The sequence below is a fragment of the Stappia sp. BW2 genome (assembly GCF_008107695.1).
GTDB lineage: Bacteria > Pseudomonadota > Alphaproteobacteria > Rhizobiales > Stappiaceae > Roseibium.
In genome coordinates this window covers 915197-971706 of sequence record NZ_VIRG01000070.1, presented here as the reverse complement: position 1 = coordinate 971706, position 56510 = coordinate 915197, and the positions used below count along the sequence as shown (strand labels likewise).

The 56510-nt window shown below is 58.7% G+C and carries 55 protein-coding genes and 1 tRNA gene (2 of these 56 running past the window's edge); 32 read left to right on the top strand and 24 right to left on the bottom strand.

Annotated elements, in window-relative coordinates:
- Positions 1–351, bottom strand: partial view of a rhomboid family intramembrane serine protease gene (locus FMN63_RS23435; RefSeq protein ID WP_148586543.1) — the start only. Its footprint begins 438 nt before the window's first position; 351 of the gene's 789 nt are visible here — the first part of the coding sequence; it begins with the start codon at positions 349–351; its stop codon lies off the left edge, out of view.
- Positions 352–905: 554 nt separating this feature from the next.
- Here FMN63_RS23435 and FMN63_RS23430 point away from each other — a divergent pair.
- From FMN63_RS23430 to FMN63_RS23420, 3 genes are all read left to right on the top strand, one after another.
- Positions 906–1553 carry a PAS domain-containing protein gene (locus tag FMN63_RS23430; RefSeq protein WP_148586542.1) on the top strand — a complete coding sequence of 216 codons (648 nt, stop codon included), beginning with the start codon at positions 906–908 and terminating at the stop codon, positions 1551–1553.
- 366 nt (positions 1554–1919) lie between these two features.
- Complete coding sequence (locus FMN63_RS23425) at positions 1920–2555, top strand: PilZ domain-containing protein (RefSeq protein WP_148586541.1); 636 nt, start codon at positions 1920–1922, stop codon at positions 2553–2555.
- Between the two features lie 499 nt (positions 2556–3054).
- Complete coding sequence (locus FMN63_RS23420) at positions 3055–3612, top strand: transglutaminase-like cysteine peptidase (protein ID WP_286192745.1); 558 nt, start codon at positions 3055–3057, stop codon at positions 3610–3612.
- 171 nt (positions 3613–3783) lie between these two features.
- Here the strand turns inward: FMN63_RS23420 and FMN63_RS23415 are convergent, their stop codons facing one another.
- Complete coding sequence (locus FMN63_RS23415; RefSeq protein WP_148586539.1) at positions 3784–4311, bottom strand: gamma carbonic anhydrase family protein; 528 nt, start codon at positions 4309–4311, stop codon at positions 3784–3786.
- 6 nt (positions 4312–4317) lie between these two features.
- Positions 4318–4644 carry a DUF6949 family protein gene (locus tag FMN63_RS23410; protein WP_148586538.1) on the bottom strand — a complete coding sequence of 109 codons (327 nt, stop codon included), beginning with the start codon at positions 4642–4644 and terminating at the stop codon, positions 4318–4320.
- A gap of 287 nt (positions 4645–4931) precedes the next feature.
- On the opposite strand from FMN63_RS23410, the gene FMN63_RS23405 reads away from it, so the two are divergent.
- On the top strand, positions 4932–5555 hold the full coding sequence (locus FMN63_RS23405; RefSeq protein WP_148586537.1) for a hypothetical protein: 624 nt from the start codon (positions 4932–4934) through the stop codon (positions 5553–5555).
- Positions 5556–5641: 86 nt separating this feature from the next.
- On the opposite strand, the gene FMN63_RS23400 is transcribed toward FMN63_RS23405, so the two are convergent.
- Both FMN63_RS23400 and cysE read right to left on the bottom strand, forming a co-directional pair.
- Positions 5642–5857 carry a DUF3126 family protein gene (locus FMN63_RS23400; protein ID WP_148586536.1) on the bottom strand — a complete coding sequence of 72 codons (216 nt, stop codon included), beginning with the start codon at positions 5855–5857 and terminating at the stop codon, positions 5642–5644.
- A 112-nt stretch (positions 5858–5969) separates the two neighbouring features.
- The gene (gene cysE, locus FMN63_RS23395) at positions 5970–6806 is read right to left on the bottom strand and encodes a serine O-acetyltransferase (protein ID WP_148586535.1); all 837 of its coding nucleotides are present in this window, start codon (positions 6804–6806) and stop codon (positions 5970–5972) included.
- A gap of 165 nt (positions 6807–6971) precedes the next feature.
- Between cysE and FMN63_RS23390 the strand changes: the two genes are divergently transcribed.
- Positions 6972–7784, top strand: a complete 813-nt coding sequence (locus FMN63_RS23390) for an enoyl-CoA hydratase (RefSeq protein WP_148586534.1) — start codon at positions 6972–6974, stop codon at positions 7782–7784.
- Positions 7785–7915: 131 nt separating this feature from the next.
- On the opposite strand, the gene FMN63_RS23385 is transcribed toward FMN63_RS23390, so the two are convergent.
- Both FMN63_RS23385 and FMN63_RS23380 read right to left on the bottom strand, forming a co-directional pair.
- Positions 7916–8800: an alpha/beta fold hydrolase gene (locus tag FMN63_RS23385; RefSeq protein ID WP_148586533.1), complete on the bottom strand. Its 885-nt coding sequence runs from the start codon at positions 8798–8800 to the stop codon at positions 7916–7918.
- Positions 8801–8868: 68 nt separating this feature from the next.
- A complete protein-coding gene (locus FMN63_RS23380) occupies positions 8869–9624 on the bottom strand; it encodes an alpha/beta fold hydrolase (protein ID WP_148586532.1) in 756 nt (251 codons plus the stop codon).
- A gap of 214 nt (positions 9625–9838) precedes the next feature.
- On the opposite strand from FMN63_RS23380, the gene FMN63_RS23375 reads away from it, so the two are divergent.
- From FMN63_RS23375 to FMN63_RS23355, 5 genes are all read left to right on the top strand, one after another.
- Positions 9839–10084, top strand: a complete 246-nt coding sequence (locus FMN63_RS23375) for a zinc-finger domain-containing protein (protein ID WP_148586531.1) — start codon at positions 9839–9841, stop codon at positions 10082–10084.
- Positions 10085–10099: 15 nt separating this feature from the next.
- Positions 10100–11302, top strand: a complete 1203-nt coding sequence (locus FMN63_RS23370; protein ID WP_148586530.1) for an FAD-dependent monooxygenase — start codon at positions 10100–10102, stop codon at positions 11300–11302.
- Positions 11303–11375: 73 nt separating this feature from the next.
- A complete protein-coding gene (locus FMN63_RS23365) occupies positions 11376–12119 on the top strand; it encodes a competence/damage-inducible protein A (RefSeq protein ID WP_148586529.1) in 744 nt (247 codons plus the stop codon).
- A gap of 15 nt (positions 12120–12134) precedes the next feature.
- Positions 12135–12644: a xanthine phosphoribosyltransferase gene (gene gpt, locus FMN63_RS23360; protein WP_148586528.1), complete on the top strand. Its 510-nt coding sequence runs from the start codon at positions 12135–12137 to the stop codon at positions 12642–12644.
- Between the two features lie 238 nt (positions 12645–12882).
- A complete protein-coding gene (locus tag FMN63_RS23355; RefSeq protein WP_205514249.1) occupies positions 12883–13566 on the top strand; it encodes a L,D-transpeptidase in 684 nt (227 codons plus the stop codon).
- A 25-nt stretch (positions 13567–13591) separates the two neighbouring features.
- Here the strand turns inward: FMN63_RS23355 and sfsA are convergent, their stop codons facing one another.
- Both sfsA and FMN63_RS23345 read right to left on the bottom strand, forming a co-directional pair.
- Positions 13592–14296 carry a DNA/RNA nuclease SfsA gene (gene sfsA, locus FMN63_RS23350; RefSeq protein ID WP_148586527.1) on the bottom strand — a complete coding sequence of 235 codons (705 nt, stop codon included), beginning with the start codon at positions 14294–14296 and terminating at the stop codon, positions 13592–13594.
- A 62-nt stretch (positions 14297–14358) separates the two neighbouring features.
- Positions 14359–15783, bottom strand: a complete 1425-nt coding sequence (locus FMN63_RS23345) for a TrkH family potassium uptake protein (RefSeq protein WP_148587321.1) — start codon at positions 15781–15783, stop codon at positions 14359–14361.
- A gap of 454 nt (positions 15784–16237) precedes the next feature.
- Here FMN63_RS23345 and FMN63_RS23340 point away from each other — a divergent pair, with 454 nt between their 5' ends.
- On the top strand, positions 16238–18379 hold the full coding sequence (locus tag FMN63_RS23340) for an EAL domain-containing protein (protein WP_148586526.1): 2142 nt from the start codon (positions 16238–16240) through the stop codon (positions 18377–18379).
- Positions 18380–18381: 2 nt separating this feature from the next.
- On the opposite strand, the gene FMN63_RS23335 is transcribed toward FMN63_RS23340, so the two are convergent.
- Entirely contained in the window at positions 18382–18876 is a 495-nt protein-coding gene (locus tag FMN63_RS23335; protein ID WP_286192743.1) for a MarR family winged helix-turn-helix transcriptional regulator, read from the bottom strand.
- A gap of 66 nt (positions 18877–18942) precedes the next feature.
- Between FMN63_RS23335 and FMN63_RS23330 the strand changes: the two genes are divergently transcribed.
- Genes FMN63_RS23330 through FMN63_RS23320 form a run of 3 tightly spaced genes read left to right on the top strand, consistent with a single transcriptional unit; the run spans position 18943 to position 23672 of the window.
- Positions 18943–20718, top strand: coding sequence for an N-acetylglutaminylglutamine amidotransferase (locus tag FMN63_RS23330; protein WP_148586525.1), 1776 nt, complete (start codon positions 18943–18945; stop codon positions 20716–20718).
- Between the two features lie 3 nt (positions 20719–20721).
- Positions 20722–22503: an N-acetylglutaminylglutamine synthetase gene (gene ngg / locus FMN63_RS23325; protein WP_148586524.1), complete on the top strand. Its 1782-nt coding sequence runs from the start codon at positions 20722–20724 to the stop codon at positions 22501–22503.
- The gene (locus FMN63_RS23320) at positions 22500–23672 is read left to right on the top strand and encodes an osmoprotectant NAGGN system M42 family peptidase (RefSeq protein WP_148586523.1); all 1173 of its coding nucleotides are present in this window, start codon (positions 22500–22502) and stop codon (positions 23670–23672) included. The genes ngg and FMN63_RS23320 overlap by 4 nt, the downstream gene beginning before the upstream one ends.
- Before the next feature lie 24 nt (positions 23673–23696).
- On the opposite strand, the gene FMN63_RS23315 is transcribed toward FMN63_RS23320, so the two are convergent.
- Genes FMN63_RS23315 through FMN63_RS23300 form a run of 4 tightly spaced genes read right to left on the bottom strand, consistent with a single transcriptional unit; the run spans position 23697 to position 26881 of the window.
- Entirely contained in the window at positions 23697–24371 is a 675-nt protein-coding gene (locus FMN63_RS23315) for a class I SAM-dependent methyltransferase (protein WP_148586522.1), read from the bottom strand.
- Complete coding sequence (gene phnE, locus FMN63_RS23310) at positions 24368–25201, bottom strand: phosphonate ABC transporter, permease protein PhnE (RefSeq protein WP_148586521.1); 834 nt, start codon at positions 25199–25201, stop codon at positions 24368–24370. The genes FMN63_RS23315 and phnE (FMN63_RS23310) overlap by 4 nt, the downstream gene beginning before the upstream one ends.
- Positions 25194–26009: a phosphonate ABC transporter ATP-binding protein gene (gene phnC, locus FMN63_RS23305; protein WP_148586520.1), complete on the bottom strand. Its 816-nt coding sequence runs from the start codon at positions 26007–26009 to the stop codon at positions 25194–25196. The genes phnE (FMN63_RS23310) and phnC (FMN63_RS23305) overlap by 8 nt, the downstream gene beginning before the upstream one ends.
- Positions 26009–26881: a phosphate/phosphite/phosphonate ABC transporter substrate-binding protein gene (locus FMN63_RS23300; RefSeq protein ID WP_148586519.1), complete on the bottom strand. Its 873-nt coding sequence runs from the start codon at positions 26879–26881 to the stop codon at positions 26009–26011. Before FMN63_RS23300 ends, phnC (FMN63_RS23305) begins: the two co-directional genes overlap by 1 nt.
- Positions 26882–27179: 298 nt before the next feature.
- Between FMN63_RS23300 and phnC (FMN63_RS23295) the strand changes: the two genes are divergently transcribed.
- The 4 genes from phnC (FMN63_RS23295) (at position 27180) to phnE (FMN63_RS23280) (ending at position 31019) form a co-directional block, all read left to right on the top strand.
- Positions 27180–28001: a phosphonate ABC transporter ATP-binding protein gene (phnC, locus tag FMN63_RS23295; protein WP_148586518.1), complete on the top strand. Its 822-nt coding sequence runs from the start codon at positions 27180–27182 to the stop codon at positions 27999–28001.
- A gap of 89 nt (positions 28002–28090) precedes the next feature.
- The gene (phnD, locus tag FMN63_RS23290) at positions 28091–29002 is read left to right on the top strand and encodes a phosphonate ABC transporter substrate-binding protein (protein ID WP_148586517.1); all 912 of its coding nucleotides are present in this window, start codon (positions 28091–28093) and stop codon (positions 29000–29002) included.
- A gap of 242 nt (positions 29003–29244) precedes the next feature.
- The gene (phnE, locus tag FMN63_RS23285; protein WP_148586516.1) at positions 29245–30159 is read left to right on the top strand and encodes a phosphonate ABC transporter, permease protein PhnE; all 915 of its coding nucleotides are present in this window, start codon (positions 29245–29247) and stop codon (positions 30157–30159) included.
- Between the two features lie 2 nt (positions 30160–30161).
- Entirely contained in the window at positions 30162–31019 is an 858-nt protein-coding gene (gene phnE / locus FMN63_RS23280) for a phosphonate ABC transporter, permease protein PhnE (RefSeq protein WP_148586515.1), read from the top strand.
- A 203-nt stretch (positions 31020–31222) separates the two neighbouring features.
- On the opposite strand, the gene FMN63_RS23275 is transcribed toward phnE (FMN63_RS23280), so the two are convergent.
- Both FMN63_RS23275 and FMN63_RS23270 read right to left on the bottom strand, forming a co-directional pair.
- The gene (locus FMN63_RS23275; protein WP_148586514.1) at positions 31223–32398 is read right to left on the bottom strand and encodes an alpha-D-ribose 1-methylphosphonate 5-triphosphate diphosphatase; all 1176 of its coding nucleotides are present in this window, start codon (positions 32396–32398) and stop codon (positions 31223–31225) included.
- 362 nt (positions 32399–32760) lie between these two features.
- Positions 32761–32846 (bottom strand) — tRNA-Leu (locus FMN63_RS23270).
- Positions 32847–33065: 219 nt separating this feature from the next.
- Between FMN63_RS23270 and map the strand changes: the two genes are divergently transcribed.
- The 3 genes from map (at position 33066) to FMN63_RS23255 (ending at position 37126) form a co-directional block, all read left to right on the top strand.
- Complete coding sequence (gene map, locus FMN63_RS23265) at positions 33066–33896, top strand: type I methionyl aminopeptidase (RefSeq protein WP_148586513.1); 831 nt, start codon at positions 33066–33068, stop codon at positions 33894–33896.
- Between the two features lie 65 nt (positions 33897–33961).
- Entirely contained in the window at positions 33962–34675 is a 714-nt protein-coding gene (radC, locus tag FMN63_RS23260) for a RadC family protein (protein WP_148586512.1), read from the top strand.
- Positions 34676–34846: 171 nt separating this feature from the next.
- Positions 34847–37126: a bifunctional diguanylate cyclase/phosphodiesterase gene (locus FMN63_RS23255; protein WP_148586511.1), complete on the top strand. Its 2280-nt coding sequence runs from the start codon at positions 34847–34849 to the stop codon at positions 37124–37126.
- Between the two features lie 78 nt (positions 37127–37204).
- Here the strand turns inward: FMN63_RS23255 and FMN63_RS23250 are convergent, their stop codons facing one another.
- Together FMN63_RS23250 and ppdK are read right to left on the bottom strand one after the other, a co-directional pair.
- A complete protein-coding gene (locus FMN63_RS23250) occupies positions 37205–38161 on the bottom strand; it encodes an ArgK/MeaB family GTPase (RefSeq protein ID WP_148586510.1) in 957 nt (318 codons plus the stop codon).
- Between the two features lie 40 nt (positions 38162–38201).
- Positions 38202–40874 (bottom strand): pyruvate, phosphate dikinase, encoded by a 2673-nt coding sequence (gene ppdK, locus FMN63_RS23245; protein ID WP_148586509.1) that lies wholly within the window; start codon positions 40872–40874, stop codon positions 38202–38204.
- Positions 40875–41199: 325 nt separating this feature from the next.
- Between ppdK and FMN63_RS23240 the strand changes: the two genes are divergently transcribed.
- Entirely contained in the window at positions 41200–42987 is a 1788-nt protein-coding gene (locus tag FMN63_RS23240) for a tetratricopeptide repeat protein (protein WP_148586508.1), read from the top strand.
- A gap of 12 nt (positions 42988–42999) precedes the next feature.
- A complete protein-coding gene (locus FMN63_RS23235) occupies positions 43000–43881 on the top strand; it encodes a 4-(cytidine 5'-diphospho)-2-C-methyl-D-erythritol kinase (RefSeq protein WP_148586507.1) in 882 nt (293 codons plus the stop codon).
- A gap of 97 nt (positions 43882–43978) precedes the next feature.
- On the opposite strand, the gene FMN63_RS23230 is transcribed toward FMN63_RS23235, so the two are convergent.
- A complete protein-coding gene (locus tag FMN63_RS23230) occupies positions 43979–44995 on the bottom strand; it encodes a polyprenyl synthetase family protein (protein ID WP_148586506.1) in 1017 nt (338 codons plus the stop codon).
- 174 nt (positions 44996–45169) lie between these two features.
- Between FMN63_RS23230 and FMN63_RS23225 the strand changes: the two genes are divergently transcribed.
- Together FMN63_RS23225 and FMN63_RS23220 are read left to right on the top strand one after the other, a co-directional pair.
- Positions 45170–45406 (top strand): putative signal transducing protein, encoded by a 237-nt coding sequence (locus tag FMN63_RS23225; RefSeq protein WP_148586505.1) that lies wholly within the window; start codon positions 45170–45172, stop codon positions 45404–45406.
- Position 45407: 1 nt separating this feature from the next.
- A complete protein-coding gene (locus FMN63_RS23220) occupies positions 45408–46217 on the top strand; it encodes a tRNA1(Val) (adenine(37)-N6)-methyltransferase (protein WP_148586504.1) in 810 nt (269 codons plus the stop codon).
- A 13-nt stretch (positions 46218–46230) separates the two neighbouring features.
- Here FMN63_RS23220 and FMN63_RS23215 read toward each other — a convergent pair whose 3' ends face one another.
- Together FMN63_RS23215 and FMN63_RS23210 are read right to left on the bottom strand one after the other, a co-directional pair.
- Positions 46231–46503 carry an usg protein gene (locus FMN63_RS23215; protein WP_148586503.1) on the bottom strand — a complete coding sequence of 91 codons (273 nt, stop codon included), beginning with the start codon at positions 46501–46503 and terminating at the stop codon, positions 46231–46233.
- A gap of 147 nt (positions 46504–46650) precedes the next feature.
- Complete coding sequence (locus FMN63_RS23210) at positions 46651–46998, bottom strand: c-type cytochrome (RefSeq protein ID WP_148586502.1); 348 nt, start codon at positions 46996–46998, stop codon at positions 46651–46653.
- 163 nt (positions 46999–47161) lie between these two features.
- Between FMN63_RS23210 and FMN63_RS23205 the strand changes: the two genes are divergently transcribed.
- The 3 genes from FMN63_RS23205 to FMN63_RS23195 all read left to right on the top strand — a co-directional run bounded on the left by FMN63_RS23205 (position 47162) and on the right by FMN63_RS23195 (position 50752).
- Positions 47162–48094, top strand: coding sequence for an AAA family ATPase (locus FMN63_RS23205; RefSeq protein WP_148586501.1), 933 nt, complete (start codon positions 47162–47164; stop codon positions 48092–48094).
- 50 nt (positions 48095–48144) lie between these two features.
- The gene (locus FMN63_RS23200) at positions 48145–49359 is read left to right on the top strand and encodes a vWA domain-containing protein (protein ID WP_148586500.1); all 1215 of its coding nucleotides are present in this window, start codon (positions 48145–48147) and stop codon (positions 49357–49359) included.
- A 517-nt stretch (positions 49360–49876) separates the two neighbouring features.
- Positions 49877–50752: a hypothetical protein gene (locus FMN63_RS23195; RefSeq protein ID WP_148586499.1), complete on the top strand. Its 876-nt coding sequence runs from the start codon at positions 49877–49879 to the stop codon at positions 50750–50752.
- A gap of 48 nt (positions 50753–50800) precedes the next feature.
- Here the strand turns inward: FMN63_RS23195 and FMN63_RS23190 are convergent, their stop codons facing one another.
- Positions 50801–51280: a L,D-transpeptidase gene (locus FMN63_RS23190; RefSeq protein ID WP_209001380.1), complete on the bottom strand. Its 480-nt coding sequence runs from the start codon at positions 51278–51280 to the stop codon at positions 50801–50803.
- A gap of 325 nt (positions 51281–51605) precedes the next feature.
- On the opposite strand from FMN63_RS23190, the gene FMN63_RS23185 reads away from it, so the two are divergent.
- Complete coding sequence (locus FMN63_RS23185) at positions 51606–52220, top strand: YceI family protein (RefSeq protein WP_148586497.1); 615 nt, start codon at positions 51606–51608, stop codon at positions 52218–52220.
- Positions 52221–52294: 74 nt separating this feature from the next.
- On the opposite strand, the gene FMN63_RS23180 is transcribed toward FMN63_RS23185, so the two are convergent.
- Positions 52295–53401: a branched-chain amino acid ABC transporter substrate-binding protein gene (locus FMN63_RS23180; protein ID WP_148586496.1), complete on the bottom strand. Its 1107-nt coding sequence runs from the start codon at positions 53399–53401 to the stop codon at positions 52295–52297.
- 322 nt (positions 53402–53723) lie between these two features.
- Here FMN63_RS23180 and FMN63_RS23175 point away from each other — a divergent pair, with 322 nt between their 5' ends.
- The 3 genes from FMN63_RS23175 (at position 53724) to FMN63_RS23165 (ending at position 55897) form a co-directional block, all read left to right on the top strand.
- Positions 53724–54251, top strand: coding sequence for a flavin reductase (locus FMN63_RS23175; RefSeq protein ID WP_148586495.1), 528 nt, complete (start codon positions 53724–53726; stop codon positions 54249–54251).
- A gap of 54 nt (positions 54252–54305) precedes the next feature.
- Positions 54306–55310 carry a P1 family peptidase gene (locus tag FMN63_RS23170; protein WP_148586494.1) on the top strand — a complete coding sequence of 335 codons (1005 nt, stop codon included), beginning with the start codon at positions 54306–54308 and terminating at the stop codon, positions 55308–55310.
- Between the two features lie 68 nt (positions 55311–55378).
- On the top strand, positions 55379–55897 hold the full coding sequence (locus FMN63_RS23165; protein WP_148586493.1) for a DUF3833 family protein: 519 nt from the start codon (positions 55379–55381) through the stop codon (positions 55895–55897).
- Between the two features lie 179 nt (positions 55898–56076).
- On the opposite strand, the gene FMN63_RS23160 is transcribed toward FMN63_RS23165, so the two are convergent.
- Positions 56077–56510, bottom strand: partial view of an NAD(P)H-dependent oxidoreductase gene (locus tag FMN63_RS23160; protein WP_148586492.1) — the 3' portion only. The gene runs 148 nt beyond the window's last position; 434 of the gene's 582 nt are visible here — the last part of the coding sequence; its start codon lies beyond the right edge, outside the window; its stop codon occupies positions 56077–56079.

Here is a 56510-nt window from a genome sequence, read left to right as displayed (position 1 = left end):
ACTACCGAAAATCACCATCCAGAGCAGGTTGAAAATAATATGCATGGCACCGCCATGCAGCAGACTGTAGGTGACGAAGGCCCAGAGGCTGGAGACGAGATCCAGCGGCGGCAGGCTGCTGAAATAGGCGTATTTCACCGGCCAGAAGGCGAACAGCTCCACGATCAGATTGGACAGGTTCACCGGAAGGATCATTTCCCGCAGAACATGGATCGCAATCAGAATTCCACTCAGCCAGACAATGACGCTCGGCAAATTGAAGACAGGCGGACCGGACGGCCGTTGAGGACGCTTTTCCTTCTGGGCTTGCTCGCGCCGGGCGCGTTCTTCATCGATGCGGTAAACGTTCATGGATCCTCTGCCTTTCGTGTCTTTCTTCTAAGCCAGATCGAAGACAAAACAAGAGCGGTTCGACCGCCGGATGCCGGGAAACCGGGAAATGGTGAATTTGATTTGCCGGTTCCCTTGCCCAAAGGGCTCGGAAAATACAAAGCGCCGGCCACCCAGAAGGTTGCCAGCGCTTTGCGATGCCCCCCAAAACCGGTCGCGTCCCCACGACGCCCGTTCAGGACAATTGTTCACTCTGGTCGGCGCTTGTTTTACCGTGGCAGCTTTTGGCGGCTGTCCTATCGGCCCGCAGCCTGACCTGCAACACCAGGTTCCTCCCACCCGCTGTTTGTATGAACTGATTGTTAAGCTGCCAGCCCAAATGCCGCAAAACAAGCTTTACTGAAAATTAACCTTAATTCCCGGCCTGACTGTTCACTTTCGATCCGCCAGCACTTGGCACGCCCCCTGCTTTGTAGAGGTCAAAAACCAACAGGGAAACATTTTCGTCCCGTTTTGAAACAGACACTGTCTTGGGACGAAACACCGGGCGCAAGAATGGGAAAGAGGCGAACCAGATGAAACACGGCGTAACGCAAACTCTTTACAACTACTGGGACAATCTTCGCGGCGCCCGCCCCGCGCCGAACCGCAGCGAAGTCGATCCGGGTGAAATCCGTGGCCTGCTCGGCGACACTTTCATTCTCGAAACGAATGGCCCGAAGGACGTGCGCTACCGCCTGGCCGGAACGCGTCTGTGTTCCGCGCATTGCCGGGAGCTCAAGGGCCGCAACTTCCTGCGCGGCTGGAACGTGAAAGACCGTGAGGCGCTGGAAAGCCTGCTTGCCGCCATAACCGAAGACGCCGCTGCCGCCGTGATCGGCATCAATGGCCACACGGAACGCGGACAGATCCTGCAAATGGAAATGTTGCTGGTTCCGCTGAACGTTCCCGGCGAAGGCAGGATCCGGGTGCTGGGCAGCTGTACCCCCATGGAAAAACCATACTGGATCGGCCTGCATCCCATTTTGAGCCAGTCCGTCAGCAGCCTTCGCCTGGTCTGGCCGGATGAGCGGCCCTATTTCGTGGATTCTCCGGCAGCGACACTCAATCCGATCCTGCCGCGCTTCACGGCCGAAGGCATGGCCATGCCGACGCCGCCCCTGCCGACCGGTGCGGAGCGCAAGGTCGGACATCTGACCGTCTATTCGGGCGGGAAGTCCTGACGCGAACCGCGCATCTGGCGCTGTAGTTTCCCCGTTTGCACAACGACATCGGCCCGGCTGAGAATCAGCCGGGCCGATGTGTGTTGCCCCTTCGTCAATTTGCAGACGTTTCAGGATGAAATAAGAAGGACCTTCCGGACTTTTACTCCCGATTTCTTTCGCCTCAAGGCGTCTATCCTCTGGAAATACCGGCATATTGGCCACGCCCGCATTTTTATCCACGCCAAGTCTGGACCTGAGCCGCTTCTGGGCTACACTCTTACACATCGTTAACCCCAGCTACCTAAAGTGCATTCACAGACGTCTTTTGAATCGCATCTCAGCCGGGGATAGTGCGATTTCCGCATCGTTTTGGATAAAATGGGCATGAGCGCCGGAGTGGCAACAGCAACCGAAGGAAGCAGATCGCTTCAAGTCACTGACCGCCGGCGCCATCAACGTGTCCAGGTCAATATTCTGGGCCGCTTCATGCTGGAAGACCGGCGTGAATATCCCTGTCAGGTCGTCGACATGTCGCCAGGCGGCATGGCCATGATTACACCCGTCACCGGCAGAGTCGGTGAACGCGTGATTGCCTACCTCGACCATTTAAGCCGAGTCGAAGGCACGATTTCCCGCCTCATCGATGGTGGCTTTGCAGTCGAGCTGCGCAACACGGTGCGCAAACGTGACAAGATCGCCAACGTTCTCACCTGGCTCGCAAACCGGGATGAGCTCAATCTTCCCGAAGACCGGCGCCACGACCGTTTCGTTCCCAAAAATCCGATGACCAAGATGATCCTGCCAGACGGCTCGGAGCATGTCTGCCGGATAATAGATGTGTCCCTGTCCGGTGCAGCTATCGCGACGGATATCGTTCCGGAAATGGGCGACCCGATCACGCTCGGAAAGATGCAGGCGCGTGTCATTCGACGCATTGAAGGTGGCATTGCTGTCGAATTTGCAGCCGTGCAGAGCCGCGAATTGCTGGAACACCACATATCGTCATCAGAAGAAAGCTGACAGGCGCTTTCCTGTCTGCCGCAAGTGGTTGCGTACCATGTTGACGGACCCGGCTTCAGCCGGGTCTTTTTGTTTCTACTCGGCGTTTCGGGCGACAGATCTCCTTCTCAGACTGCTCCCATCCAAAAAAATTCAAAAAATTTTCGCTGCCTTTTCCCACCCCCAGAGTGCGAAAAAATGCCTGTTTCGGCTCGCCATGTGACTAGTTTAAAGCCCAGTTTCAGCCACCTGATTAGCGCCAAAATCCATATATTTCAGAGACTTCTGGAGGATAGATCAAATTTTATGAAAGTTTTCTTCTAACTTGAATCAAAGTAAATTCAAATAACGATAAAATTAAGATCAAACACCTTTAAAATACAGATAGAGTTTTACTTTGGAGATTTTCCCCAAGTAAAAATCATTCCGTCATCGTTGCGTCAGCCTTGGGGAGGGCGTTACGATGAAATTACTTCACAGAACTGTACTCGCATCTGTAATTTTACTGTCGTGCACTGTCATGGGATCGATTGCACAGGCAGATCCCGGTCGCTTCATGGACATGAGGACGGTCGTCAAACCGCCGGTCGGCTATGAGCAATTCTGCCGCGACAACGCCTGGGCGTGTCCGAAGGAAAAATACAAGGCGGTTGTCGTGAAGCTGGACGAAACCCGCTGGAACGAGCTCATTGCCGTCAACAAGGAAGTCAATCACCGGATTCGCCCGATGACCGATCAGGATCTCTTCGGCAAGGAAGAGTACTGGACGTATCCGGTAAACGGTTATGGCGACTGCGAGGAATATGTCCTTGAGAAACAACGCGTGCTGATGGAGGCCGGCTGGCCCAAGAGTGCCCTGCTCATCACCGTCGCCAAGGACACGCAGAATTCGGGACACGCAGTGCTGACGGTTCGGACCGACCATGGCGACATGATCCTCGACAACCAGATCGAGGCGGTCTTGCCCTGGTACTCGACCCCCTACCGCTACATCAAGCGTCAGTCCGCCAGCTCGCCCGTGCAGTGGACAGGCATTTCCGACACGCGTGTGACCACCGTCAGTAGCGTGTCCAACTAGGATTGGGATTGGTCCGGCGTCAGCCGGCCTCTAGGACGATCCGGTCGCGTCCCCACCCTCCCCATCCCTACCACGACCGGATCCAGGGAACCGACCCGCGCCCCCCGCAGGTCGGTTCCCGCCTTTTCAGGCAAGTCGAAGGGCTGTTCGAGAGGAACGCGCCAGTAGGGATCAGAGTTCGCGCAGTCCGGACTTGAAACGGCGCCAGTTCCGCACGTAGCCGTCAGCGGAATTCGCAATACCGTTCGCCGCTTCCTGCGGCAGTGTCTTCACCACCCTGCCTGGCACGCCCACCACAAGTGAATTGTCCGGAATTTCCTTGCCTTCAGCGATAAGGGCATTCGCTCCAATGATGCAGTTGGAGCCGATGACAGCACCGTTGAGGACGGTCGCCCCCATGCCAATCAGCGAATTGTCCTTGATCGTGCAGCCATGCAAGATGGCCTTGTGTCCGATCGTGCAATTGGCCCCGATGGTCAATGGAAAGCCCATGTCCGTGTGGAAGACGCAACCATCTTGCACATTGGAGCGCATGCCGACGGTAATCGGCTCGTTGTCACCGCGCAGAACCGCGTTGAACCAGACACTTGCCGCTTCATGCAGGATGATATCGCCGATCAGCGTTGCATTCGGCGCGATCCAGTATTCATCGTTTTCAGGAAAAACGGGCGAACGTCCATCAAGAGCGAAGACAGGCATGAAACCTCAGATGTAACCGATCATAATCAGGGCGACGTTGATCACCATTACACCGGAACACATGCTCCACATACCGGCGATGGTGGAAGAGGCAACCAGCCATCCCACCGGCCGCTTTTCGATCCTGCGTCCACGTATGGCATTGCGCATGATGATGAAGGGTCCGGCGAACACGCACAGGAACATACCTGCAAGAAACGACAGAAGCCCCTCGCCGTCGAAGGCGAACTTCGGCGGCTGCTTCGTGATCAACTGATAAAGACTACCCAGCACACCCGACGCTACAAATCCGGCGCATGCGATGTATCCAACGATTAGAAGATTGAACAGCACGCCCGTTAACCCCTTATTAACTGTTTCCTGCGGAAAGTGATTAAGAATTCGTAAAGGGTCAAGAGCAAAGACCGTGCCGGAATGGCAAATGCGCCGAATCTCCGCAATTGAGCCACCTGGAGCGGCATTGACACCTTCCCTTTGCGAGACACCTGTGCCGTTTCTGGACAGTCTGTCCCAGAAAAGCGCACTCGAACCAAGGGGCTGAAGTCGTGATACCCGTCTCCTTGCCAGGGCCAATCAGGACGGATCCCCGCCACTTCACATGGCTGGCTTTGGCAATGTGCGTGCTGGGCACGGCTCACATAGCCGGCAAGGTCTACACCTGGTCGTTCGGCTGGCCTGCTGAGGCAAGCGCCAGACAAGACCAGCCAGTGCACTTTGCCATTGGCCCGACACGCTTTGAATTGCCTCTTAACCTGATCGCGACAGCCTTTCAGAAACGGCAGGCCCTTGGGGGAGACGCTGAATTTGCCACCCTGCGGCTGAACCTTGACTGGTCTCCGGGCAAATCAGATGACGGCGATAAAGGCTGGAAGTATCCGGCAAAAATCCAGGTCGACCTCGAGAGCAATCCAGGCCGGGAAAGTTTACGGGCGAGGCTTGATCCGTTCTACAGACGCCTGGCACGGGGTGGCGAAAAGAGAGGCCCCGCAGGCCTGAAGGTGCTGACATTGTCTGCGCGCCGCGCCCCGGCAACCGATATCATTGCCTACGACCCGACAGTGCAGAACGGCTTTATCGTGCGCTGCCGGAAAGACTCCTCTTCCGGAAAGGCTCGCTGCCATCGCGCAATCGTGTTCGCCTCCGGCCTGGAGCTGCGCTACAGCTTCGATCAGTCACTTTTACCTGACTGGCGCCGTCTGGACGCAGACGTCGTTGCCAGCATTGAAGGCTATCAGATCAAATAACCGGGTTCGTCCGATTGGGCAGAACATGAAAAAGGCGGCTTCCCAAGGGAGCCGCCTTTTTCATGTCGCGATCGAAAGTCTGAAGCTCAGACTTCGTCCAGGTCGATTTCCAGGATCGCCATCTGGAAGTTCCAGCTGAGGTCTTCATCCTCATCATCCCGAAAGATGACGCCGATGAATTCATCGCCGATATAAACCTCCGCAGAGTCGTCCTTGCGCGGACGGGCCTGCACCTTGATGTTCTTGTTCTCGAACTTCAAACGCAGATAGGCTTCGATCTTTCGGATCTCATCGGGTTTCACGGCGCTCTCCTGCTCTTTTCTTTCAGCATCATTCTGGCGCGGACCCTACAGGAGCAAACGGAAATGCCAAAGCCCTTCCGCAAGCTTTCCCCGTCTTCCTGAAACCGGAATTTCAATTCGATTGACCGCCATAATCGCCCAGTAGCTGATTCATGCTGCGGGCCGGTTCTGCGCATCCTGCTTTTCCGACGATCTTGGCAGGAACCCCGGCAACAGTGGTGTTCGCAGGCACGTCCTGAAGCACGACCGATCCCGACGCAATGCGTGAGCAATGACCGATTTCCAGATTGCCCAGCACCTTGGCCCCTGCGCCGAGCAGAACACCACGGCGGATTTTCGGATGACGGTCGCCATCTTCCTTGCCTGTGCCGCCAAGGGTCACCCCCTGCAGGATCGAGACATCGTCTTCGATCACGGCAGTCCCACCAACGACGATCCCCGTGCCATGGTCGATGAAGATACCTTGGCCGACGGGAACAGCCGGATGGATATCGATCTGGAAAACTTCCGAGCAACGGCTTTGCAGATAAAGCGCAAAATCCTTGCGGCCCCGGCGCCAGAGCCAGTTGGCCAACCGGTGCGTCTGCAAACCATGAAAGCCCTTGAAGTAAAGCACGGGCTCCAGGAAACGGAAGCATGCCGGATCGCGGTCGAAGACGGCAACAATGTCGACGCGGAAGATTTTTGCCAGCTCGGGCTCGTCGGCCAGCGCTTCAAGGTAGGTCTGGCGGATCAGCGATGCGGAAACGATGTCCCGGCCCAGCCGGTCGCCAAGGCGATGAACCACGGCCTCTTCCAGGCTGTCGTGATTCAGAACTGTTTCATAGACGAAGGACGACAGGGCCGGCTCTGCCACGACCATCGCTTGTGCTTCATCCCGCAACTGATGCCAGACCGGATCATGCGTCGGAACTTCTTTCAAACCGGTCTTGCCGATCGGTGCTGACATGGCCTGTCTCCTTTTCAAGCCGTCACGAGTGGCCCTTAAAATAGGACTGTCGTCTGATTTTCCCAAATCAAACTTCCTGATATCAGATATGACTGTCTCGAATGAACCCTGATACCCGAAGATTTTCAGCACCTTGCGAACTGAATCGTATTTTGAGGTTAAGCCATGCCTACGCAAACGTCCCAAACAGCCACTTCCGGCAACCCGATGGTGGTTCGCAACGGTCAGATTGCAGAACTTGTGCTGAACTCACCGGACAGGAAAAACGCCCTGCCGCTCGCCGCCTGGCAGGCAATCCCAGGCCTGCTGGCCGAACTGGCTCAGGATCCAGCCATCCGGGTTTGCATTGTGCGCGGCGCTGGAGGCAAAAGCTTTTGCGCGGGGGCCGACATTTCGGAATTCGAAGCCATCCGCTCCACACCAGAAGCCGCCAAACACTATGACGACATTAACGTCGCGGCCTTCAAGGCTCTGAAGGCTCTGCCAATTCCGGTCATTGCGGCAATCGAAGGCCCCTGCCTTGGCGGTGGCCTGGGCATCGCACTCGCCTGTGACCTGCGTATCGCAACACGCTCTGCCCTCTTCGCCATTCCTGCAGCCCGGCTCGGCCTTGCCTATCCGCCCGAAGCGCTCGGTGATCTGCTGGAAGCTGTTTCACCCTCCAACGCCAAGAGACTGCTGTTTTCGGCCGAACGCCTGACGGCGGAAAAGGCGCTCGACATGGGCCTCGTCAACGAAGTGGTGGAAGACATGGAGCTGAACCATCGCATCGAAGCGCTGAGTGCGGCTCTGTGCGCCAATGCACCTCTGTCTCTGAAAGCAGCAAAGCAGGCGATCAACAGGCTTGCGCTGCCCGGTAATCAGACAGATGCAGCCCTTGATCTCGTCAACGCACAGGCCTGCATCGACAGCGCTGACTATCGCGAAGGCTGCAGAGCCTTTCTGGAAAAAAGAGCACCAGTGTTTACCGGCAACTGACAGCGCCCGGCGCCGCGAAACAAGCTTGAATCAACCTCTGAACCTTTCGGACCAGACAGTTGAAACGACTCGTCTATTTCGCGCGTGACCGCGAGACAAACAACTGTCCGTGTTTCACCGCCTGATCAGTCTCAGGCCATGGCCGCGTCTGATTTCAGCGCGATCAGGAAGTCTTCCACGGCCCCGGCGAACACGTCATTGCGATCACCGGCAACCATGTGGCCGGCGTCGCGGATATCCGTGAATTTCGCGTGGGGGACCTGCGCCTGAAATTCGCGCACATGGTCCATCGAAACCAATTCGGAATTCTGTCCCCGGATCAGCAAAACCGGCAGCGACAGATTGCCGGCCGCTGCCAGCATGCGTTGCTGGCTTTCCGCCGCCATAGCCTCATCCTGATGATGTTTGGACTTCAGGAACGCCGGGTCCCAGTGCCAACGAAACCGGCCATCGGCATGGAGACGAAGGTTCTTAGAGAGGCCGGACAGGTCCTTCGGCCGAGAGCGGTTTGGCAGATAGCGGGCAATCGCATCGGCGGCCTCTTCCACGTCGGCAAAGCCATCATCGACCCTGTCGCCCATGAAGCCCAGGATCTTGGCAACTCCGCCCATATCGATCCGCGGCGTGATGTCGACCAGCACCAGTGCCGACAGGCCACCGGTGTTTTCCTGCCCTTCCGCCAGCATGCCGGCAAAACCACCCAGCGACGCACCGACAACAACCGGTCGGGCCTTATGCAGGGCTTCAACCTGCCGTGTGACGGCAACCAGGTCCTTGGCGAAATCGTCGAATGTGTAATTGCCGGAGGCAACCCAGTCACTCTCTCCGTGCCCGCGCTGATCGAGCGAATAGACCGGGTGGCCGAGGTCCGCGATCCTGCGCGCCGCTCCGTCCCAGGAATGCCTCGTCTGGCCGCCACCGTGGAGCATGATCACCGGCAGGTCGCCCAGTCCGTAGCGGTCTGCAACCAGACTGTTCTTCTCCGCCCCCAGCATTTCAACACGCTTCGGCCCCATGCAACCTCCCTCGATGCCCGCTCACCTTCGCTAAACGCCTGTCAGGGCGTGTGCGGCGGTGTCAAATCTTACGCTTCAACATTGTTCAGGAACGCAAGAACGCCCTGTTTGTGGACCTTGTCCCCCACAGCAACCATGTGATCGCGGCCCGGGATCTCGAGAACCTCCGCATGCGGGATCAATGACGCCAGCTTGTGCGGTGACCCGGCAATGTCATCCTTCGTGCCAACGGCAATCAGAACGGGTCGCTCGATGCGCGCGACATCTTCCTCGCTGATTTTCTGCCGTGAGGAGCGCATACAGGCAGCCAGGGCCCGCCGGTCAGATCCGGTCTGCTCCGCGAAAGCTCTGAAGGCCCGCCCTGTGCGGTCGGACACATCCTGAATGCGGTCGGTCTCAAGCGCAGTTGCGATCGGCTCCGGATCGCCGATACCGGAAATCATGCCGTAACCAAGGCCGCTGAAGATCGCGCGCCGAACCCTGCCCGGATGATTGAGGGTCAGAAAAGCGGAAATCCTCGCTCCCATGGAGTAGCCCATGACGTCGGCGCGTTCGATGTTCAGGTGATCAAGCAGGCGCTTGGCGTCCTCTGCCATCACGGGCGCGCCATAGGCGGCCGGATCGTAGAACTTCTGGCTGTCCCCATGGCCGCGATTGTCGATGGTGATCACACGCCTGCCATCATCCACCAGCAGGTCGACCCAACCGGGATACTGCCAGTTCACCTGCTTGTTGGATGCAAACCCGTGGATCAGCAGGATAGGGTCGCCCTCGCCTTTATCCTGATAGGCGATCCTCACACCGTCGAACTCGAATTGCGGCATCTGAGACTTTAACCTTTACGTAAACGGAACACTTAATTGCAAGGTAGAGTAAGAGGTTTAGGCTGCGAAGGTAAAGCCCCATTCCCGCTTCAGGTGAAGGCTGCCTGCGCTTGTGGATCGCAGAATACGGGTCTACCCATATTTTTTACAAATGGATATGGTCCTCAAAATTTGCTATCGGGGTCCCAACCTTTAGAGACAGAGGAATTTCAACATGGCGGATCATGTCGTCCCGCATTTCCAAAACTCCAGCGGACACGATTCGGTGGCCATAGGCGCACGAGAATTCATGTGCATCGGCGCAAATCCTCCGTTTGATCACCCGCATGTGTTTCTGGACATGGGCAGTGAGAACGAAGTGGTCTGCCCTTATTGTTCCACGCTCTACAAGTTCGATACGACGCTGCGGGCAACCGAATCCTCGCCTTCAGACTGCACCTGGGCACCCGCTGCCGCATAAATTATTGGTCTGTGCATGAGCAACAATGGCGAGATCGGGCTTCCGATCATCATTGCCGGGGCCGGTATAGGCGGTCTCACGGCTGCCCTCAGCCTGCGCGCTCAAGGTCATGAGATCGTCCTTATAGACAAGGCGCGGCAACTTTCGGAAGTTGGCGCCGGTCTGCAGCTTTCGCCCAATGCCTGCTCCGTGCTGGACCAGCTCGGTGTGCTGGAAGATCTGGCCCCCTTCGCATATGCCCCCGATTTCGTGAAAATCTGGTCGGCCAAATCCGGAGACGAGCTGGCCAGGGTCAGCATGGGCACTTTCCTGAAGGAGCGTCACGGCTATCCCTTCTGGGAAATCCACCGGGCAGATCTGCAGCGTGTTCTGCTGGACCGGGTGGAGGCCACCGAAGGCATTTCCATCCGCCTTTCCAGCGAAGTGCTCGATCTGGAATCCACTCCCTACGAGCACCTTGTCTGCATTTTCCAGGATGACGAGATCACCGGAAACCTGCATTGCAAGGCACTTATCGGTGCAGACGGTGTTTGGTCCAAAACCCGTCGGCTCATTCCCGGGCATGAAGATGCACATTTCAGCGGCCAGGTCGCCTACAGGGCAACGGTACCGATCGATGCGGTTCCCGAGCGCTGGCAGCGGGATGCGGGCCTGTGGTTCCACAAGAGCGCCCATCTGGTGCATTATCCGGTTCGCGGCAGACGGGAACTCAACATCGTCGGGCTTGTCCGGGAATCCTGGAAGGACGAAACCTGGTCTGCAAAGGCCGACAAGGAAACTCTTCTGAAGATCTTCCGGGACTGGCCGACAGAAGTTCGCAACCTTCTGACAATCCCTGAAACCTGGTTGAAATGGGCGCTGTGCAGCGTGAGCGCCGCGGGTCCCTGGACCCATGGCAACATTGCGCTGATCGGCGACGCTGCGCATGCCATGCTGCCGTTCATGGCCCAGGGCGCCGCAATGTCCATAGAAGATGCGGCGGTGCTGGCGCAGCATATGCCACGGGACGTTGAAAACATTCCTGCTGCGTTCAGGGCCTTCGAGCGGCAACGCAAACACAGGGTTCAGCATATCCAGGGCATTTCCTTCAAGAATGCCCGCACGTTTCACTACGGCGGCGCGATGGCCCTTGCCCGCGACACCGTCCTGCGTCTGTCGAAACCGGAAAGCCTCGCCGCCCGGTTCGATGATATTTATGGCTGGACTCCCGGGCAATAAGCCCGCTTTCGCTTGAGCCCAGCCTCAAGCTGGGATAAAGCCAATCCCCATCCATGTGTCAGGGAGTGCGAAGATGACCGGTCAGAGGGCAGATGACGTCGTAACGGCTGCGTTTCTGGTCATCGGTGACGAGATCCTGTCCGGCCGCACGAAGGACAAGAACATCGGCTTCCTCGCCGATTACCTGACAGCGCTCGGTATCGACCTGAAGGAAGTCCGCATCGTCCCGGACGAAACGCCGGAAATTGTCAGTGCGGTCAACGCGCTGCGGGCACGTTACGACTACGTGTTCACCTCCGGAGGCATCGGCCCGACTCACGACGACATCACTGCGGAAAGCATCGCTGAAGCGTTCGGGGTCCCCCTGAACCTCGATCCGCGCGCCGTCGCCATCATGGAACCCCATTACCCGCCGGGACAATTCACCCCGGCCCGTCAACGGATGGCCCGGATTCCGGAAGGTGCCGACCTCATTGAAAACAAGGTCTCCAAGGCCCCCGGCTTCCGGATTGAGAATGTCCACGTCATGGCAGGCGTTCCCTCCATCATGCAGGCGATGATGGACGCACTCGCACCTGACCTGAAGACCGGCAAGAAGATGCTGTCCGAAACGGTTGCGGCCGACATGCCCGAGAGCCGTATCGCCGAGCGCCTCGCCGCCATTCAGGACGCACATCCGCAAACCTTGATCGGCTCCTATCCGAGAGCAACGGACGGCAAGTTCAGCACACAAATCGTAATCCGCTCGCGTGATGAAGCCATACTGATGGCCGCGAAAAAGGATGTGGCCGAAGCAGTCGCAGACCTATCGGGATAATCTGAAGGACTAGAAATGGAAAACCCAGCCCAAAACAAAGCATTCCCTGTGTCCTGGGACATGTTTCACAGAGATTCCCGCGCTCTGGCATGGCGCCTGTCGAGCGAAGGCAAATGGAAAGCCATCGTCTGCATCACCCGTGGCGGACTGGTACCGGCCGGCATCGTTGCACGCGAACTCGGCATCCGCACGATCGAAACCGTCTGCATTGCCTCCTATCATGATTACGACAGCCAGGGGTCGCTCAAGGTCATCAAGCCGGTCGATCCCAAGGTCGTCGATCTGGAGGACGGCGAAGGCAGCGGTGTTCTGGTCATCGATGATCTGGTCGACACCGGCAAGACCATGAAGGTTGTTCGCGAGATGCTGCCGAAGGCGCATTACGCGACCGTTTATGCAAAGCCGGTCGGCGTGCCCATGGTCGACACTTTCATTACTGAAGTTTCGCAGGATACCTGGATCTACTTCCCTTGGGACATGGGTTGGCAGTTTCAGCCGCCGCTTGCCAAGGAAACGGCGGGCTGAACCACGCTCTGCAGCAAGGTCCAGCAACTGTTCCGCGTGCTCGGAACATCTTCTGATAATTCGACAATCGACCGGTCAGACATCGCGTTTGGCCGGTCGATTTGCGTTTGGACCACAACAACTTTCCGCTAAGGCAGCTAAGGCTACCGGGAAAAAAACATGGCAAATCAGAACTTTAACGCTTGTCGTGCGTTCTCTTCATGAAAACACCCTACCCCAGCCCAATTCGGAAACCGGAATGCTCACCAGACGTTTGTTCCTCGCCTCCGCCGCAGCCGCTCTTGTGACCGGCTGCGCTTCCAGTCAGCGAACCGGGCAACTTGCTCCAGGTCCGACTTACACAGCCAATGGGCCGGGTGGGCCTGTTCGCATTGCGCCCGAGTATCTTCAGATGTACCGGGCAATGCCTGAAGAGCCCTACCCGATCCCGGCTGTCGATCTGTCCAAGATCAATCCGGTCTACTACCGCCAACTGGTCAACTACTCCGCTCCCGAACCTGCCGGCACGATCATCGTCGACACGCCCAACCGGTTTCTCTATCTGACCATGGAAGGCGGCCAGGCAATGCGGTATGGCGTCGGTATCGGCCGGGAGGGGTTTGCCTGGGGCGGCCGAGCACGCATCGCCCGCAAGGCCGCCTGGCCCAAGTGGACCCCGCCCTCAGAAATGATCGACCGACAGCCCGAACTGGAGAAATACAGGAACGGCATGCCGCCGGGCCTCGACAACCCGCTGGGTGCACGGGCGCTTTATATTTTCGAAGGCAACCGCGACACGCTCTATCGCCTCCACGGCACCTCGGAAACCTGGTCCATCGGCAAGGCCGTGTCATCAGGCTGTGTGCGCCTGCTCCAGCAGGACATCATCGATCTTTACAACCGTGTGCCAAAAGGCACGCCGATTGTCGTAAGGCAGGCGTGATTGCTACCGGGCCTCTGACTTTAACTCAGGCAAGGATCTCAACCGGCTTGACCGCATCGATGCCGTCAAGCCGGACATCGCAGCCGATTGCAAAGGCCTCCACACCGGCGCGTCTGGCATCGGCAAAGGCTGCCGCATAGCCGGGGTCGATATCGTCCGCCAGGCTCATCCGGCTGCAATCAGGCCGCTGCACAAGAAACACCATCGCTGCCCGATGACCCTCGGCCACCATGTCGCTCAGTTCCACGAGATGCTTCGCACCGCGCGCGGTGACGCTGTCGGGGAACTCGGCAAGTCCTGCTTCCCGCATCAGGTGAACGTTCTTCACTTCCACGTAGGTCTTTGCCCCGTCGGAAGCTTCCAGCAGAATGTCGATGCGCGAGTTCTTGCCGTATTTCACTTCACGGCGCAGGTTTTCATATCCTGCAAGCTCGGCAATGCGCCCTGCTTGGAGCGCCTCTTCCACCAGTTTGTTGGGATGCGCCGTGTTGATCCCCACCAGAGAGCCGTCCGCCTCAATCACTTCCCAGGAATATTTGAGCTTTCGTTTCGGATTGTCCGAAATTGACAGCCAGACCCGCGCGCCCGGTTCCTTCAAACCGAGCATAGACCCCGGGTTGGCGCAATGCGCCGTGATTGCACCGCCGTCGTCATCCAGAACAACATCGGCCAGAAAGCGCTTGTAACGCTTGACCAGACGGCCACTGACAAGCGGCGTGGAAAACTTCATGACGAGTCTCTCTCATGCAGATCGAGGCCTGACAGCCCCGTTTACTCAGGTGAGCCGGAGGGTCACTTGGACCAGAAATCCGGGTCAAGAAGGACAAGAATCGTGAACAGCTCGAGGCGGCCGACCAGCATCGCGAAGGACAACAGCCACTTGGCGCCGTCCGGCAAGGGGGCAAAATGACCAGCAGGTCCGATCACCGGTCCCAGCCCCGGTCCGACGTTGCCCACCGAAGTGGCCGCGGCGGAAATGGCGGTGACCAGGTCCAGATCGAAAAAGGACAAGGCAACCGTGATGATGCCGACAGACCCCATGTAAACGACGAGGAAAGCCAGAACCGAGAAGGACAATTCAGGCGTCAGTCTGGTGCCACCGTATTCTTCCGACATGATCCGGTGTGGCCGTACCATGCGGCGCAAATGGGCGCGAACTGTCCCGAAGAACACCAGAAAGCGGAAAATCTTGATGCCGCCTGTGGTCGAACCTGTGCAACCGCCGACGAACATCAACAACAGCGCTATCCCGACAACCGGTGCGCCCCATTGCGAATAGTCGCCCAGCGCGTAGCCGGTTCCGGTGACGATGGAGACCACGTTGAAGGTGGCCCTCAGCAGAGCATCGTCAAAGGGAAAGTGCATATTGAGGCCGAGGTAGACGGTCAGCGTCATCGCCACGACGGCCAGGAACCCGAGAAGCGCCCTCACCTGCGGATCGCGCCAGAGCAAGAGCGGATGACCGCGCAAGGCCTGCACGATAAGCACGAACGGCAGGGCGCCAATGACCATGAAGACAATCGCAACCCAGCCGGACGCCGGATTGGTGAAATACCCGAAGGACAGGTCGTGGGTGGAAAACCCGCCCGTCGATATCGTGGTCAGGGCGTGATTGAAGGCATCGAACAGGTCAATGCCGGTCATCAGGTAGGCGACGATACACAGGAAGGTCAGAAACAGGTAGGCAAGCCCGATCAGGCGGATCAGTTCAACCGAGCGGCTGACGATCTTTTCAGACCGGTCGGAATTCTCACTCTGGAAAAGCTGCATACCGCCGATCCTCAGGAACGGCAGCAGCACGATGGCCATGACGATGATACCGACACCGCCCATCCATTGCATCAGCGAACGCCAGACCAGCAATCCCGGAGGCAGACTGTCGATACCCGTCAGAACGGTGGACCCGGTGGTGGTAAAGCCGGAGACCGCCTCAAATACCGCGTCGGCATAACCAATGCCCAGCCACAGAAACGGCAACGCGCCGAAGGCGGGCAAGGTGGTCCAGGCAAGCGTGGTGAGAACAAACGTCTGTCGGGTATCCAGCCCCTCGCGCAGCGACCCGCCGACGGCAAGAGACAGCAGCATGCCGATCATGCCCGTCAGAAGCGCGGAAAAGACAAAGGCCTGCCAATCAGCGTTTTTCTGGGCCACGTCCACGATTGCCGGAATGAGCATGGCTGTTGCCAGGCCGACATACAGAAATCCGAGAACGTTCAAAACTGGTCTGAGAGAAATCAAGTATCAGTCATCCCGAAAAGCACTGTGCAGATCGACCTTTCCATGAACTGCCGAACCAACCACTCGTCCTAACGCCTTTCCGCCGATTTTCCAATGGCTTTGGAGCGCGTTCCCCGGAAGATGACAGCGACCGCCATCCCCCTCTTGATCAATGCCAGGCCTGGTGAGGACCGGCGACGGTGCCTGGCTTCGCTTTCGGCAGAGGTGTAGCCGAAACAAAGCCCGGAACCTCAGAGGCGAAATCGACGCCGTCAGGGGGCTGCATTCCTCCAAATTTCTTGACCCTGTTCAGGATTTCGTAGCGAATAAGAATTACTTTTGCGTGCTGATTGTCGATCCAGCCCCTTATACGTGAAGTTGACAAGGATTTGGTGCAATTAAACGGCTCGGCCTACATTCGCTTGCATTCAAGGTCAGCATTACCCTGCTTGTCATGGTGCTCTGCAGCATCGGGCTGATATCCGGGCTTGCCTATCATGAATTGTCCAGAACCACTCAGGAAAACGCAACCATAAGGCTTGACCGGGCAGCTCACGCAGCCGCCTCGATACTGCGCTATGGAACGAATGAAAGGCTTCTTCCCGAATTCGCAGGGACGGGCGCTCCGGCCTTGATACGCGTTTCCGAGGCGACCGCAGATGAATTGCTCCAACCGGGCGAAAAGCTGAAGGCGCTGGTGGAAACCATCGGCAAGACCAATCAGGGCGCAGCCAATCTGTTCAGATGGTCTGCAAGCACCAAAACGTTCAAGGAATTTGCGACCACATTACCCGGCCCGGAAGGCCAAAGCCCGCCAGCCGTTACGATCGATGAAGGACACCCTGCCTTCGCCAGCCTTTCGACCGGACAGCCTTATTCCGGCAACGTTCCGGTTCAAGGCAGGTTTCGCCTCGCCTATCTGACGCCGATTGTCACTGAAGGCGGCAAGGTCGCCGGTGCCCTCGCTGTCGATGTCGGCTGGGTGGACGACCTGTCTCTGGCAGAAAACCGCCTGAAAACCCGAATAACCTCTGCGGCCATCATCATTTTGATTGCCGTCCTCCTCATCGGCGGACTGCTCTTGCACTTCGAGTTGAGGCCCCTGCGACGACTGGCAAAGGCAGCGGATGATCTCGCCGCCGGCCTCCAGCCAAAGCGTATTCCCTTCACGGACCGCCGGGACGAAATCGGTGATCTGGCACATGGGCTGGAGAAGGTTACGGACCTTCAGGACAAGTTGCACAAACTTGCCTATACCGATCCGGTAACGACTGCAGGCAATCGCTCCAGATACTTTTTCGACCTGAGCCAAGCGTTGAAACGGGCCAGAACCGGAAGCTTTTCAGCGTCTCTCATCCATCTGGATTTCAACGGCTTTGCGAAGGTCAACGATACCTTTGGCCAGCAGGTTGGCAATCGGGTCCTGCTACAGGCCTACGCCCGGCTTGCCAACATCTTTGGCCCGAGCGCGCAGATCGCGCGCATCTCGGCCGATGACTTTTGCATTCTGCTTCCCTTCGACGGTAAGGGCGCAATCGCGGAAGACTATGCCGTGCAGGCAATCGACATGCTGTCCGTGCCCTTCCAGATGGAGGAAGGTGAAATCCACGTAGAGCCAAGCATTGGCATCGCCTTGTTGCCACGGGACGCTGAAGATGCGGAAACAGCGCACCGCATGGCCGGTCTTGCCTTGAGGGCGGCAAAACGGAATGCCGGCCCACGCTATGAATTTTTCTCTCCGCCGCTCAACGACCGGGTCCAGAGTGAAATGCTCACGGAGACGCTGCTGCGGGCCGCGCTCCAGACCCGCCAGCTCGTTCTGCATTACCAGCCGCAGGTTTGCCCCGCTGATGGCCGCCTCATCGGCCTGGAAGCCCTGCTTCGCTGGCCTCACGAAAAACGCGGCAACATTCCCCCGGCAGAGTTCATTCCGATAGCCGAGAAAACCGGACTTATTCTGGACCTTGGCAGATATGTGCTGGACTCAGCCTGCAAGCAGGCCGCCCAGTGGCGACAGGCCGGGTTCGAATTCGGTCAGGTGTCGGTCAACGTGTCACCGCTTCAATTCCGCCAGTCCAGTTTTGCCGAGACAGTGCGTCAGACCTTGAAAACCTATGGGCTGCCGGCCAGTTGCCTGTGTCTGGAAGTCACGGAGAACGTCTTTGTCGACACCAGGGAACAAATGGTTCTGGATATCCTGTCCGAGCTTCAGCAGATTGGGGTGCAATTGTCGCTGGACGACTTCGGCTCAGGATATTCCTCACTGAATTATCTGCATCGTCTGCCGTTCCAGGAGCTCAAAATCGATCGCGCCTTCATTTCCGGGGCAGACAGCCATCCGCAGCGCGAGCAGCTTTTTGAAGCGATTGTCCGTCTTGGACGCAGTCTGGGGCTGCGCGTCATTGCAGAGGGGGCCGAAACAGCAGGCGAACTGGCACTGACCGTGACCCATCAGTGTGACGGGATCCAGGGCTATATCTGTTCCCCGGCGGTGCCCGCAGAACACCTTCAGTCGCAACTGCAAAACTTCCGTACAGATCTGAAATCCGAAAGCCTTGCGGGCAGCTCAAACCGTTCCTCGAAACGGCTGGCATGATCTTACCCTGAAACCTTACCAGTCATCAGGATCGGAGACGCATCCAGATTATGCGCATTCATCATTTCGGCAATTTGCTCGATGGAGGCGACGAGATGAACCCGCTCTTCAGCTTTCAGACTGTCGAACTTTCGCTCAAACTCGTCGTGCAGAAGGCCAGGCAGGTTCGAGACAACCTCTGTGCCCTTTTCTGTCAATTTGGCATGCACGATTCGTCTGTCAGAGACGGATCTGTAACGTTCGACGAGGCCCTTTTCTTCCAGCTTGTCGAGAATGGTTACAACAGTTGCCGAGCTCAGATCCGCGTTGTCGGAAAGGGCCTTGGTCGTTACCTCTCCCAGATCCCTTATGCCTTGCAAAACAACAATTTGCGGGATGGTGAGCCCAGTCTTCCTGGACACCTCCCGAGAGCGCAAGTCAATGGCCCGGACGATCTTCCGGATAGCCTTGACCACTTGCGATGACTGCATCGCCTGCATCATTACACCTCTATTCATTTGAACTCTAATGATTAGAGCTCTATATAGTGCGCGTCCAGTTACGAAACGGAGAATTTTTTCAATATGTGCGGCATTTGCGGCGAAGTGGTTTTCAATGGTAGCCAGGCAGACGTGGTTCGGGTCAGCCGGATGGCGGACGCAATGGCGGCGCGCGGCCCGGATGGAATGGGTGTGACGCAACGCGGCCGGGTCGCATTCGGGCACAGGCGCTTGAAAATTATCGACCTTAGCGAACGTGGCACCCAGCCCATGACCGACATGGCACTTGGCCTCTCGCTGGTGTTCAACGGCTGCATCTATAATTATCAGGAACTGCGGACAGAGCTCATCGACCGCGGGTACTCGTTCTTCTCCACCAGCGATACCGAGGTCATCCTCAAGGCCTGGGCCGAATGGGGCAAGGATTGTTTTTCCAGGTTTCATGGCATGTTCGCCATCGCCATTCACGAGCACGACAGTGGCCGCATCCATCTGGCGCGCGACAGGTTCGGCATCAAGCCGCTGTACCTGAGCGAAGCGAACGGACGTCTTGCCTTCGCTTCCTCCCTGCCCGCGCTGCTGGCCGGTGGCGGCATCGACAAGTCGATCGACCGCGTCGCCCTGCATCACTACATGAGCTGGCACGCCGTCGTTCCCGCGCCGCGCACGATCCTGAACGGTGTGCGCAAGCTGCCCGCCGCGACGGTGCGGACGATTGAACCTGACGGCAGCTCCAGCGAGCATACCTACTGGGAGCCGCGGTTTGAAAAATCAGCAGAAGACCTCGCCCGCAGCGCCGACGACTGGCGCGATGCGGTTCTTGAAAGCCTGCGCACGGCGGTTCGCCGCCGCATGGTGGCGGACGTTCCCGTCGGCGTTCTCCTGTCCGGTGGTGTGGATTCCAGCCTGATCGTCGGTCTGCTGGCCGAGGAAGGCCAGAAAGGCCTTGCGACGTTCTCCATCGGCTTTGAAGAAGCCCACGGCGAAAAGGGCGACGAGTTCCAGTATTCCGACCTGATCGCCGAACACTACGGAACCAATCACCAGCAGATTTTCATTCCCTCTTCCGAGCTCCAGAAGAACCTGCCCGGAGCGATCCAGGCAATGTCGGAGCCGATGGTCTCCTACGACAACATCGGCTTTTATCTGCTGTCGCGTGAGGTTTCCAAGCACATCACCGTGGTCCAGTCCGGCCAAGGGGCCGATGAGGTCTTTGCCGGCTATCACTGGTATCCGAAGCTCAGCGGCTCAAACAGCCCTGTCTCGGACTACGCCACCGCCTTCTTCGATCGTACGGAAGCGCAGATGGCAGAAGCTGTTTCGCCCGCCTATCATTGCGAGCGCGATGAAAGCCTTGCATTCGTCGAGCAACACTTTGCCCGCTCCGGCGCGGAAGATCCGGTAGACAAGGCCCTGCGCCTCGACACCAACGTCATGCTGGTGGATGATCCGGTCAAGCGCGTCGACAACCATTCGATGGCCTGGGGACTGGAAGCGCGTGTGCCCTTCCTCGATCATGAACTGGTCGAGCTGGCCGGCAGAATTCCGGCAGAATTCAAGCTCGCCCAGGAAGGCAAGGGTGTCTTGAAGGAAGCAGCACGCAAGGTCATTCCGAGCGCCGTCATCGACCGTCCGAAGGGCTATTTCCCGGTGCCGGCCCTGAAATACATCCAGGGCGAGTATCTCGACATGGTGCGCGATACGCTTTCCAGTCAGGCCGCCAGGGAACGAGGCCTCTTCAACGAGGTTTACCTGCAGAAGCTTTATGCCGACCCGACCAAATACATCACGCCGTTGCGTGGTTCCGAGCTTTGGCAGGTCGCGCTGCTGGAAATGTGGCTGCAGGCACAGGAGGTCTGATACATGGCCGATAATGAACCATCTCGGCCAAAGGGCGCCTTCGACCATCGCCTGAAACGCATGCGCCAGCATGGCCTGAAGCCGGAATACCGGCTGGAAGAGACGGAAGCCCAGAAAAACCGCTTTGTCGATTGCGGTTGGGGGCGGCTGGTGTTCGCCAATACCTACAGCGAAACCGACAAGCTGGTCGAGATGCTGCGCAACGAACGGCCTGACAGGCGCGACATCGCGTTTTATGTACGCGACCCGCATGTGCTGGTCGGATCGGCACCTCACGAGCTGTTTCTGGACCCCTCACACACGTTCCGTCTGGATCTCGCGACCTACCGGCCGGCCCGTAACCGGCGCAAGGGTTTCACCGTGCGCCGACTGTCCTCGCGCAGCGATGCCGAGGCGATCAACGAACTCTACCTCACCCGAGGCATGGTGCCGGTGCCGCCGGAGTTCTTCTGGTCGCAGCTCGACCCGCGCACCATCACGGTGCTTGTGGCTGAGGAAGACGAAACCGGCGTGATCGTCGGCACTGCCATGGGGGTTGACCATGGCCGGGTGACCAACGGCGCCGATCTCGGCAGTTCACTCTGGTGTCTTGCTGTTTCCCCGCAAGCCCGGTTTCCGGGCATCGGTGAAGCTCTGGTTCGGCGTATGGCGGAAGTCTTCAAGGGCAAAGGCACGCCGTACATGGACCTGTCTGTCCTGCACGACAACGACCTTGCCATCGGTCTTTACGACAAGCTCGGCTTCGAGCGGGTTCCCTATTTCACCGTCAAGCGCAAGAACACGATCAACGAGGCGTTGTTTGCTGGCCCTGCCCTGGAAGACAAGCTCAATCCCTACGCCACGATTATTGTGAACGAAGCACGGCGGCGCGGCATCCAGACCGAGATCATCGACGCGGAAGGCGGCTTCTTCAGGCTGAATTATGGCGGACGCTCGGTTGCCTGCCGGGAATCCCTGAGCGAATTCACCAGCGCCGTCGCCATGTCGATCTGCGATGACAAGGCCACGACACGCCGCATTGTCGAACGTGCCGGTGTCTGTGTGCCGAACCAGATACTGGCAGGCTCCGCCGACGAGATCGCCGCGTTTCTTGAAGAATACGGCTCGGTGGTCGTCAAACCTGCGCGCGGGGAACAGGGCAAGGGCATTGCCATCGGACTGACAACAACCGAAGACGTGATGGCTGCAGTCGACGTCGCCCGGACCTACTCCAACGACGTTCTGGTGGAGGAATTCGTCACGGGCCAGGATCTTCGCCTTGTGGTGATCGACTACAAGGTGGTGGCCGCTGCCCTGCGCAAGCCGGCAGAGGTCACAGGAAACGGCAAGTCGACGATTGGCGAGCTGATCGATATCCAGTCGCGACGCCGTGCCGCGGCAACGGGTGGGGAATCCAGGATCGAAGTGGACGACGAAGTGCTGCGTTGCCTCAGCGCAAACGGCTTTCAGCTCGAAGACATCCTGCAGGAAGGCAAGAGCCTGCCGGTTCGCCGCACCGCCAACCTTCACACGGGTGGCACCATCCACGATGTGACCGGCGAAACCCATAGCACGCTCGTTCAGGCGGCGATCAAGGCGGCACGCGCCATTGAAATTCCTGTGACAGGCATTGACTTGATGGTCGCAGACCCGCGACAACCGGACTATCGCTTTATCGAGGCGAACGAGAGGCCGGGGCTTGCCAATCACGAACCTCAGCCGACCGCCGAACGCTTCGTGGACTTTCTGTTTCCCCTGTCGGTGCCACAGCCCGTCAGGACGACCTTGAACCGGGCCGGACAATGACCTTACTAAACATCGACATTTCCTACCTGAACGACAGGCTGAAGGATCTTCTGAAAATACCGAGCCCGACGGGATATACGGACGAGATCGTCCGTCATGTTTCCAAGGAACTGGAATCGCTCGGGGTGTTTTACGAGATCACACGCCGCGGCGGAGTTCGCGCGAGGGTCTCCGGCAAAAAACGCCGGCCCGCCCGGGCTTTCGTATCGCATCTCGATACGCTCGGAGCCCAGGTCAAGTCCCTCAAGGACAATGGCCGTCTGGAGCTCGTCCCCATCGGTCACTGGTCCGCGCGGTTCTCAGAAGGTGCCCGCACCACGATCTTTTCCGAGAGCGGCGCCTATACCGGCACCATCTTGCCGCTGAAGGCCTCGGGGCACACGTACAACACCGGTGTCGATGAGCTTCCGGTCGGCTGGCCCTATGTCGAGCTTCGGGTCGACGCATATTCCAAGTCGGTGGAGGATCTGCATCGCTTGGGTATCGACGTTGGCGACTTTGTTGCCATCGACACGGCTCCGGAATTCCTGGAAAACGGCTTTATCGTCTCCCGCCACCTCGACAACAAGGCCGGGGTCGCGGTGATGCTGGCGGCAATCAAGGCGTTGGTGGAATCCGGCGTCGAACCGACGGTCGACGTGTTCTGGCTATTCACCATCGCGGAAGAGACCGGCCAAGGCGCTCAATCTATCCTGACGCCCGACATCGCCTCACTGGTCGCCATCGACAATGGCACCAGCGCCCCCGGGCAGAATTCGGACGAATTTGGCGTCACCATTGCGATGGCAGATCAGACAGGCCCGTTCGATTTTCATCTGACCCGCAAGATGGTTCAGCTCTGCCGGGACAATGACATCAAGTTCCAGAAGGATGTCTTCCGCTTTTACCGCTCCGATGCGGCAACGGCCATTGAAGCGGGTGCGGATGTGCGCACGGCACTGATCACCTTTGGTGTGGATGCCAGCCACGGCTATGAACGCATCCACATGCATGCGCTGCGGTCGCTTGCCGAACTGGCCACCGGTTACGCCCTGAGCCCGGTGGAAATCCAGCGCGATGCCCGCGAATTCGCGGACCTCAAGGGCTTCACGAGTCAACCAACGGCCGACGCCGACCAGAAGCTCAATCCTCAAACCGACGAACCGTTGCCGGAACCGGCGGGCGAATAACGCCCGCCAGCACGGCCCGCTCGATCAGCGGTTGAGTTCGGCAATCATGTGCCAGTGCCACGAACCGGGTTTCGTGTGCACCTTGTCTTCGAGATAGCTCAGCTCGAAACGGTCGAACAGAGCCACCAGCTCACTCGCGTTGCAATAAAAATGCGGGTGATCCTTGTCGTCGTCGCCATCGCGCACCCAGGTGTCGGCGGCCACTTCCGTCCCGATACCGAAGTTGGCGTTGCGCTTCGACAGCATTGTCCCCTGATAGATCCCGCCAGGTTTCAGTACCCGGGCGATTTCCGAGATCGCTGTGCGAACGATTGAGGGATCGCCGTGATAGATCACGTTGAAGGACAGAACGTAGTCGAAACTGTTGTCTTCGAACGGCAGCGCCGTCATCGGGGCCAGATGAGTTTCAATGTTCACACCTTCCGCTGCCGCACTCTTTTCCAGTTCCGCCAACCCCGCTTTGGAAAGATCCATCGCATGCGTCTCGAAACCGGCACGGGCGAAAGACAGGGCGTGACGGCCAACGCCGCAACCAAGATCCAAAGCCCGGACCTTTTCCTGCTTCTGCAGTCGTTCAATCAGACCGGCAACATCCGGATCCGGACGCAACCAGTCGGCCCGGCCCTCCTCCGTCTGCCAGCGTTTGTCCCAGGCCAGATGGGCCGTATCGGTTTTTTGTGAGGCTAGTGCGTTGCTCATTGAGATGCTCCTTCCAGAATGCGGCTGCGGGTCAGGTTGCCGAGCCGTTCAACACAAAGAACCAGCACGAAGATCATCAGGATGATGGTCATCGCGAGCTGGTAGTCAAAAAAGTCCATAGCCACCTTCAGTTCGATGCCGATGCCCCCTGCCCCGACAAGGCCGAGCACGACGGACGACCGGGTCGCCTTTTCAAGCGCGAACAGCGACGTGGTGATGAAGGAAGGCATCGCGGCGGGCACCACCGCACAGAAGATCGTGTCGAAGCGGCCCGCCCCGGCGGCTGTCAGCGCTTCGCCGGGCCCCTTCTCCACATCTTCCATGGCTTCAGCGAAGAAACGTCCGCAGAAACCGACGGTGTCGACAGCGATGGCCAGCGTGCCCGCAAAAGGCCCCAACCCGACCGAAATGACGAAAACCAGTGCCCACACGAGATCCGGCACCGTCCTGAAGAGAGCGATCAGCAAACGCGCAGACGTATAGACAGCCCGTGACAGCAAGGAGGGTCGCGTCAACCCCTTTGCGGCCAATACCGCCAGCGGCAGGCTGAGAACAATGCCGATGAGCGTACCTGCCAGCGCCATCTGGAATGTTTCCAGCAGCGCTTTCGACAATTGTGGCAACCGCTCCAGCGACGGCGGCCAGGCCCGCGACAGGAAGTCGGCCAGTGCCGGACCGCCAGAGACCAGAGCGGAAAAAGACCAGCCGGCCCCCTGAAACGACCAGACGACAAAGGCAATCAGAGCCACGTAGACGACGAAGTGCAGCGCGCCGGGACGTTCGAACCTGTCCGGCAGGCGAGAGTGCTTGAATGTCAGGAGATCAGCCATAGTGCTTCCCCAGATCCGCAGCGCTCAAACCGCTGCTGCTGTCATCCAGAACGACTTCCCCCTGCCGGATCGCAAGGACACGGTCGGAATAGGCAAGCGCCTGTTGGACGTTGTGCGAGGTGAACAGAAGCGTGATCCCCTCTTCCCGGGTCAGTTGGCGAAAGAGGTCCATCACTTCCTGACCGGCAACCGGATCCAGACTGGCAACCGGCTCGTCCGCGACAATCATTTTGGGCTGCTGCATAAGGGCCCTGGCAATCGCCACCCGCTGGGACTGGCCGCCGGAGAGCTGATCAGCCCGTTTCAAGGCCTGGTCTGCGAGCCCGACCCTTTCGAGGCAGGCCATCGCCCGATCCCGCAAGGCCGTTGCGGCCAGAAGCTGCGACCAGCCGCGTATGCCGCCGGCACGGCCAAGATTGCCATGGATCACATTGGTCAACGCGGAAACCCGCGGCACCAGATTGTGCTTTTGAAAGACAAACCCAACTTCGGCGCGAACCCGTCTGAGTTGTCGCTGACGCGCCGCGGAAATATCCTCGCCGAACAGCAGAACCGAACCGGCTTCCGGCTCGATCAGCCGCAGTGCGCACCGCAAGGCGGTCGATTTGCCAGCACCGTTGGAGCCGATCAGGGCAACCGCTTCCTCACGGCCCACGGAAAAGGAAATACCGCGCAGCACGTTCCGATCCTTGCCGAACGACTTGCAGAGTCCCTCAACCTTCAGATCGCAGATTGGGTTTGTCTCGGGTTTTGAAGCCGGAACCGCCGGCGCAACCGCGCCGGCGGACTGGAGCAGAGGCTGCGCCATTATTCACCGATGAACTTGTCGTATTGCGGGAAACCGGCGGTGGTGTACATGGACCGGACGAGGTCGTAGGAACCGTCCTCGATCGCCACCAGATCCATGCCCGAATACTTGTCGTTTTCCTCATGCTGCAGGATCGCGGCGATGATTGAATCCTTGTTGTCGAGGATCGCCTCGCGCAGCTTCTGCGCTGCCGCGGGATCGACATGGGCCCCGACCATGATCATGTCGTTCGGCAGATCACCGGAACGGGCAATCACCCGGAAAAAGCCGTTGGGGACGCTGTCATCCTTGTTGCGGGTGCCCAGCCAGGAATTGTGGTTGATGCCGATGGCCGCAACATCACCCTTCTTCAAGGCCTCATGCGCGATGTTGCGAGAGGTATGCAGCTTGTCGATGTCCTTGATCGGATCGACACCATAGTCGGCCATCAACTGCATCGGACACAGCATGTTGGACGTGGACCCGATGTCGCCGAAGGCCACTTTCTTGCCCTTGAGATCGGCCGGGCGCGTGAAGCCGCTGTCGGCACGCACGACGATGGCACAGAAATAGTCCGGACGGCCGAGACCAATCAGCGGGCGGGCTTCGGTCAGTTCGTTGATCACGATGTATTCGGCAGGCCCGGTCACGACGAAATCGACGCGTTTGGCGCGCAAGGCTTCAGCAGCCGCGGTACGGCTGGTCACCGGAAAAAACTCGAACGTGTGGTCTGTCGCATTTTCGAGGGCGTCCTTGAACGGACCCCATTCGACCTGAAGCCGCTCCAGGCCTTCCACATCAGTTACGGCCAGCTTGAAGCTATCGGCCAGGGATGAAGACAGGGAAACGGCGAGAACTGCAGCCGCGAGGGCGGCGGATTTCAAAAAACGCATGACGGGAACTCCTCAGAAAACCGAAACAAAGCCGGCAAGGCAAAGTGAGCGTAACGACAAGCGCGCTGTTGAACGTGACTGTATTATGTAAATTTTACGAAATTTACATCCCACCAAAACAGAACTTCAAAGGGGAAATTTCCATTATCTTGAATCTAACAAATAATTCTTCCTCTTATTTGTTTACCGGCAAATCTTAATCGTACCATTGTCGTAAAAATTCATAAAAGTATAATCGTATAGACATCTGATCCCAGCGCATGCCTGCTATCTCGCTCTCCGTTTTTCGGAGGGGCCGATGCTGGTCATTGAGCAATTATCAAAAGTGTTTGGAGACCTGACCGCTGTGGACAGCGTCTCCCTTGCCATTCCCAAGGGGCAGATGGTGGGCGTCATCGGTCGATCGGGGGCCGGCAAGTCCACTTTCCTGCGCATGGTCAACCGGCTGACCGACCCCAGCCGGGGCACGATCCTGAATGAGGGCCAGAACATCACGGCCCTGAAGGGCCGCGACCTGCGCCTTTGGCGGGCGTCCTGCGCGATGATCTTTCAGCAATTCAATCTTGTTGAACGCATGGATGTGCTGACCAATGTCATGATCGGCCGGATAGCCCACACAGGCTTCCTGCGGTCCATGACGCGCTCCTTCACCGACGAAGACCGCGCCCGTGCCATCGAAGCGCTGGACCGGCTCGGTCTGGTGCCCCAGGCGCTGCAACGTGCAGGAACCCTTTCGGGCGGCCAGCAGCAGCGTGTCGCCATTGCCAAGGCACTGGTGCAGAACCCGCGCATCATGCTGGCCGACGAACCGATTGCCTCTCTCGATCCGGCCAATGCCAGCCGGGTGATGGACGCCCTGCGCGAAATCAACCGGACGGACGGTCTCACGGTTCTGGTCAACCTGCACACACTCGACACTGCCCGTGCCTATTGCGACCGGATCGTCGCGATGAAGGACGGGCGGGTTCAGTTCGACGGCACACCGGAAGCACTGACAAGCGAAAAGGTGCGTCAGATCTACGGCACCGATGATCTTTCGGCCGACATCAACGAAGCGGTGACCTCCATCTCCCTGACAGCAACCTCTTCCCGGCAGCCCGTCAAGGCCTTCGGGACCTGACTTTCGCGAAGCGGTCTTTCCGCTCTCGCAGCCTTAAGCGGCTTGTGCCGCCAACCCGCCGGACCAGCCGGCACCAAAGGAGACTTAAGATGAAGGCCCTATTTGCAGCCGCCGTATCCGTTGCCATCCTTGCAGCCTCCCCGGCCCTCGCCGAAGGCTGGAAGGACCAGTACAAGACGATCAAGTTCGGCATCCTGTCCGGAGAAAACGAAAAGGACCGGATCGCCCGCTACACACCGTTTGAGAAATACCTGGAAAATGAACTCGGCGTCGATGTCGAGATCTTCACGGCCGGCTCTTACGACGGCGTGATCCAGGCGATGGCAGCCGACCAGATCGAGTTTGCCTTCTTCGGGTCGTCCTCCTATGCCGCCGCCTACACCGAAACCAACGGCGGTATCGTTCCGCTGGTCTCGCGCCTGCAGAAAGACGGTTCCACCGGCTATTTCTCAGTGGTCGCCGTACGTTGCGACAGTGGCTACAAGACCCTGGACGACCTCAAAGGCAAGACGCTTGCCTTTGCCGATCCGGACAGCACCTCCGGCTATGCGGTCCCCTACTTCAACCTGAGCAAACAGGGCTACGACCCGAAAACCTTTTTCAAGGCCATCCCCTTCTCCGGCGCCCATGAAACCGGTGTCCTTGGCGTCTACAACAAGCAGTATGACGCTGCCGCCACCTACATCACCAACGAAGAAGACGGTATTCCCCAGCGCATGGTCACCAAGGGCATGATCGAAAAAGACTCGATCTGCACCATCTGGAAATCCCCGGAAATCACCTCCGGCCCGCTGGCCGCCCGCGCAAACCTGCCCAAGGGGCTGATCGATGCCATGCGCACCGCGGTCATGGAGATCCCGGAAAAAGACACGCTCGCCTTCATCGAGATGACCGGCGGCGAAGACAGCACGCAGGAAGGCTGGATCGAGGTTGATCACGATCGCTACCAGTGGATCGTCGACATGCGCGATTGGCTGAAAAAACAGCGTCGCGGCGGCTAATGCTGACTTGAACGCCGTTTCAGGCCGGGCCGTTGGTCAGGCCTGAAACGGCTCTCCGCAGAGGAAGCGCCAGGTGCGGTCCGACGGCAAAGACGGCAGGCTGCTTTCTTGCGGCTCATCTGTCGCGGCTGTCCGTCCCGTCGCACGTCAAGGCGCAGCTTTGTGAAGCAGCCTCGTTTCCAACACCTGTTCGCGGCGATCCATCGGCGCTTTCATTTCAATTGCGAGCAACGGCAGTGGCCATGACAGCCCTTACCCCCGCCATCGATCAATTCGAACACGACTACGCCACCGCCCGCCGGTCTGCCCTGCGGCTGAACCTGATCTCCACGCTGCTTTTTGCTCTCTGCTTCTTGGTCACGGCTTGGATCGGCGGCTTCTTCGACATGACCGACGTCACCCTTCCCGGCGGCGAGCGTGTTTCCATGTGGAAGATCTGGGCAGGCCTGCCGCGGCTGGGAGAATATCTCTACAAGACCTTGCCCGAGCTTCATCGTGAAACGCTGGGTGCGGATCTTGCTGGCTGGTTCTGGCGCTGGAAGGTCTGGCTCTGGCTGCTGTTGGAGACGATCCTGATCGCCTATATGGCAACGCTGCTTGGCATCGTCGGGGCCTTTTTCCTGAGTTTCCCGGCATCGCGGAACCTGTCGCCCAACAGATGGGTGCTGAACGTGACCCGGCGGTTTCTGGAAATCATCCGGACGGTCCCTGATCTGGTCTGGGCCCTCATCTTCGTTTTCTGTTTCGGCGTAGGTCCTCTGGCCGGTGTGCTCGCCATCGGTCTTCACGCTACCGGCGCTCTGGGCAAGCTCTATTCAGAAGCCAACGAAAATGCCGACATGCGACCGTTGGAAGGTATCAAAGCCTCGGGGGGATCGTGGTTCGACCAGATCCGCTACGGCATCGTGCCCCAGGTTGTTCCAAACATCATCAGCTACACGCTGCTGCGTTTCGAAATCAACGTCCGCTCATCCTCCATCGTCGGCTTTGTCGGTGCAGGCGGCCTAGGCCAGGAGATCCGCGTGGCCATGTCCCTGCAGGAATACACCGATCTCTCGGCCCTGTTCCTGATTGTCTTCGTCACCGTGATCGTCATCGACATGCTGAGCGAGAAGGTGCGCCACCACATCATCGGCCTGACCGGAAAAGGTATCTGACCATGACCGCTCCAACGCCCAACATCGCACGCGCCAGATCTCTGGTTCCAGGTGCCTTTTCCACGCCTCGCCGCACACGTCTGATCCAGCTTGCCGGCTGGACGGTTTTCCTTCTTCTGACAGGCTGGTGCCTGTGGGATTTCGGTTTCGCGCCCGCACGACTTCTTCAGGGAGCGACACGCTTCGGCGACGTGCTGGCCTTCATGTTTCCGCCCCATATCTGGAGGAGCTGGGCGGAGTGGCAGGAGATCCTGAAAGGCCTTGGGGAAACTGTCGCCATGGCCTTCATGGGCACGCTTCTGGGGGCCGTGATTGCGTTTCCGCTGGCGTTTCTGGGTGCCAAGAACATCATGCCGTTCTCCTGGCTCCGGCTTGGCGTCAGGCGCGGGTTCGATGCTCTTAGAGCCATCGAACAATTGATCCTTGCCCTCATCTTCATTCGCGCGTTCGGCCTCGGTCCGCTGGCCGGCATCCTGGCCATCGCGGTGTCGGAAATCGGCACCTTCTCCAAACTTTTTTCCGAAGCGATCGAGAACACGTCCCAGAAACCGGCAGAAGGTGTCCGCGCCTCCGGTGGCGGCAGTCTCCAGACGATCCGCTTCGCAGTCCTGCCACAGGCCCTGCCGGTGATCCTGTCGATCATTCTCTACAATTTCGAATCCAACACCCGCACCGGCACAATTTTGGGCATCGTCGGCGCCGGTGGCATCGGCTTCCTCCTCGCCGACCGCATCCAGGCCTATCGCTGGCCGGAAGCCTGGACGATCATTTTCCTCATCGTGCTGGTCGTCTACCTGATCGACGGCTTCTCCGGCTTCCTGCGCCGGAAGATCATCGGCTCGGAGTCTGGGCGGACGTGAGATCGTGATGTGGCGAAGCATCCCCTTTGATCGCGTTGCCACGTTTTCGCTGCGTGCCCCTCACTCCGCAAACACCAATCAACGCCTCCCGATACCCTGGGAAACGGCATGGATGCCGTGGTCGAGCCACAGCATCCATTCCGTGACCTCACCACGAGCCCAGTCTCGAAGACGTTCAATAACCGCGTTTCACCGCTGAACGATCAGAGCACCCGCTGACCGTTCCGCCAGGCCCGTTTGATGAAGGGATGTCCGTTGAAGACGCCAACGTGAAGCAGGTCGGCGCGTTTGCCCTCAGCGATCTCGCCCCTGTCCGACAGCCCGGCCACTTCCGCCGGTGTTTTCGAAACCATCTGGATTGCCGCCGGCAGATCAGCGTGGAAGGCGTCTCCCGTTCCCACGAGGAAAGCGCAGTCAAGCAGCGAGCGCGGGACGTAGTCGGATGCCAGGATATCGACCAGATCTTCTGCCAGGAGCGCGCTGACAGCGATGTTGCCTGATTGGGAGCCACCACGAATGACATTGGGCGCGCCGCCGACAACATGCATGGCATGGCTCTTGGCCTTGCGGGCCGCTTCCAGCGTGCAGGGAAATTCCGAAACACTGATACCTTCACCAAGTGCCTCGTCGATATGCTCAAGTTCCGTATCATCGTGGCTGAGCAGCGGCAGCTTGTGCGCATGCGCCAGCGCGACCACCGCCGGCCGCACCTTCGAGCTGGTTTCGTCCGAAAAATTCAGAAGTATCTGCGTCTCCCGCTCGGCAACGGCACGTGTTTCGCCCGTATCCGCCATGCGCCGGTGGAGGTAGGCCTCAACATCCTTGCTCTGCCGACGGCCCGGCAGGTGTTCCATCACCGACACCATGCGCACGATGTCCTTGCCGATGTTTTCTTCCGTCAGGCGCGTGGTCTCGCCATCCGTAATCTCACAGCGCAGGTGCACCAGGTGCTCGGACTTCAACATGCCAGCCGCCTGGAGCGTTTCCAACGCATCGATCATCGGCGCAAGGATTTCCCGGCGTTCCGGGTTCTTGATCGTCGCGCCAACGCACAGGCTGTCGAAAACGGTGGTGATGCCGCTGCCGATGATCTGCGCATCATGTGCCATCGCAGCCCGTGATGGATCCCAACGCACATGAGCACGCGGGAAGACATGTTTTTCGAAATGGTCGGTGTGAATGTCGACCAGCCCCGGCAGCAGATAATCGCCCTGAAGATCGTCCCCGGCTTGCGGCGCGTTGCCCTGATCAACCGAGACAATCCCGGTGTCGGAAAAGGCAACGTGCCCACTGATGACCTCGTCCGCGAGCACGAGCCGGGCGTTTTTCAAAACTGTCAGGGCGCTGCCGGAAGGCACGCGATTGTCGGCATACGTCATGGAAACTCCCTCCGGCGAGCAGAATGAACGAATTCAAGAATGGCCCGAAAGTGGACCGAAAAAGATGTGGCTCCGCGTGACCGGGAGCGAACCGAGCCGGAAGCAAATGCGCTTCCGGTTGAACGCCTGATGATCTAGCGTTCTTTCGAGCAGAAATTGTGACAGTCGTTCAACGGATCCGTGACAATCCGGAAAAATCTGCGGTTTACAGGTAAAGAGAAGGAAGCACAGAGCCGAATTTGCAACCTGCCTTCAACCGACTGGAAAGACAAGAGCATGCGGAAAGACGTGACAGGCGAGAAGAGAAACCCAGATTCAAGTCGGCGCTTAAGCAGACCGAAGACCGGTCGCACAACAAACTATGGTGCGGGCGACGGGACTCGAACCCGTACAGCCTAGGGCCGAGGGATTTTAAGTCCCTTGTGTCTACCAATTCCACCACGCCCGCTTTTCTCTTCCCCTAGCTCTCCTGCCGGAAAAGCGCAAGAAGGCACCGCGGCTTTTCACCGCGTTAGCAGGAAGTTTCCACGTCAGGCTGATTTTGCCGGAACAGAAGCTGGAAATTGCGCGCTCGGAGCGGTATGTGAACAAACAACGGATAATTGGTGCCGAACCCAGCCTTCATGGCTTACAATGCACCGGAAAATTGTGAGACACGGTAATCCCCATGGTCAGCTATATCGACGCTTCGGAAGCACCTTTGAAAAATACGGGCCAGATAAGGTTATACGGTCCAGAGGATTTCGAAGGCATGATGCGTGCCGGTCAGTTGACCGCAGCCTGTCTTGATGAGCTGACCGACCTCGTCAAACCGGGCACAACGACCCAGGAAATCGATGACTTCGTCTACCAGTACGGCATGGATCACAACGCCATTCCGGCAACGCTGAACTATCGCGGCTACACCAAGTCCTCCTGCACGTCGATCAACCACGTCGTCTGTCACGGCATTCCCAACGAAAAGGGCCTGCGCGAAGGCGACATCGTCAACATCGACGTCACCTTCATTCTGGACGGCTGGCACGGCGATTCCAGCCGCATGTACCCGGTCGGCCAGTTGAAGCGCGCCGCCGAACGCCTGATTGATGTGACCTATGAATCGCTGATGCGCGGCATCGAGGCGGCCAAGCCGGGCAACACCACGGGTGATATCGGCGCAGCCATCCAGACATTCGTTGAGGCAGAACGCTGCTCCGTGGTGCGCGATTTCTGTGGCCATGGCGTCGGCCTGCTGTTTCACGACACCCCGAACATCCTGCACTATGGCCGCCCCGGTGAAGGTGTGGAACTGAAGCCTGGCATGATTTTCACCATCGAACCGATGGTCAATCTGGGTCGTCCGCACGTGAAGGTTCTCAGCGATGGCTGGACCGCCGTCACGCGCGACAGATCCCTGTCGGCCCAGTTCGAACATTCCATCGGTATCACTCCCGAAGGCTGCCAGATCTTCACCACTTCCCCCAAAGGCATCCACAAGCCCGGCCTGCAAACCGACTGAAGGTACGGCTGCCCCTAAACTATCGGCGAAGTGCTGTCATCTGATAGCGGCTGACGCAGGAGCTCATGAAAGAGACGACCACCGCCAGTGAAACACCGGCCACCGCCGGCGGCGACCACAAGGGGCACCGCCAGCGGCTGCGGGAACGGTTCCGTAAAACCGGCGAGCAAGGCCTTGCCGACTATGAACTTCTTGAATTTCTTTTGTTTTCCGCCCTGCCCCGCCAGGACACCAAGCCGATTGCCAAAGCCTTGCTGCAGCGCTTCGGTTCCTTTCCGGCGGCTCTTGCCGCGCCCAGGGAAAGGCTGAAGGAAATCCCTGGCCTGTCCGACATCAGCATCGACGCCCTTCAGGCCGTGCACGCATCCGTCATCCGTTTTCACAAGGCCGGCCTGGAAAAACGTCAGGTTCTGGACAGCTGGCAGAAAGTCATGGACTACCTGCAGGTTTCCATGGGGCTTGCCCCTGTTGAGCAATTCAGGGTCCTGTTTCTGGATAAAAAGAATGCCCTGATCGCGGACGAAGTTCAGCAGACAGGCACTGTCGATCACACACCTGTCTATCCGCGCGAAGTCATCCGGCGTGCCCTGGAGCTTTCGGCGACGGCGCTGATCCTGGTGCATAACCACCCGTCAGGAGACCCGACCCCGTCCAGAGCCGACATTCAGATGACCAAGAAAATCGTCGATATCGCCGGCCCGCTCGGGATCGAGGTGCATGATCACATCATCGTCGGTCTGCGAAACAATGTCAGCTTCCGCAGCCTGCAATTGATCTGATTGCCCGCTCGGGAGAGAAGCCAGATTATGCGCCCGTGCTGAAGAGTGCCTTCAGGATGCGGGCAAAACCGGATCAGATATTTCCAGACTTTACCCTTAATTTACTTAGAAGTTTGGGGCATTCCTTAACCCGCACCGACAATACTCAGCCCAAAGAAACCGGGCTCGTGTATGAACAATTCGACTAAAAATTCCGGCGGCCAGATTGCAAACGCGATCATCATTCCGATGGTTGTCATCGTCATGATATCCGTTTTCGGTATCTTTGGCCTGCTGCACTGGTCTGCCCGCCTGTCGGACGAAACTGCCGTCGAATCTCAGAACAAGCTGATTGCGGGTGCGCTGCAGCTCACCCAGAACTACATGGTGAAGCAGCAGAACGGAGTCGTGATCTGGGACGAAGCCTATCGTAGGGTCAACCAGGCCGATCTGGACGAAGGCTGGATCTACAACAATCTGATGCACTGGTTGTTCCAGAACCACGGATTCACAAAGTCGATCCTGATCAATCGTGATTTTGACGTGCAGTACATCTACGCGCAGAACCACACAAGCAAATGGATGACACCAGAGCTGCTCGACGAGCTGAAACCTGCAATCGCCAAGGTACGTGCCCGCTACATCATCTCCTTCCGCCGCACACCGTCCGGCCTTTACAGCTTTGTGCCGCAAAGCAGCGATGCTCGCCGGTCAATCGCCGAAACAGGCGTCGTTTCCCTGGCTGACGAACCCTATCTGTTCAGCGCGGCTGCCGTCATGCCGCAGATCCAGTCGATTTCACGGGTGCGGTTTCCACCGACAGTGCTGGTTAGCCTAGTGCCCTTGCGTGGTGAAAAGCTGAAAGAAATCTCCGACATGTCGCGCCTGAACGGCTTTGTTCTTGCCCCCACAGACACCGAGCGTGACGGTGTCGGCCATTTTCAGCTGAAGTCGCCACATGGGCAGGTTGTCGGCCTGATCGCGTGGCAAACCTCTGAGCCTGGCAGCCAGATGATGTACCGCATCAATCCGTTCCTGTGGCTGGCAGCTTTCATGATTGCCACCGTGGTCTTCGCAGTGGCCATCTTCACCTACCAGATGACCAGGCGGCTGGCGCAAAGTGAAGCCAGGGCGGTGCACGCCTCTCGCCACGATGCCCTGTCCGGCCTGCCGAACCGCGCCCGTTTCCATACGCTGCTGACGGACACACTGGAAGAAAGCGCGACCAACGGAACGAATACCGCCGTAGTCTACATCGACCTCGATCATTTCAAGGACATCAACGACACCCTCGGTCATTCCGCCGGTGACAAGGTGATCACTGCCGTTGCCCAGCGGCTGCAGCGCGTCATTCCCGAAACCGGGATCGTTGCGCGCATCAGCGGCGATGAATTCGCGATGGTCATCAAGAACTGCGAAGACGATGTCTGGCTGGAATATATTCTCGATCAGGTTCAGGACGAAATCAGCCGCCCGATTATGATCGGCAGCCGTGAACTTCATGCGAGCCTTTCCATGGGTGCGGCCGTGGCCCCACGCGACGGTGACGATCCGGACGAACTGCTGCGCAAGGCCGATATCGCGCTTTACGATGCCAAGGAGAACGGCCGAAGCCGCCGATCCTTCTTCGAACCGAACATGGAGCATCACGTCCAGTCCAAGGACCGGCTGTCACGTGAGTTGCGCCTGGCGCTGAAGAACGACGAACTGGACCTTGCTTATCAGCCACAATCCGATACCTCGGCCAAACGGATCGTCAGTGTGGAAGCTCTGGCGCGCTGGACCAAGAAAGACGGCACCGTCATTTCCCCGGCGCAGTTCATTCCCGTCGCCGAGGAAACAGGCCTGATCAACGATCTGGGCATCTGGGTGCTCAACAAGGCTTGCGCCAAGGCGCATGAATGGCCCGGCATCACCGTGTCGGTCAACGTTTCGCCGAACCAGTTCAAGCACCCGCGGTTTGTCGAGAAGGTCATGGCAATTCTGGCTGCCAACAACCTGCCGCCGCAGCGCCTCGAAATCGAGGTGACGGAAAGCGTCTTTGCGGGCCGGAACGATTCGGTGCTGAAAGCCCTGCGAAGACTGAAGAACCTGGGCGTGAAGGTCGCTCTCGATGATTTCGGCTCAGGCTATTCCAGCCTCAGCTATCTGCGCCGGTTCCCGTTCGATACGCTGAAGATCGACCGGGACTTCGTTTCCGACATGAACGGAAACGCGGAGGCCGAGGCAATCCTGGTCTCGATCATCCAGCTCGGCAAGGCGCTCGGCATGACCATCGTGGCGGAAGGCATCGAGACCCAGGAACAGATCCGGTTCCTGCAGGCGCACAATTGCCACCGGATGCAGGGCTTCTATATCTCCCGCCCGTTGTCGGACGAAGCTCTGACGCAGTTTCTGGCCGACTTCCACAACATCAGCGCCACCGGCTTCGGCACTGATCTGAGCTTGCAGGCGCGCGCAGCAGAAGCCTGATGCCGCTTTGGCCCGGCAAGCGGCTTATGCGTCAGTCCTGCAAATTCTTCTGGGGAATCAGAGCTTCATTCCCTGGGATCAAACACCCAGCAGTGGCCGGAGCTTGGCGGAAAAGCCATGAAAGCTCGCAAAGGGGGCCGTCTCGGCCGACGTCAGCCAGTCCTGCCCCGAACCGGCGGCCAGCTTCAGTCCCGCATGGCCAAATTCCGTGCGCACCATATCCTTGAACCAGGCGACATGCTGAGCTTTCCGCTGCCTCTGCAAGGTATTGTCTGACGCGATATGGGCATGATGGCGCTGCCAATGCCCGACCAGTTCGTCAACGCCGCTGAGGGTCTGCGCGGAGACTTCGCACACCGGTACCGTCCACCCACCCGTGCCACCTGTGTCGCTTAGCGACAAGGCACCGGCAACGTCGGAGGTGGCCCGGCGCGCAAGCGCTCCCATATCGGCCTTGGTAACAGCCACGATGTCCGGCAACTCCATGATGCCGGCTTTCATGAACTGAAGACTGTCGCCGGATCCTGGCTGAATACACAGCACAACCGTGTCGACAGCCTGCTTCAGATCGCCTTCGGACTGGCCGATGCCAACGGTTTCAACGATCACGCAATCGCAGACACACCTGAGAACGGCAATCGCGGCAACCGCATGATCGGACAAACCGCCGAGACGATCCCGCGCAGCCATGGAGCGCACGAAAACACCATCATCGGAAGGGTCGGTCTTCAACCGGGTGCGGTCGCCCAGAAGCGCGCCTCCGGTCACCGTGGAAGACGGGTCGATGGCCAGCACCGCCACGCTTTGCCCCGCTGCCCGGCAGGCCTTGATGAGGGCATCCGTCAGACTGGATTTACCCACCCCGGGAGGACCGGTGAGGCCAAGCACCTTCGCGGTGGGCTCTCCGGCGGCCCGATCCAGAAAAGCTGCGGTTTCCGCGTCTTCCGAATGGCTTTCCAACCGGCTGAGCACACGTGAGAGCTGCCTCTTGCCACCCGCACGCAAGGCGTCCAGCTTGGGGTAGGCATCACTCACACCGCACTCCCTGTCGACTCAACGGGCCTTTCCCGCCCATTCAGCTTCCGGACTTGAACTTCAAGGCAGCCTGCGCAGCCGCCAGCCGCGCAATCGGCACGCGGAACGGTGAACAGGAGACATAGTCCAGGCCAACGCTTTCGCAGAAGGAGATGGACGCCGGATCGCCGCCATGCTCACCGCAAATGCCAAGCTTGATATCGGGACGCGTGGACCGGCCACGCTCGACACCGATCTTGATGAGTTCGCCCACGCCTTCCTGATCGAGCGAGACGAACGGGTCCTGCTCCAGAAGACCGCGCGTCTGATAGGTTCCGAGGAACGAAGCGGCGTCGTCACGCGAGATACCGAAAGTGGTCTGTGTCAGGTCGTTGGTACCGAAGGAGAAGAACTCGGCAGACTCGGCGATTTCCGCCGCCTTCAGCGCGGCACGCGGCAATTCCACCATGGTGCCGACCTGATAGGTCAGTTCCGCACCTGTTTCACTCATCACCGCCTTGGCCATGGCCTCGATGCTCTTGCGTACGAGGTCCAGTTCCCCCTTGAGGCCAACCAGCGGAACCATGATTTCCGGAACCACCGGCGCGCCGGTCTTCTTCGCAGCTTCGACGGCCGCCTCGAAGATGGCCCGTGCCTGCATTTCGGCAATTTCCGGATAGGATACCAACAGGCGGCAGCCGCGATGGCCGAGCATGGGGTTGAATTCCTCCAGCGCCAGCGCGCGGTCGCGCAGCAAATCCGGATCAGCGCCCATCGCTTTCGCGACGTCCGCCAGTTCCTCTTCCGATTTCGGCAGGAATTCATGCAGCGGCGGATCCAGCAGACGGATGGTCACCGGCAGGCCATGCATGATCTCGAAGAGATCGGTAAAATCCTGCCGCTGCATGGGCAGCAGTTTGGCAAGCGCGGTGCGACGACCGGCTTCCGTGTCTGCCAGAATCATTTCACGCACGGCGACGATGCGCTCGCCCTCGAAGAACATATGTTCGGTGCGGCAAAGGCCAATGCCCTCGGCGCCGAATTCCCGGGCCACCTTTGCATCCTGCGGTGTTTCCGCGTTGGTGCGCACGCGCATGCGACGCCCCTTGTCGGCCCAGCCCATCAGCGTCCCGAAATCACCCGAAAGGGTCGGCTGCAGCATCTCGACTTCGCCAACAAGAACCTGGCCAGTGGCACCATCGATGGTAATGATATCGCCTTCTTTAAGCTGACGGCCCGCAGCGTTGATCACGCCGTTGCGGTAGTCGATGCGCAGCATCCCTGCCCCGGCGACGCAAGGCTTGCCCATGCCGCGGGCAACAACGGCCGCGTGGCTGGTCATGCCGCCGCGACTGGTCAGAATGCCTTCGGCCGCATGCATGCCGTGGATATCCTCCGGGCTGGTCTCAACCCGCACCAGGATGACCTTCCGGCCTTCTGACTTGGCATTTTCCGCGTCATCAGAGGAAAAGACGATGGCGCCCGACGCGGCCCCGGGCGATGCCGGCAGACCTGTCGTGATGATATCACGCTTTGCTTTCGGATCGATGGTTGGGTGCAGAAGCTGATCGAGCGCTGCCGGTTCGACGCGGCCAATCGCCTCTTCCTCGCCCAGCAGCCCTTCCGCCACCATGTCGACCGCGATCTTCAACGCTGCCTTGGCGGTGCGCTTGCCCGACCGGGTCTGCAGCATCCACAGCTTGCCCTTTTCAATGGTGAACTCCAGGTCCTGCATGTCCCGGTAATGGGCTTCCAGTTTGGCGCAGTATGTCTGGAACTCGGCGAAGGCCTCCGGCATCAAGGCTTCCAGCGACGGGCTGGAAGACCCTGCCTCGATACGGGCCTTCTCGGTGATATCCTGCGGCGTGCGGATACCGGCAACCACGTCCTCGCCCTGAGCGTTGACCAGGAACTCGCCATAAAGGGCGTTTTCGCCGGTGGACGGATTACGCGTGAAGGCAACGCCGGTGGCAGAGCTCTCGCCCATGTTGCCGAACACCATGGCCTGAACGTTGACGGCCGTGCCCCAGGACGACGGCAGATCATGCAGGCGGCGGTAAGTCACGGCGCGCGGCACCATCCAGGAACTGAAAACGGCGCCAATGGCGCCCCAGAGCTGCTCCTGCGGATCCTGCGGGAACGGTTTTTCCAGTTCCTCTTCCACCAGCGCCTTGAATTTCTCGATAATGCCAAGCCAGGCATCCGCATCGATTTCCGTATCGAGCGTCAACTCGTTGCGTTCCTTGTACTCTTCCAGAATTTCTTCGAACTCGTGGTGATCGAGCCCCAGAACCACGTCGGAATACATCTGGATGAAACGGCGGTAGCTGTCGTAGGCGAAACGCCGGTCGCCCGCTTCGCGCGCGATGGCCTCTACAGTCTGGTCGTTAAGGCCAAGGTTGAGGACGGTGTCCATCATGCCGGGCATGGAAACGCGTGCCCCGGAACGTACGGAGACCAGCAGAGGCCGCTCCGGATCGCCAAACTTGCGGCTTGTCGCCTCGCCAACCTTTTCCAGCGCTTCGACAACCTGGGCCTTCAATGCATCCGGATAGGATTTTTCGTGCTCATAATACCAGGTACAGACTTCAGTGGTGATGGTGAACCCGGGTGGCACCGGTAGACCCAGGCTGCTCATTTCAGCAAGGTTCGCGCCCTTCCCGCCAAGAAGATTACGCATGTCCGCCGCACCTTCTGCGGCTCCATTGCCGAAACTGTAGACCCACTTGGTCATCTGACACTCTCCTCGCCTGGTTCAGTCTGCCGGTTATCTCACGCAGCCAACTTGCATTATCACAATGCAGCGATCGGAACGCATGCGCCCGACATTTTTTGCACTGCACATTCCTGCTACGGCATCTGTCCGTCTTCAAGCCCTTTTTTCCACGAAAGCGATCGTGTTTGCTCGTAACTCTCAGCATTTCCGACGTAGGGCAAAATCAAATGGATTTAAACCCGCAGAAAGTTATACCGGTTGCCTTGCCGGTCAGCCTTAAAGACGCCATTGTCAAAGGCAATAAGCAGTAAACCCATCAAGTTCAGGGATAGAAGTGCGAACAATGATTACAAATGCGATCGGTGCCGTTTCAACCAGGGCTCGCAATCCGCTCCGTCAGAAACTGCTTGCGCTGGTCAGTGTGCTCGCCCTTCTTCCTGCGACGGCTCTAGCGGAAACAAGCACCGAGGTGGAACCCCTCGGCACGCCGTCCGATCTGCCGTTCACCCTGTCCGGCAGCTATCTGTCGGGACGGCTTGCAGGCTTTCAGAAAGATTATGCACAGGCTGCGGCATTTTACGAAGAAACTCTCGCGGCCGACCCCGACAACACCATGCTGCTGGAGCGCACCTTTCTGCTGAAGCTGGCCAACGGCGACGTTGAACAGGCTGTTGTCTATTCCAAGGAACTGGAAAGCGCCGGACTGCAGAATTTCCTTGCCCAGCTGACACTCGGCGCGCAGGAAATGCTGGACGGCCGCTACGAAAAAGCCAACGAAGAACTGGAACGCGGCCGTAACGGCCCGCTCGCACAGCTTTCCATCGGGATCTCCCGTGCCTGGGCTCTTTATGGAAGCGGCAAGGTCGATGAAGCCGTCGCCATGATCGACGGCCTGGAAGGGCCGGACTGGTTCGAGGTGTTCAAGTCGACCCACAAGGCACATCTGCTGTTTGCCGCGGGCCGCAACAAGGAAGCGTTGGAAGCCGCCGAAAGCGCCTATGCCATCGACCAGGGCGCGCTCCGCGTTGTCGACGCCTACACGCGTCTTCTGGCAGCGAACGGCCGCCAGAAAGAAGCACTTGATGTGCTTGATCAATATGATGCGCAGTTCCGCGGTCATCCCAAGCTCGACCAGACCCGCAAAGCCATCACCAGCGGCCAAATCATTCCGCCGATGGTCACCGACCCGGCAGCTGGCATGGCGGAAATCCTTTATGGCCTCGGTGCGGTGATCGGCCGCGACGGCGGCGAAGAACTTTCCACGTCTTATCTTCAGCTCGCGCTGTATCTGGATCCGAAGGCAGAATTCGCAGCCATTGCCCTCGGCAGCGTCTTCGAGCGGATGGGCCAGCCCGATCGGGCAATCGAAGCCCTGATGAAGGTGCCGGAAGACAGCGTCCTCAAGCGTGAAGCCGAAATCCAGGTCGGCATGAACTACAACGCTCTCGAGATGCTGGACGAAGCCCGCAGCCATCTGGAAAAGCTGATCAAACAGGATCCGTCGGATCTTGAAGCCGTGATTGCGCTTGGCAACATCCTGCGCGCGCACGAGATCTACGACGAAGCTGAGGTGACCTACTCCAAGGGTCTCGACACCATTCCCGAACTGGAACGCCAGCACTGGCTGCTGCTCTATTTCCGCGGCATTGCCCGCGAAAGACTTGATAAATGGGAGCTGGCGGAGGCCGATTTCCGCAAGGCGCTCGAACTCAACGAGAATCAGCCGCTGGTGCTGAATTATCTCGGCTATTCCCTGGTCGATCAGGGCCTGAAGCTGGACGAAGCCCTTGGCATGATCCAGAAGGCAGTCGAACTGCGGCCGACAGACGGCTACATCGTCGACAGCCTTGGCTGGGTTTATTTCCGGCTTGGACGGTATGAAGAAGCGGTGAAGGAACTGGAGCGGGCGATCGACCTGCGTCCAGCCGATCCGGTTATCAACGATCACCTGGGCGATGCCTACTGGATGGTTGGCCGCCGCAACGAGGCGCGCTTCCAGTGGAATCACGCCCGGGACCTGGGACCGGACGCGGAAGAACTGCCAAAAATCCTCAAAAAGATCGCAGACGGCCTGCAGGAGGTTCCGGGCACGGATGCCGCCAAAGCCGAAACCGACAAGAACGGCGGCTAACCGGACAAAACCATGGCCCTCGCCACAAAGTCTTCCTCCCGGGTAGAACTGGCCCGGGCCAAGGTTAATTTGGCACTGCATATCACGGGCCAGCAACCAGACGGCTATCACCTGCTGGATTCGCTCGTGGTCTTCCCTCAGATCGGCGACAGGCTTGCGATCGAAACCGCCGGGGAACTCGAGTTGCGCCTCGAAGGCCCGTTCGCACGGGACCTGACCGGCCCGGCAGAAGACAACCTTATCCTGAAGGCGGTGCAAAGCTTTGCCGGCAAGGCCGGCATTGATATTCCGCAGGTCTGTCTGACACTGACCAAACGCCTCCCGGTTGCCTCCGGCATCGGCGGCGGCTCCAGCGATGCCGCAACAACCTTGCGGCTTCTGGAAGACTTTACCGAAACCTACCTTGCCGATGACGAAATGCACGCCCTGGCGCTGACACTCGGCGCGGATGTTCCGGTATGCCTGTTTCCGGAACCCCAGATCATGCGCGGCATTGGCGGCGATCTCAGTCCCGGCCCAGACCTGCCGGCGTGCGGTATCGTCCTTGTGAACCCGCGGGTCGGCGTGTCGACACCGGACGTCTTCAAGGCCATGGAGCGCCGCGACAACGCCCCCATGGATCTCATGCCGGAAAAGTTCGAGACGCTCCCCTCGCTGGTCGCCTATCTGGAGACCTGCCGCAATGACCTTCAGGATGCGGCCAGGAGCCTGTGTCCGGAAATCGGTCAGGTGCTTTCCGAGTTGGAGGCCGAAACCCGCATCGATCTTGCCAGGATGTCAGGCTCCGGTGCGACCTGCTTCGGTCTGTGTGACCTGAAGGCTGCCATGGAGATCGAACGCACGTTGCGCGCTGCCCATCCGGACTGGTGGATCGCCTCCGGGCCGCTTTCGTGACAACACCCGGATCCACCCGTTAAACGCCATGAAAAAAGCCGCCAATTCGAAAAATGGCGGCTTTCTAATTTCTTCAGGAAACAACGGCTTGGAAGCGTCAGCTCACACGGGAGATGCAGAAGGCAACTGCATCGCCAAGCGCGTCGCTGTGCGGCCCAGATGGGAGCGTATCCAGAGCCGCAAGGGCTTTGTTGCCATAGTCCTTTGCCCGTTCGATCGTTTCGGACAGAGCATCGTACATGTTCAATAGCTCAATGGCCCGTTCCAGATCGCCATCCTGAATTTCCTCGCCTTCCAGGCAACGTCTCCAGAAATCGCGATCGGCATCCGTGCCCCGGGCAATGGCCAGCACCACCGGCAGGGTAATCTTGCCTTCTCGGAAATCGTCACCGACATCCTTGCCGAGGTCTGCCGCGGACCCGCCGTAATCAAGTGCATCATCAACGAGCTGGAAAGCGTAGCCGAGCTCCATGCCGTAAGTTCTCGCAGCGCGCTTCATTTCGGCCGACTGTCCGGCGATCACGGGGCCGACTTCAGCTGCAGCTGCAAACAGGGCAGCTGTCTTTGCCTCGATCACCCGCAGATAATCTGCTTCGGTGGTGGTGATATTCTTGGCAGCGCCAAGCTGCAAGACTTCACCTTCTGCAATGACTGCCGACGCCGTTGACAGAATGCGCAGCGCTTCCAGCGATCCGACATCCACCATCATCTTGAAGGCCTGGCCAAGCAGATAGTCACCCACAAGCACACTGGCCTGGTTGCCCCAGAGCTTGCGCGCGGCAAGCTTGCCCCGACGCATATCGCTCTCGTCGACAACATCGTCATGCAACAGCGTGGCGGTGTGCATGAATTCCACACTGGCGGCCAGTGTGACATGGCCATCGCCCTGGTAGCCGAACATGTCCGCACAGGCGAGCGTCAGCATCGGCCGGAGCCTCTTGCCGCCGGAGGAGATCAGGTGCTTGGCGATTTCGGGGATCAATTCAACATTCGACCCTGCCTTCGACAGGATCAGTTCGTTGACCTCGCCCATGCCGCCGGACACCAGATCAACGAGCGACTGAATGCTCGGACGGCGCGGCTGATCGTTTGTATAAGTTGCAACAACGGCCACTAATGGCACTCCCTGAATATTTGTGCGGACAATATGGTGCGAACGCGTTCGGGGCAAGCCGCCAATCCATTGACAAACTGTTGAAATGTCGCAATCAGCTGGTTTTGCTGTAAACCGTTCGGGCAGGACCCTTGGTTCACCCGCTGGACATCGACCGCTAACGCCGGGAATCTTATGGAAGAACTTGTCAGAACAAACGATCCCGTCCTGATTTCCTTTCTGGAATCGATTCTCGAAGAAGCAGGCATCAAGCATTTTGTCGCAGACGGCAACATGAGCATTCTCGAAGGTTCCTTGAGCATGATCCCGCGCCGCATTCTCGTGGATTCAGACCAGATCCAGGTGGCACGCAAGCTGGTCCGCGACGCTGGCCTGGAACATGAGCTGCGCCCGGAAAACGGCCAGGCCTGACATGACCTCACCAATGGACAGTCCCGACAGCCCCTCACAGGAAACGACCCATGACGCCTTTCTCGGTGGCAAGGTCTATGTGCATCAGCCCAAGCGTGGACGTCACCGGGCCGGGCTCGACGCGGTCTACCTGGCAGCGGCCCTGCCCGATGGCACCAGGGGACATGTCGTTGATCTTGGCGCAGGTGTCGGCACAGCCGGATTTTGTGCCGCCGCGCGCTTGCCGGAAATAAAGGTCACTTTGGTCGATATCGACGAGACCGTGCTTTCCCTTGCCCGACGCGGGCTGGAAGACCCGGCCAACGGTGGCTTTTCCAACCGGCTCTCCCTGCTTGAGGCCGACATTACGGCCAAGGGAAGCGTACGCCATGCTGCCGGTCTCACACCCGCAATGGCCGACCATGCCATCATGAACCCACCTTACTATGAGGCGGACCGCTTCCGGGCCTCCCCCAACTCGGCGCGCGCAGGCGCGCATATGCTGGACGACCGGGGACTGGAGCCCTGGGCGAAAACCGCAACGGATATTGTCAAGGAAGGTGGCAGTCTGACCGTGATCTTCCGGGCAGACGGGCTGCAGGAACTGTTGAGCGTGCTCAAGGGCCGGTTCGGCGCGATTGAAGTCATTCCGCTGCGCCCGAGGCCGGAAGCGGCGGCAACACGTGTTCTGCTGCGCGCCATCCGCGCAAGCAAGGCCCCCTTGCGGTTGATGCCGGGGTTCGTATTGCATGAGGGGGACGGATCCGATTTCACCCCTCAGTCAAAAGCCGTCATGCGTGATGGCGAAGGACTCGGTCTCAGCGCGCGCTGATCCCTTCCCCCACTCAGTGCACCACGATCTCTCCATCCGCGTAGCGGAAATCGACTGGCGAGATCAGGGTCTGATGCGCAACGCGCACCGAGTGAATGCGGCCTTCTATTTCCCGTTCCCAGAACGACAGAAACCGGGTCAGTTCAGGAAATTTGGGCGCCAGATCTTCCGTTTGCCACAAGAAACTCTGCAGCAACTTGGGATGATCCGGCAGGCGGTAGAGGATTTCCGCCGTCATCAGTCCATAGCCGAGAAGGCGCTTTTCAAAGTCAGAGCTGGTGTTCATGCCAATCCTTTCTTTCATGCAAAGAAAGATTGTCACGGATATCAGGTTAACCAAACCCGACTTTTGGATATTTGCTGTTTAAAAACAGAACTTTAGCAGCACTCTTATGAGCCTGCTAACAACAGGCTCATCACACCGCAGTGGCGATCATTTCGTCTGGATGGAGGTCAGATACCCCAGAAAGGCGTCAATGTCATCCGGCTCGAAAGCAATTTCCGGCATCCCCTCATGCGCGGTGACGATACCTTCCGCCAAAGGCTCTTCAAGACTTTCCAGCGGATAGCGGCTGGAAAGGTCACGGAAGGCAGGAGCGCCGGTCTGCGCACTTTGATCGTCCTTGCCAACCGCGTGGCACATTGCGCAATGGATCTCCGCCAGTTCCAGGCCGGTTGCCACGCTCACCGGATCGGTTGGATAACCTCCGTCGGACGCCAGAACCGGCGATGTTGCGAACAGGACAATGACCACACCAAAAAACGGCTTGCAACGCGACACTCTTCTTCCCTCCCTTGAATCAGTTTCGCTTTTATAGAAGGTTCGGAAACAGAAACCCATTAGGGGGAACACGTTGGCCGAGAAAAATTCGACCTCGGAACCAATGTTCCTGACGCCTGTCTCTCTATATAAGCGGGGTAGCCACCCGTTCACCGGAGGAAACATGAACCAGTTGCCGGCTTCCATTGACGACACTCTCGCCCTGATGGATCAGGCGGGCTACGTGGCCGACCGGTCGCTTGCCACCGTTCTGCATCTGGCCCTCAAGATGAAACGCCCGCTGTTTCTGGAAGGGGAAGCCGGTGTCGGCAAGACGGAGATAGCAAAGGTCCTGTCGACAACGCTTGGCCGCGACCTGATCCGCCTGCAATGCTACGAAGGCCTTGATGTCTCCTCCGCCGTCTACGAATGGAACTATCCTGCGCAGATGGTGGAAATCCGCGTTTCGGAAGCTGCGGGCGACACCGAACATTCCGAGCTTTCCAAGTCGATCTTCGATGAACGTTTCCTGATCAAACGTCCCGTCCTGCAGGCGCTGGAGCCCTCCCTGTCCGGAGCACCGGTGTTTCTGATCGATGAACTCGACCGGGCGGATGAAGCCTTCGAAGCCTTCCTTCTGGAAGTTCTGTCGGATAACCAGGTGACCATCCCCGAACTCGGCACTGTGAAGGCTGCCGAACCGCCCATCGTGATCATCACGACCAACCGCACGCGGGAAATCCACGACGCCCTGAAGCGGCGCTGCCTCTACCACTGGGTCGACTATCCCGATGCCGAGCGCGAGTTGGAGATTGTCCGCCGCAAGGTTCCCGGTGCCGCTCAGCGCCTTGCCAGCGAAGTGGTGGCCTTCGTGCAGAAACTGCGCGCCGATGAGGATCTCTTCAAGCAGCCAGGTGTCGCCGAAACACTGGACTGGGCGACAGCCCTTTCCGAACTCAACGAAATGGCGCTCGATCCGGACATGGCATCCGACACGCTCGGTGTTCTGCTCAAGTACCAGGACGACATTGAACGTGTCCGCGGCTCGAAAGTGCGCCAGATGATCGACGACATCCGCAAGGACGCCCCCCACCAGCAATCCATGCCGGCGGTTTAAACCGGTGACGCACGTGCAAGGGTTCCATCGCGCACATCCGGGAGGCTGCTTTGCCAACCTCGCCTGAACTGCGCTCACGGATCACGGATAACATCGTCTATTTCGCACGAACGCTGCGCAAGGCTGGCGTTCCGGTGGGCCCTGCCTCCGTGGTTGATGCGGTTGCGGCCGTGGAAGTGTCCGGTATTGAAAGCCGGGAAGATCTCTATTGGACACTGCATTCTGTCTTTATCCGCAAGCACGAACAGAAGGTCCTGTTCGACGAGGCTTTCCGGATCTACTGGCAAAGCCGCGGTCTGATCGAAAAGATGCTGGCGATCCTGTCTCCAGTCGCTCCGCCCAGGGGAGCTCCTGAAAAACCCAAGGCCGGGCAGACACGCGTTTCCCAGGCGTTTCAGGCAGCACAGGAACGGGTTGCCGAGGAAACCGTTCCGCAGATCGAAGTCGATGCAAAGTTCACGGTTTCCGGCAAGGAAATGCTGCAGTCCAAGGACTTTGCGCAGATGACCTCGGATGAAATCACCCAGGCCAAGCTGGCGCTTCGGGCCATGACAATGCCGATGGACAAGATCAGGCTCCGCCGCCTGAAGCCTGCCGCAAGAGGCAAGGTCGATCCCCGCCGTACCTTGCGCGCGTCCATGCGGGCGGGGGGCGACATCATCGATCTGAAATTCCGCAAACCGGCGGAAAAGCGCCCGCCGCTTGTTGCCCTTTGCGATATTTCCGGTTCGATGAGCCAATACTCCCGGCTGTTGCTGCATTTTCTCCACGGACTGACGGTGGAACGGCGTGACGTTCACACATTCCTGTTTGGCACGCGCCTGACGAATGTCACGAGACAATTGCGCATGAAGGATCCTGACGAAGCCCTGGAAGCCTGCTCGTCAGGCGTGGAAGACTGGTCGGGCGGTACACGCATCGCCTCCGCACTGCACGACTTCAACCGGCACTGGTCGCGCCGCGTTCTGGCCGGTCAACCGACCGTGCTTCTGATAACCGATGGACTGGAACGCGATGCGGACGAGGACCTTGAACGGGAAATCGACCGCCTGCACCGCTCCTGCCGCCGCCTCGTCTGGCTCAACCCGCTGCTCCGTTTCGAAGGCTTCGAGGCCAAGGCAAAGGGTATCCGTGCCATGCTGCCGAATGTGGATGAATTCAGAGCGGTTCATTCGCTTGACGCAGTTGCAGACCTTGTCGCGGCGCTGTCAGGTTCAGGCGGCCGCGACAGCAGCGCCAACCCGAAGCGCTGGCTGAAAACGTGACAGTGCAATGTGCGTTGGAACCATCAAAAGGTCTGTCCTGCCAAGCAAAAGCGACTGTAAGACAGGAAACCCCGCCAGCATCGCGTTGGGGCACTAGATGCTGGCAGGGTCTCGAGAGAGCCCTTTGCAGGCCTCGGATGTATCATATATTCAATTTTTGGAAACTAAATGCGTCATGCTGTCCCTGCGACGCGGCGCGCCCAAGGTCATGACCGGAATCATCCGGCATATGCTCTGATTTTTGGATGGGACCTTCTCTGCCGCCAGACACGCTCGGGAGACATCAGCAGCGCACGCGGCCCGCGTCTTCCGTGTTCGCGCTCATTGCGATCACCTGAGTTGCCCTGCTGGCCAGGGGACACCGCTTGTACCGCACGCCCCGTTTGAGGAGTGCTCCATTCCAGCGGCAAACCGCTCAAAGCACTCTTGCAATTTTCGCCCCCCTCGAAAATCCGGCGAAACTAGGCTACTCTTCCGGCTCCGAACAACGACCAAACCTAGAAATTGCTACCGCGGTATGACCAGGAACAATTATCTGGATCTTGACAAGACAGTCTATCAGCAGGTCATAGGCTGTTCGCTCGTGCTCGTCATGCTGTTCGGTCTCGGCCACAATATCTATCTGTCCGCTGGAGACCCGTTTTCCGGCCCAACACCGTCGACCCATCCAATCACGGCACTTGGATTTTTGATCCTGGCGGGAGCCATTTTCTTCCGGCCTCAGTGGGACAACTCGCACTGGCTCAAGAATATCCTGTGCTGGCTGATGATTGTGTTGACAGGCCTGCGCATCGTCGAAGCCTTGTTTCCGGATCAAATTTCGGTTTACGCGCACGGTTGGCTCACCGACACGCTGGAAGCGATCGGCATGTACGGCCGTCTGTCCGTTGAAACCGCACTCTTCCTTGTCTGCTGCTTCGGTTTCGAGCTCTCCCAGGAACGCCATACGGTCGTCAGACTGCTTCTCGTGTCCGTCTGCCTCGCAGTATTGTCCCTTGGCTTTGCCGAAACCGTCTATGCGTTCTTTCTGTGGGGCGAAGAACTGTCGATGATTACCCAGATCGGCATGTGTCTGGTATCGCTGGACCTCATGGTCCGGATGCGCAATCAGCCTCCGTTCAAAAGCGTGATGCAGCCTGGCAGATCCAACTTCCACCTTCAGTTCACTGCGCTTGCGCTCTACCTGCTACCCATGATCGTCGGCACGGTCGTGCTGCACAAATTCCATATCTCGCCTTCCGAAAAAGCTCCGTTCGAGCTCTTCTTTGCAGGCACAAGCTGTGCTCTGCTCGCGATTGTTCTATTGCTGGGCACCTATCTGGACCGGAAGAAGCCTCCGGAAAACGCCTGGTCTTCGAGCACATCCGGCCCCAGTCGCAGCCTGGACGATTGATGCCCCTGCTGCCGCCTTTCGGCTGCTAGCAAAACCAGCCAACGGGTATCAGGGCAAAGCAACGACCGGCGTGCGAACCGTCACCCTTTGAAACAGATCCTGAATGTCGTGATTGGCCATCCGGATGCAGCCATAGGAAACGGCACGCCCGATGGAGCCAGGGCGGTTGGTGCCGTGAATGGCGTAGTTTCCATTCGAGAGCGTCATGGCGGCAACGCCCATAGGGTTATTGGGTGCCCCACCGCGTATGACTGTTGGCAGATGCGGAAAATCACGCCGGACTTCCTCTGACGGAGCCCAGTCGGGCCTTACGTATTTCGCCGTGATGAAAGCTTGTCCGGTCCAGGACTTCTGCCGTTTGCCGACGGCCACCTTGTACCGGATTGCCCGGTTGCCACCGAGAACCAGATAAAGCCGTTTTTCGGAGTTTCTGATGACGATGGTGCCTGCCTGAAATCGAGCGTCGGAAAAGCCGACCACTTCTGCGGCATTGGCGGAACCGGACGTAACCCCGTTGGCAAAAAGCATCGCCAGGGGAATGAGAAAGTGGAACAGGGAGACCAGACGCATTACAAACTCCGTGCAGTTGCGCGAAGATTACCCTGCCCCCCGCCTTGAAAGAACCGGGACGCGCCTATTTTCTTACCAAAAGGTTAATCGACACTCTAGCTCCGCAGGCAAATACGGCTTGCCGGTCTGCGCTCAGGGTTTTGCCTGTGACGACCGTCACCATGCCTGGCGCAGCAGGATGACATAATGCACCCATGGCGCCGAAGGGCCCAAAGTCGAGACATTTGCGGACCATTGATTGCCGCACCAATTACTTCGCTCAGTTTGTTCAAGGACTTATGGAATGACCCAAACCTTTGCAATGTCACGTGGCTTCAAGAGCCCACTTCGTAAAACCGCGGCAACCTTCGCCTGCCTGCTCGCGCTCGCATCAGCCCCGCTGCCGGCTTTCGCCGGGACGCTGACAGGCACTTACATGCTTTCACCGGCAAAACTTGCCACCGGCTTTTCTGTGCGGGTGCTGGGTGGCAAAGCGGTTACGGGAGAATTCAAGACCGTCTCCGGCAAAATGACACTTGATCAGAACCACCCGGAAAAGAGCCGCGTCGTCGTGAAAGTTGACCTGAGAAGCGTTCAGACGAACAACGACAAAGTCACTGGTTTTCTGAAGAGTTCGGCCATGTTCGATGTCGCCAAATACCCGGTTGCGACGTTCCAGAGCACCCGGGTGCAGATAACCGGTCAGAACACCGCAGACGTGGAAGGTGTGTTGAACCTTCGTGGACAGCAGAAACGCACCAAGCTTTCCGTGACGATTACCGACGGCAAGGCCAACGGTCAGGTTGGTTTTGAAGTGTCGGGTGGCTTTTTCCGAAGCCTTTACGGTATGGAAGCCGGACTGCCGATCTACGCCGACAAGGTCAACCTCAAGATCAGCGGTACCGGATCACGCACCTGAGCGCGGTCTTTTGATTTGAGCCTGGAGAAGCACGCGCCCTGAGCAGGTCGCGTGCTCTTCAGTTTGCGCAAAGCTCACCGCGCTTGCGGCATCCCGCCCTGCCACTGATAGACGATATAATCCGGCAAGTTGCTGTCGCCGTTTTCATTGAACGTGACTTCGCCGATCACCGTATCGAAGGTCCCCTCATTCAAGGCGCTTGCAACGTCCGGCAGGGCCGCGTTCCCGCCGGCCTCCACCGCCTGAGCCCAGGCTTGAATTGCGGCATATGTCGTCAGGGTGAAACGGTCGGCAGAAAGTCCGGCTCCTTCCAAGGCCGCAACGAAATCCTGCGCTTGCGGTCGTTCACGGGGGATCTCCGGATAGGTCAGCAAGGTTCCGTTGCCCGCGTTGCCAGTCACGGACCAATAATCGTCCGTCATCAGTGCATCTCCGGCCATCAGAACCGCATCCAGCCCCTGGCGTGCCATCTCCAGTTTGATGAGCCCCGCTTCCGGATGGTACCCACCCAGATAGACAACATCGACCGCCTGAAGCTTGAGCTGCGACACCAGGGTGCGGAAGTCATCACCGCCGGCATCAAATCCGAGTGACATGCTTTCACTGGTACCAAGCTCGTTGAGGGCAGCCTTCAACGCATCGGTAAGTCCAATACCGTAAGCTGTCTTGTCGTGTAGGAGTGCGATCCGCTGGTCGCCGAATTCGTTGACAAGAAATCTGGCTGCCACGTCCGCTTGCCGGTCGTCCCTGGGGGCCAGACGAAAAGTCCCCTCACCTGGCCGTTCGTCGGTGAATTTCGGCAGCGTTGTTGCCGGTGAGATCTGGACAATGCCCCCACCGGCATAGACTTCGCTGGCTGCAATCGAACTGTTGAAGCAAAGATGACCGGCAACGAAGACGACGCCTTTGCCGATAAGCTGGTTGGCGACGGCGGCCGCCTGATCCGCGTCGCAACCATCATCGGCGACTTCCAGCACCAACGTCTCGCCGTTCACGCCGCCGGCTGCATTCAGATCGGCAACCGCCCTTTCCGCACCGATGCGCATCTCTTCGCCGAAAGCTGCGAACTGTCCTTTCATCGGTCCGGCAACCGCGATCCGGATGTCGGCAGCAGCAGGTGTCGCGACGACAGCGCCAAAAGCAAGAAGGCCAAAGCTGGCCAGAAGCTGCTGAAAGGTCATTCGTGTCCCCAAACTTCGATGATTGCTCTCTACCCCTAGCGCGGCGGGCCCTGCAGCTCAATGCGCACTTGCAGCGCAGGTGGCAAATGCTGGCGCCCTGCCCCATATCAGACGAAGAATGTCCGATCCGAAGATCTCCTATCGCTGCTGCGCAAATGGTCTTTCATCAAAGTTGCGAGGTCCCAAAGTTGCGGCATCTGATACCCAGTCTGTCCCCCGTTGAAGGCGGCATGGTCTAGGCATCCTATCCATGGCCGCCTAAACTCCGGTCCGCGTCCGAAAGACGAATGATTCCCCGCTGAGCCACTCAGGAACCAACTTGATGTCTCCAACTTCTTCAGGCCCCGATGATCCGGACAGGCTTCCGCTGGAGACCGAGATTTTCCGTGAAGCCATGAGCCGAATTGCAACGGCCGTTCATGTGGTAACCACCGATGGCCCGGGCGGCCGCATCGGTGCAACCGTTTCTGCGGCCTGTTCGGTCAGCGACGAACCGGCCAGCATCCTGGTCTGCCTGAACAAAAAAACACGCATCCACGCCGCTGTTCTTGAAAACCGCAGATTCTGCCTCAATACGCTCAGCGATGATCATGAGGCAATATCCGACGCCTTTGCCGGACGCGACAAGCTGGAGATGCCCCAGCGATTCGAAAAGGGGGCGTGGACAACTCTGGCGACCGGATGCCCGGCACTCGACAGCGCCCGCCTCAGCGTCGATTGCGAGGTTTATTCTGTTACGGAAATGGGGACGCATTCAATCATTGTCGGCACCGTGATCGACCTGCGAATGACCGATCCGGGCAAATCTCTTCTTTACGTCCGCCGGGGCTACAAAAGCCTCGACACCTGACGACCAGCCCCTCAAACTCCCAAACGCCAACCTTCAACCAAGGACCGTCAGTTCATGCCCGGTTTACGCAATCTGATCACCGATGTTCCGGGCCTCAAGGTCGGCAATGCCACCGATCTTGAGCTGAAATCCGGGGCAACCGTGCTCGTTCCCGACGAACCGGCGGTCGCGTCCGTTGCCATTCACGGTGGTGCACCAGGCACCCGCGAAATCGCGCTGCTGGAGCCTGAACAGACTGTTGAGAAGATTGATGCCATCGTCCTGGCCGGCGGGTCCGCCTTTGGCCTGGATGCAGGCGCGGGTGTCCAGGGCCGCCTTGCAGAACTCGGCTACGGCTTTCAGGTCGGCCCCGTCCGCGTGCCGATTGTTCCCACCGCCATATTGTTCGATCTTCTGAACGGCGGTGACAAAAGCTGGGGCCAGGCTGCTCCCTATAGGGACCTGGGCCGCTCGGCACTCGACGCCATCGGCCACGACTTTTCTCTCGGCTCCGTCGGGGCAGGAACCGGCGCCACCACTGCCAATCTGAAAGGCGGCCTCGGCTCGGCCTCCCATGTGCTGGACAATGGCGTCACGGTGGGAGCCATTGTCGGTGTGAACGCACTTGGGCGGGCAACTGTCGGCGACAATGCCCACTTCTGGGCAGCACCGTTTGAAATCGGCGACGAGTTCGGTGGCCTGGGCATGGCCCATCCGCTACCGCATGACGCCATTTCCGTCCGTACCAAACTGGACGGCCTCAAGGCCGGCGCCAACACCACGATAGCCGCAGTGGCGACCGATGCCATTTTGACGAAGGGCGAAGCGAAACGGCTTGCAGTTATGGCGCATGACGGCCTTGCCCGTGCCCTGTGGCCGGCGCATACGCCGCTGGATGGCGATCTTGTCTTTGCACTGTCCACCGGTCAGCGCCGGATGGAAAACGGCCTGGAGGACATGGTTCAGCTTGGAGCTGCGGCCGCTTCGTGCCTGGCCCGTGCCATCGCGCGCGGCGTCTATAACGCCTCCCCGGCCCCCGGCGACCCTGTCCCAACCTTTAAAGAACGCTTCGCAAGCTAGCTACAAGATCCGAAGAGCACCGGTTTGCGTAAGCTGGGCAGATTTTCCTGAAGGAGGCTCTGCCCGTCATGACCCGCGCCCGTCGATATCTGCTCCTGTTCGTGTTCGCAATTGCTGCCGCAACCTCTATCCCGGCACAGGCCAAATCCCTGGTACTGGAAGAGTTCTTTCGCGGAAAAACCATCGGCAAGGGCGTCTTTGAAAGCAAGATCGCCGGTGTCTATCGTCCCTTCACCGTCAAGCTGACGGGAACCTGGAACAAACGCACGTTTACGCTAAGACTTCGCGAAGATTTCATCTATGACGACGGTGAGCGGGACACGAAGACATGGTTCTTCCAGAAAGTTGCCGAAGACCGCTACATAGGCCAGAGAGCCGATGTGCTTGGCTTGACCAATGTGCGAACCGACGACAATGGCGCCCTTCGTTTTTCCTACGTTGCGAGCCTCGAGACGGAAAACGGCCCCTTGCTGCTTCGCTTCGATGATACGTTGAAACAGGTGGACCGCAACACAGTCGAAAATACGGCAAAGGTGATGAAGGCGGGGATCACCGTGGGAACCGTATCGCTGACGTTCAAAAAATGACAGCTGCCGCATGAAGCCGCTGATTGGCGCCTAGTCCGAGCGATTTCGTCACTTTCAACGAAAAGCAGCCTGGGCGAACGTGTTTTGCGGCACAGGCTGCAATCGGAAGCCGGAACTCAGCGCAATCAAGATGCAGACGTTCAATGGCTTCCGATTTGCAAAAGCGAATGGGACCAACGTCACGCAGCCTTGCGTCCCAGTGCAGCGGCCCGTTCCAGCATCTTGCGTTTCGCATCGTCACTCGTTCCGCGGATCGGTGAGAACATGTGATAGCCCCTGGGCTTGAGACCGCAGAAACCGAGGATCTGTTTCTCCGTCTGTTTTCTGATGCCTGCGCCATAGATCCAGGTGAAGTACCAGCCTGGCGTATCGGAAGTCACCAGAACCTGCGCGGTTCGCCCCTTCAAAAGCTGTTCGGGTATCGGTTTGCCTTTGACGTATTGAAAGGACATGCCCGGCAGCAGGATGCGGTCAAACAGGCCTTTCAGCTTGCCCGGCATCCCGCCCCACCACAGCGGATGCGTCAGCACGAAATGCTCACACCACAAAATGTCCTGCCATAATGCTTCCAGGTCAGGTTCCAGCGGCTTTGCATCCTTGAAGGAAGAAACTC

Excerpts from the sequence above, each read along its gene's own strand:
- FMN63_RS23430 (WP_148586542.1), top strand. The coding sequence starts at position 906 with ATGAAACACGGCGTAACGCAAACTCTTTACAACTACTGGGACAATCTT.
- FMN63_RS23425 (WP_148586541.1), top strand. The coding sequence starts at position 1,920 with ATGAGCGCCGGAGTGGCAACAGCAACCGAAGGAAGCAGATCGCTTCAA.
- FMN63_RS23420 (WP_286192745.1), top strand. The coding sequence starts at position 3,055 with ATGGGATCGATTGCACAGGCAGATCCCGGTCGCTTCATGGACATGAGG.
- FMN63_RS23415 (WP_148586539.1), bottom strand. The coding sequence starts at position 4,311 with ATGCCTGTCTTCGCTCTTGATGGACGTTCGCCCGTTTTTCCTGAAAAC.
- cysE (WP_148586535.1), bottom strand. The coding sequence starts at position 6,806 with ATGTCAGCACCGATCGGCAAGACCGGTTTGAAAGAAGTTCCGACGCAT.
- FMN63_RS23390 (WP_148586534.1), top strand. The coding sequence starts at position 6,972 with ATGCCTACGCAAACGTCCCAAACAGCCACTTCCGGCAACCCGATGGTG.
- FMN63_RS23385 (WP_148586533.1), bottom strand. The coding sequence starts at position 8,800 with ATGGGGCCGAAGCGTGTTGAAATGCTGGGGGCGGAGAAGAACAGTCTG.
- FMN63_RS23380 (WP_148586532.1), bottom strand. The coding sequence starts at position 9,624 with ATGCCGCAATTCGAGTTCGACGGTGTGAGGATCGCCTATCAGGATAAA.
- FMN63_RS23375 (WP_148586531.1), top strand. The coding sequence starts at position 9,839 with ATGGCGGATCATGTCGTCCCGCATTTCCAAAACTCCAGCGGACACGAT.
- FMN63_RS23370 (WP_148586530.1), top strand. The coding sequence starts at position 10,100 with ATGAGCAACAATGGCGAGATCGGGCTTCCGATCATCATTGCCGGGGCC.
- FMN63_RS23365 (WP_148586529.1), top strand. The coding sequence starts at position 11,376 with ATGACCGGTCAGAGGGCAGATGACGTCGTAACGGCTGCGTTTCTGGTC.
- gpt (WP_148586528.1), top strand. The coding sequence starts at position 12,135 with ATGGAAAACCCAGCCCAAAACAAAGCATTCCCTGTGTCCTGGGACATG.
- FMN63_RS23355 (WP_205514249.1), top strand. The coding sequence starts at position 12,883 with ATGCTCACCAGACGTTTGTTCCTCGCCTCCGCCGCAGCCGCTCTTGTG.
- sfsA (WP_148586527.1), bottom strand. The coding sequence starts at position 14,296 with ATGAAGTTTTCCACGCCGCTTGTCAGTGGCCGTCTGGTCAAGCGTTAC.
- FMN63_RS23340 (WP_148586526.1), top strand. The coding sequence starts at position 16,238 with ATGGTGCTCTGCAGCATCGGGCTGATATCCGGGCTTGCCTATCATGAA.
- FMN63_RS23335 (WP_286192743.1), bottom strand. The coding sequence starts at position 18,876 with ATGAATAGAGGTGTAATGATGCAGGCGATGCAGTCATCGCAAGTGGTC.
- FMN63_RS23330 (WP_148586525.1), top strand. The coding sequence starts at position 18,943 with ATGTGCGGCATTTGCGGCGAAGTGGTTTTCAATGGTAGCCAGGCAGAC.
- ngg (WP_148586524.1), top strand. The coding sequence starts at position 20,722 with ATGGCCGATAATGAACCATCTCGGCCAAAGGGCGCCTTCGACCATCGC.
- FMN63_RS23320 (WP_148586523.1), top strand. The coding sequence starts at position 22,500 with ATGACCTTACTAAACATCGACATTTCCTACCTGAACGACAGGCTGAAG.
- FMN63_RS23315 (WP_148586522.1), bottom strand. The coding sequence starts at position 24,371 with ATGAGCAACGCACTAGCCTCACAAAAAACCGATACGGCCCATCTGGCC.
- phnE (WP_148586521.1), bottom strand. The coding sequence starts at position 25,201 with ATGGCTGATCTCCTGACATTCAAGCACTCTCGCCTGCCGGACAGGTTC.
- phnC (WP_148586520.1), bottom strand. The coding sequence starts at position 26,009 with ATGGCGCAGCCTCTGCTCCAGTCCGCCGGCGCGGTTGCGCCGGCGGTT.
- FMN63_RS23300 (WP_148586519.1), bottom strand. The coding sequence starts at position 26,881 with ATGCGTTTTTTGAAATCCGCCGCCCTCGCGGCTGCAGTTCTCGCCGTT.
- phnC (WP_148586518.1), top strand. The coding sequence starts at position 27,180 with ATGCTGGTCATTGAGCAATTATCAAAAGTGTTTGGAGACCTGACCGCT.
- phnD (WP_148586517.1), top strand. The coding sequence starts at position 28,091 with ATGAAGGCCCTATTTGCAGCCGCCGTATCCGTTGCCATCCTTGCAGCC.
- phnE (WP_148586516.1), top strand. The coding sequence starts at position 29,245 with ATGACAGCCCTTACCCCCGCCATCGATCAATTCGAACACGACTACGCC.
- phnE (WP_148586515.1), top strand. The coding sequence starts at position 30,162 with ATGACCGCTCCAACGCCCAACATCGCACGCGCCAGATCTCTGGTTCCA.
- FMN63_RS23275 (WP_148586514.1), bottom strand. The coding sequence starts at position 32,398 with ATGACGTATGCCGACAATCGCGTGCCTTCCGGCAGCGCCCTGACAGTT.
- map (WP_148586513.1), top strand. The coding sequence starts at position 33,066 with ATGGTCAGCTATATCGACGCTTCGGAAGCACCTTTGAAAAATACGGGC.
- radC (WP_148586512.1), top strand. The coding sequence starts at position 33,962 with ATGAAAGAGACGACCACCGCCAGTGAAACACCGGCCACCGCCGGCGGC.
- FMN63_RS23255 (WP_148586511.1), top strand. The coding sequence starts at position 34,847 with ATGAACAATTCGACTAAAAATTCCGGCGGCCAGATTGCAAACGCGATC.
- ppdK (WP_148586509.1), bottom strand. The coding sequence starts at position 40,874 with ATGACCAAGTGGGTCTACAGTTTCGGCAATGGAGCCGCAGAAGGTGCG.
- FMN63_RS23240 (WP_148586508.1), top strand. The coding sequence starts at position 41,200 with ATGATTACAAATGCGATCGGTGCCGTTTCAACCAGGGCTCGCAATCCG.
- FMN63_RS23235 (WP_148586507.1), top strand. The coding sequence starts at position 43,000 with ATGGCCCTCGCCACAAAGTCTTCCTCCCGGGTAGAACTGGCCCGGGCC.
- FMN63_RS23225 (WP_148586505.1), top strand. The coding sequence starts at position 45,170 with ATGGAAGAACTTGTCAGAACAAACGATCCCGTCCTGATTTCCTTTCTG.
- FMN63_RS23220 (WP_148586504.1), top strand. The coding sequence starts at position 45,408 with ATGACCTCACCAATGGACAGTCCCGACAGCCCCTCACAGGAAACGACC.
- FMN63_RS23215 (WP_148586503.1), bottom strand. The coding sequence starts at position 46,503 with ATGAACACCAGCTCTGACTTTGAAAAGCGCCTTCTCGGCTATGGACTG.
- FMN63_RS23205 (WP_148586501.1), top strand. The coding sequence starts at position 47,162 with ATGAACCAGTTGCCGGCTTCCATTGACGACACTCTCGCCCTGATGGAT.
- FMN63_RS23195 (WP_148586499.1), top strand. The coding sequence starts at position 49,877 with ATGACCAGGAACAATTATCTGGATCTTGACAAGACAGTCTATCAGCAG.
- FMN63_RS23190 (WP_209001380.1), bottom strand. The coding sequence starts at position 51,280 with ATGCTTTTTGCCAACGGGGTTACGTCCGGTTCCGCCAATGCCGCAGAA.
- FMN63_RS23185 (WP_148586497.1), top strand. The coding sequence starts at position 51,606 with ATGACCCAAACCTTTGCAATGTCACGTGGCTTCAAGAGCCCACTTCGT.
- FMN63_RS23180 (WP_148586496.1), bottom strand. The coding sequence starts at position 53,401 with ATGACCTTTCAGCAGCTTCTGGCCAGCTTTGGCCTTCTTGCTTTTGGC.
- FMN63_RS23175 (WP_148586495.1), top strand. The coding sequence starts at position 53,724 with ATGTCTCCAACTTCTTCAGGCCCCGATGATCCGGACAGGCTTCCGCTG.
- FMN63_RS23170 (WP_148586494.1), top strand. The coding sequence starts at position 54,306 with ATGCCCGGTTTACGCAATCTGATCACCGATGTTCCGGGCCTCAAGGTC.
- FMN63_RS23165 (WP_148586493.1), top strand. The coding sequence starts at position 55,379 with ATGACCCGCGCCCGTCGATATCTGCTCCTGTTCGTGTTCGCAATTGCT.